Genomic DNA, 57,482 nt, shown 5'->3' with positions numbered 1-57,482 from the left:
ACCGAGGTGAAGGCCGGCGCGGCCGGCGCCGAGCAGCTCGCCGCGGACATCGAGGACGCCATGACCGCGCTCCAGTTCCAGGACGCCGTCAACCAGCAACTGGACCACGCGGGGATCGCCCTGCGCGAGGCCCGGGACGCGCTGGAGTCCGGGGACGACAGCCGAACCGGGCAGCTGCTCGGCCGCCTGCGGGCGCGCGCCACCATGCAGTCCGAGCGCCAAATCCTGAACCAGGTCGCGGTGCAGGACCCGGCCCCCGCGGGCGACTCCGCCCCGGGATCGATCGAACTCTTTTAAGGGACACTCCGATGGTCAAAACGGCACTCATCGTCGACGACTCGCTCACGTTCCGGCAAATGGTCGCGCTGGCCCTGACGGACGCGCAGTTCGCCGTCCTCGAGGCGGCCAACGGTCAAGAGGCGCTGGACAAGCTGGCCGGCGCCCGGGTGGACATCATCATCAGCGACGTCAACATGCCGGTGATGGACGGCCTCACGTTCGTGAAGCAGGCCCGCATGCGTCCGCAAACGAAGACGACCCCGATCCTGATGCTGACCACCGAATCCCAGGTCGAGATGAAGCAGCAGGGCAAGGCGGCCGGGGCCACCGGGTGGATCGTGAAGCCGTTCAAGGCCGCGCAGCTCGTGCAGGTCGTTCGCGACCTGCTCCCCTGATCGGCCGCTTTCGGTCGGGGGACGACCGACCGTAACAGTCCCTCAGAACGGCGGCGCCCGCGTGACGGCGGGCGCCGCCGCGGTGTCGCTTGCTGCCGAAAACCATGTCGCGAGTCGAACGATGCCTACCGAGAGCGATCAGTTGCTGGCCACGTTCTTGGACGAGGCGGACGAGAACCTCGCCGCCCTCGAATCAGGGCTGCTGAGCGTCAACGACGGGGCCGCGGACGCCGAGGTGCTGAACGCGGTGTTCCGGGCCGCCCATTCGATCAAAGGGGGCAGCGGGCTGTTCGGGTTCGACGCCATCACCCGGCTCACACACGCCCTGGAGCAGTTGCTCGATCGCATCCGGAAGGGCCAACTGCCGGTCACGCGCGATCGCATCGATCTGCTGTTCCGCGCGGTGGACGGATTGAACGTGCTGTTCGCCGCGACGCGCGGCGGGGGGGCACCGCGCGCCCCCGATGAGTTGATCGCCGCACTCAACGCGGCGGCCGGCGCCGGCCCGGCCGCGGCTCCCCTCTCGCCACGGACGGCGGGGCCTGAATCCGGGACCTTTCGTGTGACCTTTGTGCCGGGGCCGCTGCTCCTGACCGACGGCCCTGATCCGCTGCTGCTGCTCCGGAACCTCGCCAAACGCGGTACGGTCCGGTCCGTCGCGGTCGACACCCGCCGCGTGCCCGAGATCGACGCCCTGGACCCGGCCCAGAGCTATTTGGAGTGGGTGGTCGTACTCGACACGCAACAGCCGCGAAGCGAACTCGAGCAGGTGTTCGCGTTCGTTGATGCCGGCAGCTCGCTCGGAATTACGGCCTGCGATGCACACCCGGCGGCCGCAAGCGGGGCGGCCGGCGACGGTTCGCGGTGTGCCGCACCGCAAGCGCTCCTCGATTACGAAGCCGCCCTCGGGCAGTTGCTGAACTGGGTCACGACGCACCTGCCCACCGCTCTCGCAGAGCTTGAGGGCACCTGATACGATGGCGCGGGTGCGGGACGCGATGCGAGACGGCACGGCACCGCTCATCGCCCCGGTGCCGGGAACGCACGCGCAGGTGTTCTGGACGGTGACCCGAACCGGGTCCATCTGGGTCGCCCACAGGGGCTCGGCTCAGACCAGATCCAGGGCTCCCCGGGTCCCCGCCCGCGTTTCATCTGTTCTTCGGACCACGTCCTCACTTCGATAACTTGGCGGCTTCGGCGGGCGTCAGGTTGAGACGAACCCGTCGCAAGGAGCGCCCCCCGCTGTCTTCGCACTCGAGCAGCAGGTGTCGGCCGTCGGGCGAAAAGTAGACCCGCTTCGCCGTCACGTCCCGAAGCGACGGGTACGTCAGGTCCGCCCGCTTCGGTTGGGCATCGCCCGTCTCCCGGTCGTAGCACACCACCCCTCCCTTGGCCGGCACCGCCGCGATGTTCAGTGTCGGGTGGTACGCGATCCACGCGGTGGACGCCTGATGCTCCTTGGTCGGGTAGCCGACCGGCCGCTTGTCAAAGGATGTCGGCGTCCACGCCGGGATCTCGCCGGACGACACCGGATAGCCGGTGTGCGACAGGTAGGTCAGGCGCTTGCCGTCCGGTGACATCACCACCCCGCTCCCGTTCCCCCCCGGCCCCTCCTTGAGCCGCCGCATCGCCGGCGTGTCGCGGGTGATGTCGTACACGATCAGGGCGTCGAACGTCCCGTACTCCGGAACGACGTGGATCCGGTCCGGGTTGAACAGCAGCCGCGCCCCCTTCTGGTAGGTCTCCCGGTAGCCGGCGTAGAGCTCGCGCCCGTCGGGCGACACCACGGCCCACGAGCCGAACAGCCCGGCCGGTTCGAGCACGTCGCCGGTGTCCTCCTCGACGATCAGGATCCGGGCCGGCGGGCCGTCCCCGCCGGTCACCACGCACACGTAGCAGACCGCCCGGGTCGGGTGCGGGGCCAGGTCGGTCCTGGCCCGGTAGTCCATCTTAACGCTGCGCCGCACCTTCAGCGTCTTCTTGTCGATCACGTGCAGGGCCTTCTTCTCGTCGGAGAGGCCAACGAAATACCCCTCCCGCTCGAACAGCCGCTCGTATTTGGCGGGCAGGCGCAGCTCCTCCTTCACCGTGAGCCCGCCGCCGGTTAACCGCCGCAGCCGTTCCCCCTCCACCAGCAGCAGGGACGCCCGGTCGAACCCGGGGGCGATGTGGGCCGGTTCGGCGGCCAGCGGCAGGCGGTACAGGCGGTCGATCTTGGACAGGTCCCCGCCGACGGCATCGGCGTCCGCAGCCGAGACCACCTCGATCGCGAGAACGGCTTGTACCGTTTCCTTCGGGCCGGCGACGTTGATGCGGACCTCGTGGCGGCCGAGTTGCTCGACGGCCGGTACCCAGGAGGTCTTGCCGTCGGCAGTAACGGCGAACCCCTTCGGGCCGGCCGCCACCGCGAACGTCTTGCTCCCCGGGGTCGAAACCAGCGGGCGCTTCAGCGCCCGCCCGGCGACCACCCGGGCCGGGAGGTTCAGTGCCAGGTCCCGGGATTCGATCGGTTCGCCGTCGACCGCCAAGCGGACCGACTCCACGCCCCCACCCGCGCCGAAAAAGAGCCAACTGTTCTCTCTGGTCAAGAACGGGGCGGCCGCCTTCAGGTCGGTGATCGATTGCTCGATGTCGGCGGTGAACCGGCCGCTGAACCCAATGCACACCGCCATCGTGAGCACGTTCCCCTTCTTCCGGAGCCGGAACAGGTGCGGGCCCTCCGTTTTGTAGGCGCCGAGCCCGCGCTCCTCCTGTCCGGAAACGGTCACCGTCCCGTAGCCCCCGTGCCCGGGCCCGTGGAGCCGGGAGCAGACGCTGTCCTTCAGGTCTATGCCGCCGCCGGGCCGTGGGGCGGCGGCCCCGATCCCGACCACGCAGATCGCCTGCTCCTTGTCTTTGAACCGGAACACCACGTCGAGGGTGAAGTCCTTGGTGGCGAAGTCCGCCGCCGTGGTGCGAACCAGGCGGTCACGAAGCACGAGCCCGCCGGCGGGCTCGAACGTGAGACCGGGCTGCGCGCTGAGGTACGACGGGAGCGGCGCGTCGGCCAGCCGGATCAGATGCTCTCGGCCCTCAATGCCGTTCGCTGCGGCCGCGGTCTTGGGGGCCGCCGTCTTCGGACCCGTTGTCTTGGGGTCGCCCACCTTCGGACCGCCGGCGGCACTCGCGGGAACCGCTTTCCCGTTGACCACGAAACGTACCGCTTCCAACCTCCCCCCGCCCCCGGACACGAACACCGCGCACGCTTGCGGGGTCAGGTGCGGGGCGACCGTTGCGAGCCGCGGGATCATCTTGGCCGCGGTCGGGACGAACGCCCCGTCCTTTTCCGCCCCGATCGCGAGCGTCAGCACCGGGCCGCGCTTCTCGATCCGGAACAGGTGCGGGCCGGCCGTTTTGAACGCCCCCAGCTGCAACTCTTCCTGGCCGGAAATGGCGAGCGTGCCGTACCCGCCGTACCCCGGCCCGTGAACCCGAGAGCTGACGCCCGCGCCCTTTTCGCCCGCGAGCCCGACGACGAAAATGCCCCGCTCCCCTTCCTGGAACTGGAACCGGAAGTCGAAAACAAAGTCCTTGTCGATGAGCCCGGCGATGTTCGTTCGATACGCGGCCTTGTCGAGACGGAGCCCGTCCTTGTCCGCGAGCCCGGCCGCGTCGGTGGCGAGGTAGGCCGGGAGCGGGCTGGCTCCGCCGAGCGGGGTGAACGGGACCTTCGATACGTCCGCCGGAGCCGGGGCCGGCTTCCCGGGATCGACCGCCTTCCCGTCCACGGCCAGCCGCACGCCCAGGTACGTGGCGTCGTGACCGAAGAACGGAACCCCGCCCTCCTTGGCGAGAACGGGGGCGTCCTTCGAGATGGCGAGGGTTTTGACGGAGTACGGGCCGAATTTGCCGTCCTTCCATTCGCCGATGGCCAACGTCAGCGCGTCGCCCTTCTTGTCGATCCGGAACAGGTGCGGGCCGGCCGTCTTGAACGCCCTCCCTCCCAGCTGGCCCTCCGCCTTACCGGTGATGCTGAGGGTCGCGTAGCCGCCGAACCCCGGTCCGTGAACGCGTGAGCCGACGCTCGCGTCGAACGCCCGGGTGGCGGGGCCGGCCGTGGTCACGCCCATCAGGCCGATCGCGCGCTCGTCGTCGTCGAACCGGAACAGGACGTCGAAGGTGAAATCCTTGCCCCCCAGGTCGGGTGCCGTGACCCGTGCCTCGCCGCCGCGGAGCCCGCGGGCGTCCCCGAGCATGGTCGGCGATGCCTTCAGATAGCCGGGCAGTCCGGCTCCCTTCGTCAGGTCGAAGAGCGGCGCCTTGTCGAGTTCGGGCGCGGCGCCTGGCAACTCGCCCGGCTTTGCATCGACCCGCGGGGCCGTCGGGGGGGTGACCGGCCGCTCGTCCGGTCGGGAGGGCGACGAGAGGCCCACGTGCCGGTTGGTGGAGGTCACGCTGCCGTCGCGGACGAGGACGCCGGAACCGACGGCCGGCCCAGGGGCCGGGGGGATCCGCTTGAAAGACACGACGCTCTTTCGGGCCTCCCCAGTGTTGAACGGGGACAGGGCTTGCGCCGCGCCCGCCAGCGCCAGCACCAGGCCGAGGACCGACAGCGGTCGGGGGGAGTGAGCCACCACCAGTCGCAAAGAGCGCGAACGCGGCATCCTGTTTCTCCTCGAAAAATAGCCCGCCGGTGCGAAACCACCGCAACGACAACATCGGCTTGATTGGCCCCGCTTCGAACCGGTCCGACCCTCGGTCGGGCGCGACCCGTGCGGCTCTCCGTGTTGAGGTCGTGCCGCGCAGGCCGTCATTAATTCAACTAGCGTATGATTTTATTGTGTGCCGCGCCCAGTATCGGGACTTGAACCGGCCGCGCACCTCAACTCCCATTTCACTCAACACCAAATGAACTCGCACGCATATTTTCAAGAATCACCGGCGGACGGACGGACCGTTGCACCTGCGAGAGCGGGGCTGAAGGTCTGTGGCGTAACCGCGGCCGAGGCACAAGGGCAACCGGATCCAAGAGAGCTGTTCATACGGATCGTCTTGGACCGCCGGCTAGGCACCAACGGGTCCGTTGGACCATCTTGCGCTTGGGAGCAGGACACTTCGCACGCGGTCGGGGCGTTCCTTTGGAGTGGTACGCCTTTGCGCGTGGCGGTAGAGGTGCGCGATGGACGTGGAGTTGCGACCGATCGGGTCGATCCGGTCGCGCGAGCACAACACTCCTCGAACTCGCGTGCCTCCGCACGCGCGCGACCTTTCGGCCCAGCGCCCCACTGAAAACCTCGGAATCGTAACCTTTCGCGATATTTGCTCGTTGCAATGACGCGGTCAGCGATCAGCGGTTCTCGTACCGTTCCATGTCCGAGACGAACACGCCTCGAACCTATCGAATTCTCACGATTGTCAACTGATAGATTGTGTCTTCGTGTCAGAAAAAATGGGCAAACCGCGAGTTCGCACGAGTGCGACGCCAAGAACCCCTGACGTACCTGAAAATTGGCATCTGAAGATGCCTGCGGTGGGGCCGGTACGAGCTGGAGGGCGCATATGCGCAAGGGCCCGCCGCGCATCCCGCGCGTGCGGCCGTGTGGCTCAAAGCGATTGCGATAGAGCGATTATTGATGTTTAGGACTTCGGGTCAAAAGTCCGATCGTCGAAATTCGTAAAGTCACAAACACACTGATAATGATAGTTTGCGACTTTACGACTTGCTGACCTGACGACTTTTGACCCGAAGTCCTTATCGGCGGGCGCGGTCGAACTGTGGCACGTGCCACAAATCCTGGCGCCAGCACCCAATCGTACGTTCGTCACCACGTGTGCCGCCACTTTAACCACTGTAGTTCCTGCTACCCGGGCGCCGAATCGCGGCGGCGCCCGGGCAGTAGAAGGTGTGACCCGGAGCCGGCGAGAGCCATGTTGTCGGCTCGGGTCACTTCCCCGGTGCCGGCTTCGGCAGAACGGGCACGTCGAAATCGAACACTTGAGGCCCCGGCTTGGCTTCGACCGGCGGGATCGGCGTCCGCTCCGGGTCGTTGTACGCGAGTGCCACGCGCGACGAGGTCGCCTGGGTCTTGGACGGGTCCAATTTGGGCGGCCCGAGGTGCTTGATGACGGCGGCCGGTAGCGCGACCGCGGGGCGGGACAGCGCCCGCGTGTCGATCAGGCACACGCGGTAGGTGCCCGCCGCAACCCCGGCCCGCCCGTCGTCAGACGCCAGCGCGTAGCGGCCGTTTTCGTCCGTGATGCCGGTCGAGCGGGCGGCCGGCTGTGCCCCCTGTGCGACCGGGATGAACATGACCGCGATGCCAGGCACCCCGCGCCCGCCCTGTGTCACGCGCCCTTCGACAAGGCACACGTCTTGGGTCCTGCCGCACCCGGGCGCGAGCCCCACGGCCGCAACCGCTAACCAGAACAGCACGATCCGCGTGTCGACCCGGAGCATGGGCTCACCAAGTATGTATGGATGTATACCGGCGCGGCGCCGCCGCGGGCCGGACGGGTGTGGATGCGGTTAGAAGTCCCCGGGAACCACCTCGCCGCCCGCGATGCTGCTCACGTTGCGCAGGAGCTGGAACGGCGTGGCGCTGTTCAGGAACCGCACCGAGCCGTCAACGAACGCGAAGTTCGCGCCGCTCGGGTGACCGCTGCCGTAGGCCCGGCGGCGCTGGGCGTACGCCAGGAGGAAGGCCGGGTCCGAGCCGGACGGGTTGGCGAGCTGGCCCGGGGTGAGCTGGATGCGGTAGTTGATCGGGGTGCCCGACACCGCGTACCCGCGCGGCGACACGAAGTCGTTCGGGGTGGCACCGTCCCACACGCCGAGCGCATCGAGGCGGTCGCCGAAGAGCCCGCTCAGTAGGTCGTAATAGGCGGCCGGGTAGCCCATCGCGGCGAGTTGCTCGCTGATGACCGCTTTGGCCACGATCTCGTAGGCCGGGTCGGTGAACGCCCGCTCGCCGAGCAGCAGCGTGTTGCTGGTGCCGTCGATGATGTGCGTGATCTGGGTGGCCGAGCTCCAGTACCCCACGCCGTCGTCCGGCACGTCGAACTGCTCGTCGTCGCCCGGGTTGCCGCTGTGCAGGTACGTGCCGCTGTTGATGACGTAGCTGCACAGGCTGGTGTAGGTGGTCGCGCCGGACGGGTCGAACGGCGCGGCCCTCGCGTACACCGGGTCCGCGATCGATTCGGCCGGGCAGAGGAACAACTTCGGCAGGCTCGCCGCGAGCCCGCTGCGCCCGCCGGCGTAGTACGGCGATGCCGGGTTGTTGAGGCCCGCGCCCTCGGTCTCCACGGCCTTCTGGTAGTAGGCGTCCGCCTCGACGTACGGCAGCGTCACCATCACCCAGTTGTACCGGCCCATCCGGTTGTTGCTGACGTCCTTCGGCGAGCCGCGGTACCGGCCCTGCGGCGTCTGGAAGCTGTCACCGGAGACCGGGGCCGCCGCCGGCGGGAACCGGCCCCGGGTGCTCTCGAAGCCGTGCAGCCCGAGGGCCACTTGCTTGAGGCTGTTGGCGCACTTCATGCGGGCCGCGGCCGCCCGCACCTTTTGGACGGCGGGGAGGAGCAGGCCGATCAGGATCGCAATGATCGCGATCACCACCAGCAACTCGATCAGCGTGAACCCGGCCGGGCGGGGGGCCGGGGGGCGGTGAGAACGTGTGCCCCGGCCCGTCTCGTGTGGCGGGGCGAGATACGGAGTGATCGACATGATCCAACCTCCCGAAGGAAATAAATACGGGCCGAAGCCCACCGCTCTGAAGAGCGTCCGGATCGAAAGGGAGAGGGCGTGCGAGTCGAACCGATCACCAACCGACACGTTGCCGGCCCGCCCGCCTATTTCGTCGGCGAAGCGCGTGAGCCTGTTATCCCATCCGCGGCGTGCTTCCGGTACGGTTCCGCTCCGGAACGGAGGCGGACCCGGGGCGTCACGGGGCCGGTGTTCGTCCCACCTCGGCGAGCCGCCGGCATGCGGCGCGGGCCTCCTGGCCGAGGAGCGTGTCGGCCGGCGCTTCGGCGAGTTCTCGCAAAAGTGTGAGGGCGGCCGGGGTGCCCATCAGCTCCAGCACCTCGACGCCCCGCACGGCCCCCAATTTGTGCGCCGAGCGCGGCCCCAACTCCCGCAGCAGGTCCTTCAACCGGGTCGCCGCTTCCGCCGGAGGGTCGGCCCGCAGCGCCGCACGCAGCGAGGGCTCGATTGTCGCGCCCTGGTGGGCCAGGGCCCGTGTGGCGGCTTCCCGGACCGCGAACCGCTCGTCCCCCAGTTCCGCGATCCACCGTTTGACCTGCTCGGGCGGCGGCGGCGGGGCCGTGAGGCGCTCTTTGAGCAGCGGAACGGCGGTCGCCGGGTCGTTGGCGAGCGCCCGAACCGCCCCGTAGGCGGCGGGACCGTCCCGGCCGGTCAGAGCGTCCCAATACGCCCCGGGCGTGGCCGCCGGCGGCGCCCGGTCCGGCCGCACGTCCCAAACGAGGGCCGTGGCGTCGGCGCCCCCGGACGCCATCCGCTGGCCGTCCGGGGAGAACGCGAGCGCCAGCACCGGCCCCCGGTGCCCGGCGCGGTGGAACCGCTCCAGTCCGCTCTGCGCCTCCCACACCCGCACCACGCCGTCAGCCCCGCCGGTGGCCACGGCCCGTCCGTCGCCCGAGAACTCCACCGCGCAAGCGGGGTTGGTCGGCAGCGACGCCTCCCACGCCCGCTCCCCGGTCGCCACGTTCCACACCCTGACCGACCCGGTGTCGTTCCCGGGGCTGAAGACGGGAGAGCCGATCGCCAGCCGCGTTCCGCCCGGAGAAAGGGCCAGCGGGGGGGCCGGTGCGTGGGGCGCGGCGTTGACCGTCCAACGGCCGCGCCGCGTTCCCGTTCGTGTGTCCCAGACGGAAACGGTCGTATTCTCGGCACCGGGCTCCCAGCACGCCATCGACCCGCCGTCGGGCGAGAAGACGAGCTGCGTGACCGGTCCGATGTTGATCGTCGCAACCGTGGTCCCGGACGTCCGGTCCACTACAACGACGCCGCCCGACCGGTTCGTCGCGAGCAACCGGCCGTCCCGCGACAGGGCCGGGGCCGGCAGAAGGCCGGTGCCGCCGCCGACCCCCGTTCCGGCCACCACGGTTTCGGCCGCAAGAGCCTTTTCTCCCGGCCTCCACGAGAAGCAGAGCCCGGTGATCGCGAACTCGCGTGCGAGGCGGACCCGCGCCCCCGCCGCCACGATTTCCCCCTTCGCGGCGACCGCGATCGGCGCGGACATCCCGACGATGCCTTGGCCTTCCCCGCTCGTTTGGAACTCGCCCCGGTGCCGGCCGGTTCGGGCGTCGTACAACTGGGTCACGAACAGGAACTCGCCGGCCGACGCGATCAGCCCGACGGTCTGCCCGTCCGGGGCGAACGCGACCGAGGCCACGTACCCGGGCGGCGCCCCGGTGGGGCCGATCGCCCGGCCCGTGCGCAGGTCCCACACCCCGATCGTCGTGGACGTGGCCGACGCGATCCGGCGCCCGTCGGCCGACACCCGGCAGGCGTCGAAGATGAGGTTCAGTGTCATGTCGGGGGCCTCGACCGTCGGCCGGGCCGCCTTGCCCGTCGCCGGGTCCCAGAACCGGACCCGGCGGTCGCCGGCCTCGATCAGCACGCCCCCGTCCGCATCGAACGCGACGAACGGGTTGTTGCTGGCGGCGTCCGTGAGGACGCGCGGCCGGCCGGTGGCGAGGTCCCAGAGGCGGATGGTTCGGTCCCGCCCGGCGGTGACGACGGTCCGGTCGTCGGCCGAGAACGCGAAGCTGGTCACCCAGCCGGCCCGGTCGCGGCCGCAGGAGAGGACGCGCCGCTTCTCCGCCGCGGCCACGTCCCACACGCACACTTCGCTCATGCGGGCGCGGTCCCACGAGGCGAGGCTCCGGCCGTCGTGCGAATAGACCAGCTTGTGCCCACGCCCGTCGAGCGTGCAGGTTGTTTCTCCGGTAGCCGCCGCGAGCAGGTGAATAGCGTGCTCGTCGTCCCCGCCGCACGCCACGGTCCGCCCGTCCGGGGCAAACGCCAGCGACCGGTAGGCGATCCCCTTCGGCTTCCGCTTCCACCGGAACTGTGGGCCGTCCGGCCCGATCTCCCAGGCCCACACCTCGAACATCCCGCCGGCCGCGAGCCAGCGCCCGTCGGGCGAAACCGCAACCGACATGCACTGCGGGGGGCCGGTGATGACTTGCGACTCCCGGCCGCTGGCCGCGTCCCACACCCGCACCGCGGCCCGGCCGTCCGCGGAGTAGATGGTTGCTCCGTCGCGCGAGAGCGCGAGCGACGCATCGCCGGTGAGTTGCGCGGTGCGGAGGCGGTTGGTCCCGATCCGGACGAGGGCCTTGTCCGGGAGCGGGTCGCCGAACCGGTCGAGCCGGCCGGCCGGCGGTTCGCTCGCCGCGGGCGTGACGGGCACCGGCCGGTCGGTTTTGTCGGGCTCGGACCAGACCGCGCCCGCACAGGCGGTACCGGCGACGGCGACCAGCACCAAGCCGTACAGGCCGTGCCGCGACCCGCCCGAGGCCCGGAGAGCGTCCTGAGCCAGCCGCGCGGCAGTCGTCACCGCCGTGCCGCCGGCCTCGAATGCCGCTTCGGCGGCGGCCTCGACCAACCCGGGCGGGACGGCATCGACGGTCGGCAGGTCGCCGAGGATGGCGGCCAGGACGATTGTCGTCACCGTCGCGCCGCGCAAGGCCAGTCGGCCCCGGAGCGCGTCCAGCCCGCGCCGCAGGCGCTGCGCCGCCGCCTGCTCCGTGACCCCGAGGAGGCGCCCGACCTCGGCCTGCGTTTTCCCCTCCAGGTAGTACAAGCCCAGCGGAACGCGGAGCCGCTCTGGCAGACCGGCCAACTCCTCCCGAACCGCCGCGCGCAGCTCGTCATCGGGCGGCGGGCCGTCAGTGCGGGGGGCCGCCATTTCGTACAGCCGGCGGTGCGCGGCGGCGCGGCGGCGGGCGGACGCACGGACGTTGAGCGACACGCGGCGGGCGACCTGGCTGAGCCAACCCGCGACCGACGTGGGCGGAGCAACCCGCGACTGGCGGGCGAGCGCGATGAAACTGGCCTGGAAAGCGTCCTCGGCGTCCTCGGCCGCCGCGTCGTCGCCCAGCACGCGCCGGCACGAAGCCCAAACGCACGGGGCGTGTCGAACCACCAGGGCGGTGAACGCGGCTTGCTCCCCGCCAATGAACGCGGTGAGCAACTCGGCGTCCGGCCGCGGGTCGTCTCGTAACGTGCGGGCCAACCCGCGGAGGTAGTGGGTGAACCCGTCCGGCACGTGCCGTCCCATGCAGTAGCTCCGGTGACCGCTCCTTACTCGTTAGTCAGCGGCCGCAGGGAAAACCCAAGCAAATTTCGTAAAAGATTTGAGAAATTCCGGACGGCTTCGGAAGCGATGTCGTCGTTGTTCGCGACGCCCATGATTTCGTACCCGGCTTGCAATACCGGTGGTGGCCTACTTGCGTTGCACAACCGCGGCCTCGTGGCGTCAGGGCTACGCAGAGATTGAATTAGGCTGTTTGAGCGCGTCGAGTGCTATTCTCCACAGGATCAAGCCTCGTCTCGCCGTTCATACTCGGAAGCCGCTTCTCGCCCCCCACTTCAATAAACTCCTATTTTGGGGCCGGAACGAGACGCCCGGCGTCAGCACCCGCGCGCGTCGTTCGCAGGATACCCCACGCGCCCGTCCTGACTGCCCGACCAATCCGGAGCCCGATGTCCGCCGACCGCGATCAGACGCCCTGCCCCGCCTGTCGCCTCCCGGGGTGGCTGTGCGTGTGCCCGCTCGCCCCGCGAATCGCGACCCGCACCCCGCTCCTGCTCGTCGCGCACGTCCACGACCTGGGCCGGACGACCAACACGCTGCGGCTCCTGTCGCTCGCCGCGCGTAACGCCACGATCCTCGCGCACGGCGCGTTCCCGGCCCCGGCCGATCCCGCGTCCCACGTGCCCGCCGGCACCACCCCGATCGTGCTCTTCCCCGGGCACGGCGCCAAACCGCTGACGCCGGAACTCGTCGCCGGCTTACCGTCGCCGCCGGCCCTGGTGGTCCCGGACGGCAACTGGCGGCAGGCGAGCCGCATGGTCAAGCGGATCCCGCTCCTCGCCGGCGCGGTGAAGGTCGAGCTCCCGAGCCGGGCGCTCGCCGGGCTGGCCCTGCGCCGCAACCGGCTCGGGCACCGCATGTCCACGTATGAAGCGGTCGCCCAGGCGTTCGGCATTCTGGAGGGCGACGCGGTCGCCGAGCCGCTGCTCGACTTCTACCGCCGGGCCGTGGACCGCATGCTGATGGTCCGCGGCAAGCTCCGGCGCGGCGACGTGTACGGCGGCCTCGGCGGACCGCGCGACGGGAGCGCACTGGCCCCTCCCGAATCTGACTCCGGGGCCGCCGAAGGCGTCACCGACCGTCGGTGACGCCGGCTGGGGCATCCGCTGGTACACCGCTACCGCGTCGCTGGTACGCCGCTGCCCAACTGCTGGGGCACTGCTACCACGCGACTGCCGACCAGTTCCGCCGATTTTGCCGCGTATGCAAGCCCCCGGCACCCGTGATGGGTGTGGACGGGCGTCTGGGGTGGCCCGCTCAACGGATCGACTTCGGTCCCAGTGACGTTCGCAATCGGGAGAACAAAACCATACACGAATATCACTTACAGCTGCTCGCAGGTTCGCAGCTCCGGGCGGGTCGCGCGGCCATTCCGGCCCGTGCCATCGGATAGAGAGAGGGAGCGGATTGCGCAGCCGTACCACTCGGCAACCTGAATGGAAGTGGTGCGGACCAGGAGTGCCCCGATGTTGCGGATCGAGGAAACAACCGTTGGTGAGCGAATGCGTACCAACAAGCTCCTACAAAGAGCATCGCAGAGGTGCCGAGAACGATCGCTCTTTTCCGTGCGGTCTCGGGGCTCGGTACCCGGGCCGCGTTTCGCTGGGGGTCGCCCTGATGCCCTCTCATTCCTTGTTGCGCTGGCAGACGGACCGCGTTCCGCGGTTGAGCGCACTCGACGCGCAGGTGGCGTCCGGCCCGCCGTCCCTTCTCACGGACGAAAACCTGCGCGCCTTCGTGGCGATGCTGTGCGCGCACTTCCAGGGATTTTGTCGCGACTTATACAGCGAGTCCGTCGAGTCTATCGTGCGCACCTTTCCGCCCGGCATGGGGTTAGTGGTGCGAACACAGTTCATGGCACAAATCGGCCTCGGCACGGGCAACCCGACGCTCCAAACGCTGGTCCGCGACTTCGACCGCTTTGGCGTCGGCGTGCGGGCCGCGCTGGACGCCGACCCGGCGAACGCGGTGCGCCTGAATCACCTCGCGCTGCTGAACCAGTGGCGCAACTTTGTGGTGCATCACGGGGTCACGGCGCCTCCCGGTCCGGCGCTCACGCCGGCACTTCCTCAAGTGTGGCAGGTCTCGTGCGACGGGCTGGCGGCGGAACTGGACCGCATCATGTATGATTACCTTCAGGCACTGTTCGGCACCCCGCCCTGGTGACCGCCGGAGGGTGAGCCATGTCGGCTGAAACCATCGACCAGACGCGCCCGCCCCGGCTCGGGGACCGCGTCCAGTTGCGCACGTTCACCGGCCTGCGGGGCCGGATCATCGAGTTCCGCGGCCCGATCGGTCACAAAGGCCGCGAACTGTTCGGCATCGAACTGATCTACCCGGACCACACGGAGTACACCGAGGCGGCGCGAGACGATCTCGTGTACCTCGACGACGGGAACGATCCCGAGCACCCGAACCCGCCCGCCCCCGCCACGGAATGACCACACGATGTCACTCGTCGTCGATAACGTCTCGAAAGAGTACGCCACCCGCGGGGCTCCGCTGTCGGTGCTGCGCGGGGCCTCGCTCACGCTCGACCGCGGCGACGCCATCGCGGTGATGGGTCCGTCCGGGTCCGGGAAGAGCACCCTGCTCCACATCCTCGGTACCCTCGACCGGCCCACCGGCGGGACGGTGGCGCTCGACGGCACCGACCCCTTCGCGCTCCCCGAAGCCGCGCTGAGCACGTTCCGCAACTCGAAGATCGGGTTCGTGTTCCAGGACCACCACCTGCTGCCGCAGTGCTCGGTGCTGGAGAACGTCCTCATTCCCACGTTGGTGAATAAAACCACCGGCCCCGCGGAAACCGAAGCCTACGCCCGGCAACTGCTCGACCGCGTCGGGCTGGGCGGGCGCCTCGACCACCGCCCCGCGGAACTGTCCGGCGGCGAGCGCCAGCGGGTGGCGGTCGCGCGGGCGCTCGTGCTGAAACCGACCCTCCTGCTCGCCGACGAGCCGACCGGCAACCTCGACCGCACCAGCGCCCACGCGGTCGGCGAGTTGCTGCTCGAGTTGCACCGGCAGGAGCGCACGGTGCTGGTCGTGGTGACGCACAGCGCCGACCTGGCGAAGCTGTTCCCGCGCCGGTTCGAGATGAACGACGGCGCGCTCCAACCCGCCTGACACACTCACCGGCGCACTCATGCTCAGCTTCTCCGGGTTGGTCCTTCGGAACCTCGTGTACCACGCGCGCGGGAACCTCGCGGTGCTGCTCGGGGTCGCGGTCGGGTCGGCCGTGTTCACCGGGGCGCTGCTCGTCGGCGACTCGCTCCGCGGCTCCCTCCGCGACCGCGTCGAGCGGCAGTTGGGCGGCGTCGATTCGGTCGCGTTCTTCCCGCGCCCCGTGCGCGCGGGCATCGCGGACGGAATGCCCGGGACCGTCAAACCGGTCCTCCTCGTGCCGGGGGCCGTCCAGGCGAGCGGCGACCCGGCCACCGCCCCGTACCTCGGGAAGGTCACGGTGCTCGGGATCGATCCGCGTTCGGCCCCGGGCGGCGTGTCCGAGGTGGACTGGGCCGGCGACGTGCGCCGCAACCGATCAACCAACACGTTCCCGCCCGTGGTGCTGTCGTACCGCGTTGCGGACAAGCTGAACGCGAAAACCGGTGACACCGTCACGTTGAGCGCGGAACGGTTCTCGGACCTACCGCGCTCCTCCTCGCTCGCGAAGCGCAGCTCCGACGATGTCACGACGGCGGAGCAGTTCACCGTCGCTGCGGTACTTCCACCCGAAGCGCCGGAAAACGACTTCAACCTGACCCCGAACCCGGCCGCGCCGCTGAACGTGTTCGTTCCGGTGCGCACGCTCGCGCGGATGGTCACCGGGGACGCGGAGCCGGTCGCAACGGTCCTGCTGGCGAGCGACGCGCCCCACGACGCCCTCAACGCCGCGCTCAAGGACCGCCTCCGGCCCGAAGACTACGGCCTGAAGTTCCGCGAGGTCGCCCGCCGGCTCGGACGCGGCGGCTACCTGAGTGTCGAATCGGCGGAACTCATTCTTCCGCCAAAGGTATCAGACGCGGTGCGGTCGGCGGCTCAGGCCGTCGGCGCCCGCGCCGAGCCGACGGTGGTGTACGTGGCGGACACGCTCGCCGTGGGCGACAAGCAGATCCCTTACCCGATCGTCGCGGGTCTGAACACCACCGCACCTTCGCCCCTCAGTCCGCACGAACTGGCCCCCATCCCGACACCGTCACTTGCCGACGACGAGGTGGAACTGCTCACGTGGCCCGGGTCCGAACTGAACAGGCTGCCGCGGGGCACGAAGGTGAAGCTCGTCTACTTCGACCCCGAAGTCGAGGGCGAGGGGCTGAAGCGCGAAGCGGAACTGACGCTCAGCGGGTACATCCCCCTCTCCGGACCGGCGCGCGACAAAGACCTGACGCCCGAAATTAAGGGCGTGACCGACGACCGCGCGAACCTGTTCGACTGGGACCGCCCGCCGGTGCTGCCCGGCGCCGAGATCAAGCGGCGCGTGCCCGAGAAACCGACCCCGCACCCGCGCGGCACGTTCTTCAACCAGAACAAGGCCGTGCCGATGGCCTACCTGAACCTCGCCACCGCCCGGAAGCTGTTCCGCAGCCGGTACGGCACCGACACGTCGGTTCGAGTGGCGCCGGCGAACAACGAGCCGCTCGACAAGTTCAGCGAACGGCTTCAATCCGAGCTGCCCAAGCACCTCGACCCCGATTCCGCGGGCCTGGTGTTCGATCCCGTCCGTGCCCGACTCCTCACCGCGAGTAAGGGGGGCACGGACTTCGGCGGGCTGTTCCTCGGGTTCAGCCTGTTCCTCATCGCGGCGGCGCTGATGCTGGTGGGGCTACTGTTCCGGCTCTCCATCGACCGCCGGGCGAAGGAAGTGGGGCTCCTGCTCGCGACCGGGTTCGCGGTCAAGCACGTCCGGCGGTTGCTCCTGGCGGAGGGGCTACTCGTAGCGGTGCTGGGCGCCGCGCTCGGGCTTATCGCGGGGGTGGCGTACAACCGATTGCTGCTCGTGGTGCTGCTCGACTTGTGGCCCGATCAGGGCGTGAAGGCGTACTTCCAGCCACACGCTTCGGCCCTCAGCTTTGCACTCGGGTTCGGAATCACGGTGCTGATGGCCCTCGCCGCGCAGTGGTGGAGCGTTCGCGAGCTCGTGAGGATCGCGCCGCCGGCTCTCCTCCGCGGTGAAACCGCACTGCCCGCCGGCTCGACGGACGGTACCGGGCTCGTCACGAAAATCGTCACAATCGGCGGGTTGGTCGTCGGCATCGCGCTGATCGCGGCCGGCGGTACGGTCAGCAACCCCGACTTCCGCGCCATGACGTTCTTCGGCGGCGGCGGGTTGCTCCTCACCGCGGCGCTGGCGGCTGTACGGTGGTGGATGCGCCGCACCCGACACGCGGTCGTGAACGGCCGGGGGCTGTCCGCGCTCGCTAAGCTGGGAACCCGCAACGCGGCCCGGAATCCGGCCCGCAGCCTGTTAACTGCGGCGCTGCTGGCATCGGCGGCGTTCCTGCTGGTCGCGGTCGAGAGCTTCCGCCGCACGCCCGAAAGCGACTTCCTCGACAAGAGCGGCGGGAGCGGCGGGTTCAACCTTCTGGCCGAAGCGGACGTACCACTGTTCCAGCCGTTCGACAGCGGGCTCGGCCGCGCCGATCTGGAGAAGCAACTCCAGAAGGCATACGCCCCGCCGGGTAGCGATCCTGACGCACCGCCGGACACCGACGCCTACCGGGCCGCAAAAGCGGACCTGAGTGCCGGTCTGGAAGAGGTGTTCCCGCTGCGGCTGCGCGGCGGCGACGACGCGAGCTGCATGAACCTGTTCCAGGCGGCACGGCCCCGCGTGCTGGGCGTGCCGGAAGCGCTGATCGCTCGCGGCGGATTCAAGTTCTACATGACCGAAGCGGCGTCTGCCGAGGAGAAAGCGAACCCGTGGCTACTGCTCGCGAAGCCGGCGCCCAACAACGCGGTCCCGGTGTTCTGCGAGAACAACACCGCGCAGTGGATGCTCAAGAAGGCGATCGGGGACGAATTCGCGATGCCCGGCGACGACGGCGCCGAGGTGCGCTTTCGGATCGTGGGGACGCTCGTGGACAGCCCGTTCCAGAGCGAAGTGATTACGAGCGACGCCGCGTTCGTGAAAGCGTTCCCCAAGCAAACCGGCTACCGCGCGTTCCTGATCCGCACCCCGGCGGCCAAGCAAACCGCGGTCGCGCGGGCGCTAGAAATCGGGTTCCGGGCGAACGGGCTCGCCGCAACGCCGACACGGGACAAGGTGGCGTCGTTCCAGGCGGTCATCGGCGCGTACCTCTCGACGTTCCAGTTGCTCGGCGGCTTCGGGCTGTTACTCGGGGTGCTGGGGCTCGCGGTTGTAGTGCTGCGCGGAGTGTGGGAGCGGTTGGGCGAACTCGCTCTGCTGCGCGCAGTCGGGTATCGCACGCGGGCGCTCCAGTTCCTTGTGATCGTCGAAAACGGGCTGCTCCTGCTCGTCGGCCTGGGGGCGGGCGTGCTGACCGCGCTGGCCTCGGTCGCCCCGCACGTGCTGAGCGGGGCCGCGATCCCGTGGGCGCGCCTCGGGCTGATGCTCGGGGCCGTACTGGTGGCAGGGCTGACGGTTGCGACGGTCGCAACGGCCGGGGTGCTGCGGGTGCCAGTTATTCCTGCGCTGCGGCGAGAGTGATGACGAGGGCTGCGAGCGTGGATAATAACCGCAAGAGAGTGAAGAGTTTTTTGACAGGATCAACAGGATACACAGGATCAAAGAGAGATTAAGCGAACAGCTTGCTGTCTCTTAAATCCTGTTGATCCTGTCAAAAAATCAATACATGGCTAAGTGCGAAGAGAGTTCAACAGGATCGAAGAGAGATTAAGCGAACAGCTTGCTGTCTCTTAAATCCTGTTTATCCTGTTGATCCTGTCAAACACTCTTCTAGCTACACAGGGACTGCCGCAGGCTTACGTTCGAGGACCAGCCCGGCCGCGAACCACATCGCGCTAATAACCGTAAGCGTGAGCAGCGCTGCGAACGTGCTGCCCGGCACCGCCGCCCAGGCCAGCGGCAGCAGCACACCGCCCAGCGCCCCGAGCAGCCCCACGAGCCCACCCACCGCGCCGACTTCGCGCGGGAAGTGGTCGGGGATCATCTTGTACACGCTCGCTTTGCCCACGCCCATACCCGCCCCCAACATGAACAGCGCGGCCGTGAAGCCCCACACACCGAGCCCCAGCGGCAGGACCAGCGCCAGCCCGGCCACCAGCATGGCGACGAACACCGCCGCCATGACCCGCGCGGCACCGTACTTGTCGGACAGCCACCCGCCCACCGGCCGCAACAGGCTCGCGGGGAACACGAAGCACACCGCCGCCAGGAGCCCGATCCACTTCGACAGGGTGTTCAGGTCGTCCTTCACAACCGGGTGCGCGTTCAGGTACGCGGTGTAGGCGTCGCCTTTGAGCCCCTTGATGGTGTCGAACTCGCTCACGAGCTGTTCGTTCAGGTGGAAGCTCACGGCCAGTTTTTTGCCGTAGGTCGCGTAGTAGAACTGCGGCAGTACGCCGGAGAGCGCGACGTACGCGCCGAACACGACGGTGTACTGGAGGCTGTACTCCCACACGCGGGCGTGTTTCATCGGTGCCATCAGTTCAGATAGAGGCCGCCCCCGCGCCGGGCGCCGGTCCTCGCGCGGCGACAGGAACCAGACCGCCAGCGCCAACAGCACCAAGAGCCCCGCATAGGCAACCGGAATGAACCGCCACCCGCCCGGCACCACACCGCCGAAAAAACCCGCCGCCGGCACCGCGGCGATCAGCACCGGCCCGACGAGCTTGGTCACCGACGCGCCCACGTTGCCGGCCCCGAACACGCCCAGCGCCAGCCCCTGGCGCTCCTTCGGGAACCACGCCGCGCACCACGCGATGCCGACCGAGAACGAGTTGCCGGCCACGCCGTACAAAACCGCGCACAGGAGCAGTTCCGTGTAACTCGTCACGCGGCTGACCAGAAACGTCGGGACCACGGCGAAGAGGATCAGCGCGGTCATCACCCGTCGCCCGCCGTAGCGGTCGGTCCAGACGCCGAAGTGGAACCGCAGCAGCGCCCCGGACAGGATCGCGGCGATCGTGAGGTTGTAGAGCTGCCCGTCGGTCAGCCCGAGTTCGGGCTTAATCTTGATGCTCAGCATCCCGAGCATGAGCCAGACCGCAAACAGCAGCGTGAAGGCGACCGTGGACAACGTGAGCACGCGCGCGCGTTGTCCCGCCGCGGGGTCCGCGGCACAGTGGGAGTCGGGGATCATGGGACGACATCTCGCGGGGTTCGGGTTACGGACTCGCGGAGAGGTTTTGGGACGGTAAGCCCGCTCAGCGGGCGGCCACGGGGGCGTGGGTCGCCAGGAGCGTCACGAGTTGCCCGCGACACGACCCACAGCCGGTACCGGCCCGGGTCGCCTCGCAGAGCGCGGGGAGAGTGTCACAGCCGTCGCGGATCGCTCCGACGAGCGCCGCCTCGGTCACGTGGTTGCAGTTACAGATTTCGCGCTCGGTCGCGGCGGTCGGGGCGTTCCCGGTCGCGAGAACGTCCAGGCGGTTCTGGGGGAGCGGCTCATCGCGATCGAACATTTGCACCAGCGCGGGCGCGGCCTCGACGCAGCCCACCAGCATCGCCCCGGCGAGCTTGCCGTCGCGGACGACGAGCTTGCGGTACACGCCGCGCCGCTCCTCGAACACCTGGAGCACCTCGTCCGTGGGGAACTGCGCGTCCGGCACGCCGAAGCTGGCGACTTCGACGCCGGCCACCTTGAGACGCGCATAAATCTTGGAACCCCGGTAGCGGGCACGCGGGTTCGTTCCGGTGAGGACATCGGCCAGCACGGCGCACTGCTCCCAGATCGGCTGGACGAGCCCGTACACCTGTCCGTTGTGCTCGGCGCACTCGCCGACCGCGTACACCCCGGGCACCTGGGTCGCGAGCAGGTCGTTCACGAGGACCGCGCGGTTGACGGGAACCCCGGACGCCTTCGCGACCTCCACCCGGGGCACAATCCCGCAGGCGAAGACGACCAGGTCCGCGGGCACCACCTCGCCGGTGCGCAGCCGCACGGCCTCGACGTGACCGTTCCCGATGACCTCGTCCGCAGTGGTGCCGGTGCGAACGAACAGACCGTTTTTCTCCAGCGCCCGCCGCAGAAGTTCACCGCCGTGCTTGTCGAGTTGGGCGCTCATGAGCACCTCGTTGAGGTGCAACACGGTGACGTGCAGACCGAGGTCCCCAAGTGCCTTGGCGGCCTCCAATCCCAGCAGCCCGCCGCCGACCACAACCGCGCAGCTCCCGGGTTTAGCGCGGTCGCGAATCGCGATACAGTCTTCGACCGTGCGGAACACGTGAACGCCGTCGCGCGGGGAGCCGTCGTCGCTCTTCAGCCCCGCCACCGGCGGGACGAGCGGCGAGCTGCCCGTCGCCAGCACGCACACGTCGTAGGGGTGGGCGTCGCCGGTGCTGGTGGTGAGCCGCCGCCCGACCGGGTCGATCTGGGTGACCCGCACCCCGGCGTGGAACGTTACCCCACGATCCGCGTACCACTCGACGGGCTTCAGCGCGATCGCCTCGGGCGCCTCGCCCGACAGCACCCGGCCCAGCAGGATGCGGTTGTACGCACCGCGCGACTCCTCCCCGAACACCGAAACCTCGAACTGCGCGGCGGCGTTCCGGCGCACGAGTTCGTCGAGCAGCCGGCTGGCGGCCATACCGTTCCCGACGATCGCGAGGCGCTTCTTCATGGGCTCATCTCTCGATCGGTTCTGTCGCCAAACACGGGTCAGGCGAGTCTTCTCCTGGGACCGCGGGCGTCCCGCCCGCCGCGATTCGGCGCGGGCCGGAAATCGACGCTCTCGAAAGCGACACGACCGACAACGCAGCGGGCGGGACGCCCGCGGTCCCAGGGAAAGGCAACGCTTTGCACTACCAAAGCGCGCCCACGCGCGCTACCCCTGCGCCCCGTCGCGCACGCTGGCGATGCGGACCGCGGCGAGCTTGAACTCGGGCATCCGGCTCGTCGGATCAAGCGCGCCACTCGTGAGCAGGTTCGCCGCTTGGCGTCCGCCCCAGTGGAACGGCGCGAACAGCGTGTCCGGGCGAATGTCGGCGGTCACCTCGGCCACGAACTCCACTTTCGCGCGTCGGCTCTCGACCGTGACGCGGCTGCCGGTGGAGACGCGGTGCCGCCGGGCCAGCCGCGGGTGGATCTCCAGCCGCGGCAGCGGCTGCGCGTTCGCGAGCTTGCCGACGCCACGCGTCTGGGCGCCGGAGTTGTAGTGCTCCTTGTAGCGCCCGGTCGTGAAGAACAGCGGGAACTCGGCGCTCGGCTCCTCACCCGCGTCGCGGTGCTCGACCGCGAAGAACTTCGCCCGCCCGTCGGGGTGATGAAACTGTTCGGCGAACATGCGCGGCGTGCCGGGGTCGTCCTCGCTCCGGCACGGCCAGAACACCCCGTCCTGACGCTCGATCTTCGCGTAACTGATGCCCGAGTAGTCGGCCGGGGCGCCGGCGGTCGCGCGCTTCAGCTCGTCGAACACGTGCTCCGCCGAGCGGAACGCGAACTTGTCTCCGACACCAAGGCGCAGCGCGAGGTCGTACAGCACGCGAAGGTCGCCGCGCGGCCCGGTGGGCGGACGGGCAACGGCCCGGCGTCGGATCACCCGGCCTTCGAGGTTGGTCAGAGTGCCCTCTTCCTCGGCCCACTGGTACACGGGGAGAAAAACGTGAGCGTGTTCGCTCGTCTCGTTATGGAACGCATCGCACACGACCAACAGTTCGAGCGCCTGCAAGTTCGGCAGAATGCGTGCGAGGTTCGGGGCCGCGACCGCGACGTTCGAGCCCATCACGAGCAGGCTCTTCACCTCACCCCCGAGCACGTCCAGAAGTTCGTAAGCGCTCTTCCCCTTGCGCGGCAGCGACGCCGGATCGACGCCCCACACGCTCGCGACCGCCTCCCGGTGCGCGTCCACCTCGATCAGCCGATAGCCGGGGAGCTGGTCGGCCTTCTGGCCGTGCTCGCGCCCGCCCTGCCCGTTCCCCTGGCCGGTCAGTGTGCCGAACCCGCTGCTCGGTTTCCCGACCTTCCCGAGCGCGAGCATCAGGTTGATCCACGCGTGAACGCTGTCCACACCTTTGCTGTGCTGCTCGGTGCCGCGCCCGGTCAGCACCATCGAACTCCTTGCGGTCGCCAGCCAGCGGACCGCCTGGCGCAACTGCGATTCCGCCACGCCCGTGAGTCGCTCCACCCGCGCCGGGTGGTACTGGAGCGCCACCGCCCGCACCGCATCGAACCCGTTCGTGCGGTCCGCGACGTACCGCTCGTCGATGAGGTGCTCTTCGATTGCGGCGTAGAGCAGGCCGTTGGCGAGGGCGAGGTCGGTGCCCGGCGTCACCTGGAGGAAGAGGTCCGCGCGCCGGGCCGTCGGGGTGCGGCGCGGGTCCGCCACGATGAGGCGCCCGCCGTTGGCGCGCTGCCGGTCGAACCACTGCATCATCGGCGGCAGCGTGTCGGCCGTGTTCGCCCCGACCAGCAGCACCACCTCGGCCCGCTCCACGTCGGCGACCGGGAACGGCAGCCCGCGGTCGATCCCGAACGCCCGGTTCTGCGCGCCCGCGGCGCTCGCCATGCAGAACCGGCCGTTGTAATCGATGTTGGCGGTGCCCAGCGCGACCCGGGCGAACTTCCCGAGGAGGTACGCCTTCTCGTTGGTCAGCGCGCCGGACCCGAACACCCCGTTCGCGTCGGCGCCGCACCGCGCGCGGATCGAAGCGAGCTTCGCCGCAACGAAGTCGAGCGCCTCGTCCCATTCCGCGGGCCGCCACCGCCCGCGGCCGTCGCGCAACTGCGGCACGGTGACCCGCTGCGGGTGCCCGAGCAGCGCGGCCGACGACCATCCCTTGATGCACAACTGCCCGTTGTTGACCGGGAAGTGCGGGTCGCCGCTGACCCGCGGTCGGTCGCCGCCGAGGTCCTCGCCCATCAGGATGCCGCACTGGAACGCGCAGTACGGGCAGTGCGTCCGCACCGCCAGTTCCGGCTGCGACAGCGTGGCCAGCGGGATCGGCGGGAGCGCGGTCACGATTGCGGCACCGTTATGAACACCTGGCCGTTGCTCACCTCGACCGGGTACGCCCCGGTCGCGCACACGTTTTCCTGGTCGCACGCGCCGGAGCGGCCGTCGAACCGGAACGCGTGGAGCGGGCACACGATCTGCGAGCCGATCAGCATCCCGTCCGCGAGCGGCCCGCCCTTGTGCGGGCACTTCCCGTCGACCGCGAACACCTCGCCCTCGCGCCCGCGGAACACCGCGAGCGAGCGCCCGCCGACCTCGAAGGCCCGGCCGAGGCCGGTCGGCAAATCGTCCAGTGTGCAGAGCGCAACACGAGTCACTGTGGCTGTCACGGTGCGGTCCTCGTTAAGATATCAGCGGGAGGGGAACGCGCTTCGCCTCGTCGAACTGGCCCGCGTACACCGGTTTGTCGCGCTCGAGCCACGGATCGACATAGGCCGCCATCGTCTTTTCCACCTCGACATCGAGGGCGGCGCAGACGCCGAGCGAATCGTTGACGATGATCTCGCGCAGCTTTTCCACCCCGATCCGTGGCACGAAGTCGTAGGTGCGCTCGAGCCACTTCGCGTTGTCGCGGTAGTAGATCAGGAACCGGCCGATGACTTTCAGCGCGTCGCCCTTCGTCTGCACCCGGCACAGCACGTCCGTCTTCCGCACGTGCGCCCCGGCGGCGCCGCCGATCGAGACCTCCCACTCGCCGCCCTCGGTCGCGATCACGCCCACGTCTTTCACCGTCGATTCGGCGCAGTTCCGGGGGCACCCGCTGACCGCCAGCTTCACCTTCGCGGGGAACTCGAAGCCCTGGAACCGCTTCTCCAGGTCGATCCCCAGGCCGGTGCTGTCGTTGGTCCCGTACCGGCAGAACTCCGACCCCACGCACGTCTTCACGGTGCGGAGCGCCTTCGCGTACGCGTACCCGCTGGGCATCCCGAGGTCCGCCCACACGCCCGGCAGGTCCTCCTTCTTGATCCCGAGCAGGTCGACCCGCTGCCCGCCGGTGAACTTCACCATCGGCACGGCGTACTTCTTCGCAACCTCGCCGATCTTGATGAGGTCGTCCGCCGTGGTGATGCCGCCGTACACGCGGGGGACCACCGAGAACGTGCCGTCCTTCTGGATGTTCGCGTGAACGCGGTCGTTGACGAACCGCGAATCGCGCTCGTCGATGTACTCCGTGCCCCAGATGCCCTTGAGCATCGATGCCAGGCCGTTGCGGCTCTTCTCGTCGTCCGCGGTGCCCAGTTCCCGGAGCACCGCCGACACGCTCTTCAGCCCGCGCTCCCTCACCGCCGCGACGAGGGTGGGCTTGTCCATCGGCACCGCCGCGACGTACCAGGACTCGCTCGGGTCGGCCTTCACGCCCCCGGCGACCGCTTCGATCAGCCCCTTCACGAGCTTCTTGCACGACCCGCAGCCGGTGCCGGCGCGGGTCGCCTTGCCCACCGCCGGGACGGTGCACTTGCCCTTCTTGATGGCCTGCACGATGGTGCCCTTGCACACGCCGTTGCAGTCGCAAATCTGGTGCGCGTCGGGCAGGTCGGCGAGCGACGCCTCTTTCTTGGCCGACCCGGCGGTGAAGAACAGTTCGAGCCGGCGCTCCGGCACGGGCACACCCGCCTGGAACATGCGCATCAGGTCGTCCGCCGGGCTGAGGTCGCCGAGCAGGCACGCGGCACTCACCTTGCCGTCGCGGACGATCGCCTTCCAGTAGACCTGGCGGGCGGGCTCGCTGAACTGCACCACCTCGTCCGTCGGGCAAAGGTCGTTGATCCGGCCCATGCTCGCCAGCTCGACGCCCATCACCTTCAGCTTGGTTGCGATCTTCGATCCGGTGTACGTCGCGGTGGTATCGGCGCCAGTCAGCACCTTCGCGAGCACCTTCGTCTGCTCCCACAGCGGAGCAACGAGTCCGTAGATCATCCCGTTGTGCTGGACGCACTCGCCCACGCCGAACACCGCCGGATCACTGGTGCGGAGCTGATCGTCCACGACGATCGCCTTATCGCAGACGATGCCGCACTCCCTGGCGAGTTCGGCGTTGGGCCGGATGCCGGCGGAGATGACCACGATGTCGGCCGGGAGTTCGCTCCCGTCACCGAACCGCACGCCGTTGACCTTCAGGTGACCGAGCAGCTCCTTCGTGACGGTACCGGTGCGGGCCTTGATGCCGAGTTTCGCGATCGTCTCGCCCAGCACCTTCCCGCCGGCTTCGTCGAGTTGCACGCTCATCAGCCACGGGTTCACCTCCACAACCGTCACCTCGACGTTGTGGGTCATGAGCCCCTTCGCGGCTTCCAGCCCGAGCAGGCCGCCGCCGATCACCACCGCCGTCTTGCAGCCCTTCGCGTACTCGGCGATGTTGCGGCAGTCGTCGAGGGTGCGGAACGCGAACACCCCGTGGAGCGGCGTGCCGGGGATCGGCGGGATGAACGGCTTGCTGCCGGTCGCGAACACGAGGTAGTCGTAAGGCACCGCGGCGTCGCCCGCGTGAACCACCTTCGCGTCCCGGTCGATGCGGGTCACTCGAGCCCCGGCGCGCAGGTCGATCCCGTTCTCCTCGTACCACGCCAGCGGGTTGAGGAAGATCTCCTTCGCGTCCTGGGTGCCGTTCAGCACGTTGGACAGCAGGATGCGGTTGTAGTTCCCGTACGGCTCGTCGCCGAACACGGTGATGTCGAACCGTTCCGGGTCGAGCGCGAGCACGTCCTCCAGGAAGCGTGCTCCGGCCATCCCGTTCCCGACCACGACCAGCTTCGGCTTCTGCGGATGAAGCGCGCGGATCATCGAGCAGCTCCTTCGGATTCGGCAGCCAGGGACAACAATTTCTCGCGGAACCGGACCACCTCGCCGACCACGAACACCGCGGGGCCGGTAATCACCGCCTCGTCTGCGAGGCACCCGATGTCCCCGAGATCGGCGACGAGCACCCGCTGCCCCGGCAGCGTGCCCGACTCGACGACCGCTGCGGGCGTGTTGGGTGGCAGCCCACAGGCGCCGAGCTTCGCCGCGATCTTCGCGACGTGCCGCACGGCCATGTAGAACACCGCGCCGGGCAACCTCGCCAGCGCGTTCCAGTCCAGGGTGCAGTCGGGCGAATCGGGATCATGATGCCCCGTCACCAGCACCACCGCCTGACCGGCCGCCCGGTGCGTCAGCGGGATACCGGCCGCCGCCAGCGCGCCCGCCGCGGACGTCACGCCCGGCACGATTTCGTAGGGGACGCCGGCCTCAGCAAGGGCCTCCGCCTCTTCGCCGCCGCGGCCGAAGACGCACGGGTCGCCGCACTTCAGCCGGCACACCGATTTCCCCGCCCGGGCGTACCGCACCATCAGGTCGTGAATCGTTTCTTGTTTCGTGGACCCGACGCAGTACCCGCGCTTGCCCACCGAAACGATTTCGGCGTCCGGGCCGGCCTCATCGAGCAACTCGGGCGCGAGGAGCGCGTCGTGCAGCACGACATCAGCCGACCGCAAAACGCGCAGCCCGCGCACCGTGATGAGGTCCGGCGAACCGGGACCGGCGCCGACCAAGTACACGACCCCACCCGACGCGAACCGGCTCACGGCGCCCCTCCGCACGTAGCATCCCCTCACGGCGCGGCCGAATGCGGCTCACCGTGTGCAGGAGATTGATCGGGTTCATAAGTTTTGGAAACGACGGTCGCTAATTGCACTCGGTGTGCCAGAGCCGAATATGACCACGCATCGAGTCGCAAAACACGTGGTTAACCACATATATTTCCAGTGATTTATCGCGCAAAAAATGCTGTTGGATGCGAACAGACGTGGTGGCATGATTCGCCCACGGTCGGGGCAGCGGCCCGATTTCAGTGCCCATCAACGGGGCACGTCGCGCGCACCGGGGGCATACTGAGCGATGCGTAAGCGGCTTGCGACCCGTCCGGCGACGCTCGCCCTCGCGCTGGTCGCGTTCGTGTTCGCGGTGGACTTGTCCCTGCCGCTGGGCGTTGCCAGCGCGGTACCGTACACGTTCGCGGTGCTCCTCGCGCTGCGCGCGAAGCCCGGCTGGGTCGGCCCGGCGGTGGCTGGACTGTGCGTGGTGCTGACCGGCGCGAAGATCGGGATCGTACCGGAGCGCGGCAACACCGAGATGTGGAAGGTGATCGCGAACCGGTGCCTCGCCCTTTTTGCGATCGGTATGACCACCCTTCTCGGGCTCCTGCGGCGCAGCGCCGAAGCGCGGGTCCGCCAGCACGAAGCGTTGCTCGCCCGGATGAGCCGCGTGGCGGTCGCGGGGGAGCTGGCGACCGTTCTGGCGCACGAACTGAACCAGCCGCTCGCGGCCGTATGCTTGCAAGCGGATCTGGCCGTCCACCTCGCCACGGACGCCGCCCCGGCCGAGTTGAAGGCCGCGCTCGGCGAGGTTGCGGAGCAGTCGCGCCGGGCCGCGGACATCGTTCGCTCGATCCGCCGAACGGTACGCCCTGCCGACGCCGCACGCGGACCGGTCGACATCAACGAGGCCGTGCGCGACGTGGCGCGCCTGCTCGACTGGCGCGCCCGGCGGGCCGCCGCCGGGGTTTCGCTCGCCCTTGAGCCGGATCACCTTCCACCGACCTACGGGGACCGTGTACAACTCGAACAGGTGCTCGTGAACTTACTTCAGAACGCGCTCGAGGCGGTCGAAGCGGTCAGCGGCCCGCGGCTGGTGGTCCTGGAAACGCGGCCGGCCGGCGCGGCGATCGAGGTGCGGGTCCGCGACACCGGCCCGGGGGTCAGCGCGCCGGAGAAGATCTTCGAGCGCTTTTACACCACCAAACCTGACGGGATGGGACTCGGGTTGGCCATCAGCCGGTCCATCGTACACGCCCACGGCGGCGCGCTGACCGCCGCCAACCGCCCCGACGGCGGGGCCGAGTTCGTCTGCGTGCTGCCCGCATACATTGAGGAACCGAAGTGAGCGCCGAGCCGACGATTTTCGTGGTGGACGACGACGAGGCCGTCGGCCGCGCGCTCGCGAGCGCCGGGAGGCTGCTCGGCTGCCCCGTGCGCACGTTCACGTCGGCACAATCCTTTTTGGGCGCGTACGAGCGCGACCAGCCCGGGTGCTTGGTGCTGGACATCAAGATGCCGGGAATGACCGGCCTGGAACTCCAGCGCGCGCTGGCCGACGCGAATCTGAACATACCGGTGGTGATGATCAGCGGGCACGCGGACGTGCGGATCGCGGTAGAGGCCATGACGCTCGGCGCGCTCACACTGCTCGAAAAGCCGTTCCGGCTTGAAGAGTTGCTCACGCACGTCCGCCGGGCGCTCGAAAAGGACCGCGCCGAGCGGGCGAACCGGCAGCACGCGGCCGATGCCGACGCCCGCCTCGCGGCGCTCACCCCGAAGGAGCGCGAGGTGCTGGACCTGATCGCGGCGGGGAAAACGAACCGCGAGATGGCCGACGCCCTGGGCCTGAGCGTGCGGGCGGTCGAGGACCGCCGCGCCCGGCTCATGAAGAAGGTGGACGCGCGGTCGGTCGCCGAACTGGTGAAGTTGCTCGCCGCCCGCGCGCCGTAGCGCCCCGCCCGGTACCTGACACACGGGCTAACTCGTGAGCGATTCCCGAAAGCCGGGCGCCCGAACAATCACCGTTTGCCCAGCTCCTTCTTCAAGTTCTCGATCTCGGTGACCAGCGTGCGGACCTCGTTCTGCAACTGCTCCTGTTGCTGCTGCAGCTTCTCCAGGTCCGGCCCCAGGGCGCCGGCCCTATTCGCCCACTCCGCGGTCAGTTTGGCCCACTCCTGGAACAGTTCCACCCGCTTCTGAAGGAGCTTCAGGTTCTCCTTCTGGATCTTCACCGCGAGTTCCTTGTCCTCTTTCGAATAGGCCAGGGCGGGTGCTTTCGCCTTCTCAATGTCCACGACCTCGCCGCCGGCCCGGGTGGCGAGGTCGTGGAGAACCTGGTCCTTCAGGTCCGGCTTCAGCGTGTGAGCCGCCCCGTCGAGCGTGGCCGCCATCCACACGTTGCGGAACGGCCCGTCAAACTTGGGAAACGCCTTCCGCGGATCGTAGCTGATGTCGGCCGGCTTCGTCCACTCCACCGGCGGCCCGGCCTCGACCACGCCGAGCGTGAACGAGGTGCCGTCGGTGACGTCGGTAATTTTAATCCGCCGCCCCGCCTCGAACCCGGTTCCCGGACCGGAGATCCCCTGGTAATAGGTCTTCACCGCCCCCTTCTCCTCGATGCCGACCCGGTACACGTCCGGCATCTGCGCGAGCAGTGGCTTGTTGGTGTCCGAGTCCCACGGCTCGTCCAGTTTGAATCTCTTATAGAGGTCGTTCTGCTCGATGTACGGCAGGAGTGCAACCCGCCAGCTCAGCAGGGCCTTCCCGTTTTTGTCTGTTACGTCGTTCGGAAAGTGCCCATAGACGGTCTCATAGCTGTGAATCGCCAGCATAATCTGTTTAAGGTTGTTCGTGCTGCGGAGCCGCTGGCGCGTGTCCGCGATCCCGTCCTCGGCCTTACCGCTGTCCTTCGGAACCGGTGCGGCCACCGGAACCGGCGGCAGCGGGAGCCCGGACACGGGATCGGGTACCAGCGCCCACACGGACGCGGCGGCGGCACACGCCGCGAGCACCGCGGCGGCCGTTTTCAGGAGAGTTGTTGTCATGGATCCCATCGCCCCCTGAGTCAGTTGGAGAACCAGCGGAGAAACCAGTGCCCCGGCGGAGCGCCCGGCAGCCAGGTCGGCCGCGGCCCGGGCGGTGCTCCCGACGAACGCCCCTGCCGCGACCGGGAGGGTGACCGCCCCGAGTGTGAACCCGCGCCGCGAAAGCCGCCGCGCGAGGAGCTCTTTCGCTCGAGCCAGGCGTCCCGCGACGGTGCCCAACGGCAACCCGGTGCGGCGCGCCGCCTCGGCGTGTGTCAGCCCTTCGCAGAAGCACAGCAGGACCGGGACCCGGTACCGCTCCGGCAACCGGGCCACCTCTTCCCACAGCGCGCCCGTGTCGGATGTGTCGGGCACCGCCGGGGCGGCCACGTCGCGCAACTCGGTCCCGATGGGCAGCCGGGCGCGCTGCCGCGCGAGCCGCACCGACACCCGCCGGGCGACCCGGTACAACCACCCGACGACCGCGCCGTGCCCGGTGAACGTCTGCGCCTTCCGCGCCAGGATCAGGAACGTCGCTTGCGCGGCGTCCTCGGCCGCATGGCGGTCGCGAAGCACCGCAACACACACCCGTTGCACCAGCGGCGCGTGCCGCCACACAAGCAACTCGAACGCAGTCTCATCGCCGGTCTCTGCGAACCGACGGACGAGTTCCGCGTCGCCCGAACCGGATACGGTGGGGTCTATCCCAACTGTGCGCAGGTAGTTCCGAATTCCTGGCCTCGACATAGCACGCTCCCGGGCGCGTTCGCCTACCACTGAGAGGCTCGCCCCTACAGCTTGCATACACCGAATCCGGATTTTTCCGTTCCACGCGGTGCCACATGTGAAACGGTGAGGGATTCCGACCGCGCGTCCGGCCAAGTCGGTGCCGCGTTTAGCCGCAGGCAGCGCACCTCATCGCCCCTGACGCGGCGCCGGCCGAGCCTGCAAGCGGCCAACACAATTGTTGGTGGCTGAAATGGAAACGAGCGACTGAACCTTCCTACGGCTCAGTTTTGCGGCTCGAAATGTAACAGAACTGCCGAAGAAGTGATGTCCGGCGCACCGAAGCGATGCCCCAATCGAACGTGATTTCGGCGCGTCGCGGTTCGCCGCAATCAGTGTTCCGCGGCGACGCAGAGAGAGCCAACCAGCGCACCCAGTTGCGTGGCGCCGTGCCCGGCCCTGCACGCATCCTCAACGGCGCCGGCCGCGGCGGAGATGTGCGGCAGCCCGTACATACCGGCGGAACCGCGCAACTTGTGAGCCAGTTCGGACACCCGACCGAGATCTCCTTCGCGGAGTGCTGCGCCGATTGCCCGCACCTTCTCAGGCAGTGCTTGGCGGTAGTCGGCGGTTAGCCGGGCCAGGCGCGGCGAAACGGCTTCTGCGGGAGGTGCAGAAGATTCCACAGTGAACCGGGCCAGGGAGCACTCCGACCCCCAACTACCCGGCGGGAGATAAGGTCGTAATATCTGGATCAACTTGTCCGGATCAATCGGCTTGCTCAGGCACGCGTCGCATCCGGCCCGCAGGCACTCCTCCTCATCTCTGGGCAGCGCGTGCGCGGTGAGCGCGACCACCGCCCGCGAGTACCCGCTCCGGCGCAGCGCGCGCGTGGCCGCGTAACCGCCCATCTCGGGCATCTGCATATCCATCAGAATCGCATCGAAGGCGCCGGTGCCCGCCCGCTCCAGCACGAGGCGACCGTTCTCAACCGTCTCCACCGCCACCCCCGCACACTCCAAGAGCTGGCGCAGCGCCGACGAAATCGCCGCCGCGTCGCCGGCCAGCAGCACCCGCCCGGCGGGCCACGGGGCCGGTTCCGCGAAGTACACCGGGTCTTGTCGCTCGCCCATCTCATCCTCGGACAGGGGCACGGTACGGCCGGCACCAAATTGGTGCCCAAACCTGAGACTGTTCGCAGAGCGCACCCGAAGTACTTCAGATGCGGCACAGTGGTTATCGCGAATCCAGGGCGCCGCCATCAAACGCGGCCGGCGACGCCCGCAATGAGGTTTCCGCAACGCGTGCGGAACCACCATTGCGAGAAGCGGGGAGTAGCACACGCGCTCACGGGCGCTCTCCGCCGGCCAAGAAGATACGGTCGAACTGATCGGCAACCGGACCGAACGCGCCCACCAGCACCGGGTCGAACTGCCCCGGGGACTCGGCCGTGATGACCCGCACCGCGCGGGGGTGGCTCAGCGCCGGCCGGTACGGGCGCCGGCACCGCAGTGCGTCGTACACGGACACCAGGGCCACGATCCGGGCGGCCAGCGGAATCTGTTCGCCCCGCAGCCCGTCCGGGTACCCGGTGCCGTCCCACCGCTCGTGATGCCCCTTCGCGATGTCGGCCGCGACCGCCACCCCCACCGCTTCGGGGTGCGCCGCGGCCAGCCGGGCGAGCAACTGACCGCCGACCGTCGGGTGCGCCTGCACCGCCAGCCGTTCGGTCTCGTCCAGCCGGCCCCGTTTGGACAGCGTGTCCGGCGGGACCGCCAGCATGCCCACGTCGTGGGCCGGCGCCGCCTTGGCCAGCAGGTCCACGAACACCGGGTGCGACAGCCGCGCGTACGCGCCGGTGTGCGGGACCGCGGCGGCCAAGGCACGGACGTACTGCGGGATGCGGGCGTGGTACCCGCGGTCCACCGCGCCGACCTCCTCGGCCAGCCGGCACGCCCCCTGCGCCAACAAAGCGATGGCGGTGGAGGCGGCCCCGTCGGCAGCCACGTCGGCAAGCGCCCGTGCGCTCGAGCCCCCGCTCGGCTGCCGCCCGGGTTCCCCGCGCCGCGCCAGCAGCCCCCGCACCCGGGAGAGGAACTCGGGCGGGGTGAACGGCTTGCGAATGAAGTCGTCGGCCCCGCCCAGGAGCAGACCGCCGAGCGACTCGGTGGGCACCCGGCCCGACATGTACAGGATCATCGGCACCGGCGGGGCGGCGATCTGCTGCACCCGGGCGATGAACTTGGAGCCGTCCAGGCGCGGCATCTCCTGGTCCACCACGAGCAGGTCGAACCGCTCCCCCTCGACCCGCCCCAGCCCGTCTCGCCCGTCGGCCGCCTCCACGCACTCGTACCCCTCACCGAGCAGCGCCCGCACGTAGGCGCGCACGTCGGGGTCGTCGTCGATCACCAGCACCCGCGGGCGCGGCGCGCCGGCGGCCCCGGCCCGCGCCGGCGGCCGGTAGCTGACGAACGGCAGCAGCGCCGCCGCCGCCGCCCCCGCCGACGGGAACCGCCGCTCGGGGTCCGGGTCCATGAGCTTGGCCACCAGCGCGTCCAGCTCGGCCGGCAGCTCGGGGCGGTGCTCGCGCACCCGCGGCACGGTCCCGTGCAGCCGCCGCGCCACCATCGCCATCAGGTCCCCGGCGGCGGGGAACGGGTCGCGCCCGGTGAGGGCCAGGAACAGCGAGGCGCCCAGCCCGAACACGTCGGCGCGCCCGTCCACCCGGCTCGGGTACTCAACCTGCTCCGGGGCCATGTACCCGACCGACCCGATCAGCACCCCCGGCTCGGTCAGCTCCTGGGCCGAGTGCCGCGCGAGCCCGAAGTCGAGCACCTTGGCCTTCCAGTCCGGGGTGACCAGGATGTTGGGCGGCTTGATGTCCCGGTGCACCAGCCCGTGCCGGTGCGCCTCGGCCAGCGCCTCGGCCACCTGGCGGCACAGGCCCGCCGCCCGGTGCACCGGGAGCGGGCCGCCGCCGGCCACCGTGGCCTGGAGGTCGGCCCCCGGCACCAAGTCCATCACGTAGTACTCGCGGGCCGGGCCGCCCGGGCGCAGCGGCCCCTCGCGGCCGGCGTCCAGGCAGCTCACGATGTTGGGGTGCTGGAGCCGGGCCACCGCCCGGGCCTCCAGGAAGAACCGGTTGCTGAGCCGGGCGTCGCCCGCGTGCCGCTCGGTCAGCACCTTGAGCGCCACCGGGCGCCGCAGGTGCCGGTGCTCGGCCCGGTACACCAGCCCCATGCCCCCTTGCCCCAGGGGCTCCAACAGGCGGTAGTGACCCAGCAGCAGCGACGCGCCGTTGCCCGCGCGCACCGCGTCCGCCTGGAACCGGGTCAGCAGGTGCCGCCCCATCAGCGCGGCCAGCGCGGCGTCCGTGTCGGTCTGCCCGGCGAGCTCGGCCCGCACCTCGGCGGGCAGCTCGTCCCACTCCTCGCGGAGCAGGACGCCGCTGGCCAGCAACTCAAGCACCGGCGCCCGCTGGGGCGGGTCCGGCGCCGCCCGCCGGGCGTCGCCCACCGGCCCGGACCGGGCCCCGTCGCGCAACTGGTTCACCACGGCCCTCCGAGACCCGCCGCTCCGCGCGCCGGGGCTGTGCTATAAGGAATTCGGGACGCACGCCCGAACTCTAGTGCGCGTCCCAACCGGCTCCGACGGCACCGCCCGGAACCCACGATTTCGCGCCGCAACGGAACCATCGGCCGCGGCGCGAAGTTCTGTGTGCCCGCAAATTCGGCCCGAACCGCTCGATAAGCGGAGTGAGCGTCGGGAGCCTTCCGGACGCATTGCCGAGTGGAGAGCGACGAATGGCCGGTGCATCCCCGGTTCGCGTGACCGACGACGAGCGCCCGGGCTGGGCGCGGCTGGTGCTCGCCGGCCGGGTGACCGTCGCCGACGCCCACCCGCTGCACGCCGCGGCCCGCGAGGCGCTCGCCCGCGGGACCAACGTGGCGGTGCGGTGCGACGAGGTGGAGCACCTCGACGCGGCCGCGATCCAGGTGCTGTTGTGCCTGAGCCGCGAGGTGCGGCGCGCGGGCCGGCAGCTCGTCGTCGGGGGGGTCCCCGGCCCGATCACAGAGTACTTACGGCTGGCCGGACTGGCCGGACAGCCCGCCGCCTGACCGGCCCTATCCCGAGAACCCGGGACCGAGGAACGATGAACAAGACCATCCTGATCGTGGACGACTCCCCCACCATGCGGCAGATGGTGGGCGACACGCTTCGCGGCGCCGGGTACGCGGTTCTCGAAGGGGTCAACGGGTCCGACGCGCTCGCGAAGGTCGCGGGGCGCACGGTCCACCTGGTCATCACCGACTTCAACATGCCGGTGATGGGCGGGCTGGTGCTGATCGAGCGGCTCCGGGCCAAACCCGAGTTCCGGTTCACCCCCATCCTGGTGCTGACGACGGAGTCCGAGACGTCGCGCAAGGAGCAGGGGAAGGCGGCGGGCGCGACCGGCTGGGTGACCAAGCCGTTCGACCCGGTGCGGCTGGTCCAGGTGGTTAAGCGGTTAATGCCCTGACACGAACGGCAGACGCCATGCAACTCGATCCCGAGCGCTACTTGCGCACCTTTTTCGACGAGGCCGTCGAGCACGTGAGCGCCCTTGAGGGGGCGCTGCTGCGGCTCGAATCCGGGCCCCACGACCCCACGGCGGTGGACGCCGCGTTCCGGGCCGCCCACTCGGTCAAGGGCGGGGCGGACGCGGTCGGGCTCCCGCACATCGCCAAGTTCACCCACGGCCTCGAGGGGTTCCTCGAGCGGTTCCGGGGCGGGGGCAAGATCCCCCGGCGGGTGCTGGACCTGCTGCTCGAGGCCACCGACACGCTCGGCCGGCTGGTGTCGGCCGCCCGGGCCGCTGAGGCCCCGCCCCCGGGGGTCGAGGAGCTGCTCGGCCGGCTCACCGCCGACGCCGGGTCCTCGACGGGCGCCAAGTCGTGGTGGGCGGCCCCCCAGAACTTGACCGCGCTCCAGTCGCAGGCCGGCGCGCCCAAGCCGGCCGCGGCACCGCCCCAGCCGCAAGCCCAGCCCCAGCCGCAAGCCCAGCCCCAGCCGCCGGCCGCGGCGGCGGGCGCCGCCGCGGTGACGTACGCGGTCTCCGTGGTGCCCCACCCGGAAGCGATGCGCTCGGGCCTGGACCCCCTGGGGCTGCTGCGCGAGATCGCCGCCCTGGGAACCGTCGAGCGGGTCGAGGTGAACACCAAGGGGCTGCCGACGCTCGCCGAACTGGACCCCGAGCGGTGCTACCTCTCGTGGACGGTGCGCCTGACCACCGCACAGCCGCCGGAGGCGATCCGCGACGTGTTCGCGTTCGCGCCGGCGCTGGTCACCGCCACCGTCCAGGTGGCACCGCCCGGCCCGGCCCCGGGCGACTCGGCCGTGCAAAGCCCGGCGCCCAAGGCCGAGCCGCCCAAGGCCGAGCCCCAGGCGGCGGCCCCGCCGCCGAAGCCGAAGCCCCAGGCACAGGCCCCGGCCCAGCGCCAGCCGGCCGCCACGTGGGTCGCCTCGTTCGAGCGCAAGCTCCCGGTCCCGGACCCGATCCGGTTCGTCACCTTCCTGGTCGAGCGCGGCACCGTCACCCCGCCGCAGGCGCTCGACGCGCTGGCCCGCCAGCACGAGGCCCGTCCGACCCTCGGCCGCGTGGCGGTCGAGGCCGGGCTGGTGACCGTCGAGAACCTCAAGGGGATGCTCTCCCACATGGGGTCCGACGAGGGGTTCGGCAGCGCCGCCGTGCGGCTCGGGTACCTGTCCGAGAACGACCTCGGGCGGCTCGTACTGGCCCAGGAGCGCCAGGCCCCGCCGATCGGGGAGTGCTTGGTCGAGGCCGGGGCCCTGACGCCGGACCAGCTCGGCGCCGAGACGGTGCAGTTCTGCGCCAAAGCGGCGACGGCGCCGCACCCCGCCTCCAGCTACTGCGACCTGCCGCCGCCGCCGGTGGAGATGCCCCGCGCCCCGGGGCAGTCGCTGCTGCTCGAGAACGGCCCGATGATCGGCGACTTCTGCCAGGAGGCGTCCGAGCACCTGGAAACGGCCGACCGGAACCTGCTGGTCATCGACGGCGACCCGACCAACGCGAACGCGCTGAACGCGGTGTACCGCGGGTTCCACACCATCAAGGGCGTGTCCAGCATGCTCGGGCTGGCCGCGGTGCAGATGCTGGCCCACGAGGCCGAGAACCTGCTCAACTTGGCCCGCGACGGCAAGGTGCGGCTCCAGGGCAAGCCGATGGACCTGGTGTTCGCCAGCACCGACGCGCTCAAGCGCCAGGTGCAGTTCATCCGCGCCTGGAGCACCGAAGGCGGGCGGCTCGCGGAGGACCCGGCGCTGCCGGCCCTGGTCGCGGAGCTGCGGGTCGCCGCCAGCGGCGCGACCGAGGCCCCGCCCCGGGCGGCCCCCAAGTCCGCGGCCCCGATCGCCCCGGCGGCCCCGGTCGCGGCCCCGGTCGCGCCGGAGCCGGTCGCGGCCCCGGTCGCGAAGGCGGAAAAGCCCGAACACCCCCCGGCCCCGCAGCCGAAGGCGGAAAAGGCCGAACCGGCGGCCGAGGGCACCGGCCTGCGGCGCATCGCCGAGAAGGAAACGGTGCGGGTCGACAAGGACCGGCTCGACAAGCTCATCAACACCATCGGCGAGCTGGTCATCGCACAGTCGATGGCCCAGCAGGAGTTCGACGAGATGTCCAACGGGTCGGGCGTGGGCTCGCTGGCCCTGCCCGAGCTGGCGAAGATCTCGCGGGACCTCCAGGAGCTGAGCCTGTCCCTGCGGATGGTGCCGCTCCAGGGCACGTTCCAGAAGATGGCCCGGCTGGTGCGGGACCTGTCCCGCAAGATGAACAAGCCCGTGGAGCTGGAGCTCCACGGGGAGGAGACGGAGCTCGACAAGACGGTGGTGGACCAGCTCGGCGACCCGCTCATGCACATGGTCCGCAACGCCGTCGACCACGGGCTGGAGGAGCCGGACGAGCGGACCACGGTGGGCAAGACGCGGGAGGGCCACGTCGAGCTCCGCGCGTACCACCAGGGCGGCAGCGTGTTCATCGAGCTGACCGACGACGGCAAGGGGCTGGACCGCGAGCGGATCCTGAAGAAGGCGGTCGAGAAGGCCATCATCGCCGAGGGCCAGCGGCTCACGGACCCCGAGATCTACGCCCTCATCTTCGAGCCCGGGTTCTCCACCGCCAAGGCCGTCACCGACGTGTCCGGGCGCGGGGTCGGGATGGACGTGGTGCGGCGGAACGTGGAGGCCCTCCAGGGCAACATCCTGATCCGCACCCAGGCCGGCAAGGGGACCACGTTCACCATCCGGCTGCCGCTCACGCTGGCCATCATGGACGGGCTGATGGTCGCGCTCGGCGACGACGTGTACGTGCTGCCGCTGCTGTCGGTGGTCGAGTCGTTCCGCCCGCACCCCGCGGACCTGCGGCGGGTCGCGGGGCACGGCGAGGCGGTGACGGTGCGCGGCGAGGTGGTGCCGCTCTTGCGGCTGCACCAGCTGTTCGGCCGCTCCGCCCGGGTCGAGGACCCGGGCCGGGGGCTGGTGGTGCTGGTCGAGGACCAGGGCAAGAAGCACGCGATCCTGGTGGACGAGCTGCTGGGGCAGATGCAGGCGGTGGTGAAGAGCCTGGACGCCAACTACCGCCGGGTCGAAGGGCTCGCCGGGGCGACGATCCTCGGCGACGGCCGGGTCGCGATGATCCTCGACATCCACGGGCTGGCCCAGTTGCACGCCCAAGGCGCCGGGGCCGCGGAACCGATGTTGGCGCCGGCCGCCGTGTGACCGGCCGCGGGCGCCCCCGACGCCCGCGCCGGGGCCGCCCGTCAGTACCGCACCGCGAACCCGACGCCGGCGAAGACGTCGTCCGCCCGGCGGTTCAGGCCGAACCCGAACCGGGCATCGACCTGGAAGTTCGGCGTCACCCGGTACAGGAGCCCGCTGTCGAAGTAATACTGCGGGCCGGCCCGTGGGGTGTCGGCCCCGGCCGGCGCGAGCACGAAGCACTCGGTGAACGCCCCGAGCCGCTCGGTCAGAGTGTACCCCACCGACAGCGATTGCGCGAGCTGGACGTACGTGCCCCCGGTGTCGTCCACCGCCGCGACCGCGGCGGTGGTCCCGCCGAGCGACACCAGATCGGGGATCAGCTCCCACGAGTAGAGGTACAGCAGCCCCGGCAGCGGGTGCCGGCCGCTCAGCTCCCGCCGCCCGGTGGGGACGGTCATTTGCAAGGTGACCGCGGTTTCCGGGCGCCAGCCGGAGCCCTCCGTGAGGGCGAACTTGGTTGCCAAGTACAGGTCCTGGAAGCCGGCGGCGCGGACGCCCCCATCGGCACCGGCGGCCCCAGTGCTCAGGGCGCCCTGGTCCTGGAAGCCGATGGCGCGGGCGACCCCATCGGCACCGGCGGAACGGGTACTCAGGGCGCTCTGGCCGACCTGGATCTCGAACCAATCGGCCAGCAGCCCGACCCGGAGCAGGGCCTCGGGGAACGAGTGCGAGCTGACCCGGGCGACGGGATCACGGGCGGTAGTGAACGTGTACCCGCTCTCCAGTTGCACGCGCCCGCGCCCGACGGTGCGGCTGGAGTTGGTGAAGTCCGGGCGCTCGGTGGTGATCGGGGGCTCGGCGCCCGACCGGTCCGCGGGTTCGGAGCCGCTTTCGGGCTCGCGGCCGGACCACTCGAATAGGGCTTTCGGCGGCGCCTCGCCGGGGGCGCCGTGGTTCCGCGCGACGCACCCGCACGCCAGAACCACAGCCAGGGCGGGCGTGAGTAACGCGCGGTACATCGGCACCTCGTGCTCGGCCGCACCGATTATCGGCGTTTTGTGACCTAACATTTAGATCATCGCAGCCCGAACCCACGGTGCCCCGCGCGGCCCCCGTCAACAGCACAAGGAGACCCTCACGTGAGCGACGAAAACCACAACCCCGCCGCCGTCCAGGCCGATACCGGTCAATTCTTGACCTTCTGCCTGGCGGACGAGGAATACGGGCTGGAGATCCTGCGCGTGCAGGAGATCAAGGGGTACTCCAAAGTGACCCCGCTGCCCAACACCCCGCCCGAGGTCAAAGGGGTCATGAACCTGCGCGGCACCGTGGTCCCGATCATCGACCTGCGCACCCGGTTCGGGCTCGACCAGGCCGAGTACACCCGGTTCACCGTCATCATTGTGGTCACCGTCGGCACCAAGGTGGTCGGCCTCGTCGTCGACGCCGTCTCCGACGTGCTCAACGTGGACGCCAAGGAGCTGGTGCCGACGCCGGACCTCGGGTCCCGCGTGGACACCACGTTCCTCACCGGCATCGCCCGCAACGGCGAGCGCCTCGTCTCCCTGCTCAACATCGATCGGCTGGTGGGCGCGACGACCGGGGGAGCCGCGCTGACGGCTTGAGCGGACGGCCCCACTCATCGCCCCGCCCGCGCGGGGGACACCAACGGCGAGCGTGTTGTGATTAAGAGCTTCAACACCCTCAGCATCGGCACCCGGCTCGTGGGGGCGTTCCTGTTACTGGCGCTCGTCGGCGCCGGCGCCGGGCTCTGCGGGTTGAGGTCGGCCGACGAGCTGAACCGCACCGTCGAAACCACGAACGGCCGGCTGCTCCCCTCACTAACGGCTCTGACCGAGCTGCGCGGGAAGGGCATCGGCACCGTCCAGCGCACCGAGCGCACCCTGGTCATGACGGCCCGCAGCCCGAACGAGGACGACACCCGGCGGGCGAAGGCGGCCCAGGCGACCGCTTGGGACGTCATCCGGGACACCGCCAAGCGGTACGAAGCGCAGCCGATGACGGACCGGGAGAAGCGCCTCTGGGGCGAGTTCCTTCCGCTGTTGGAGCGGTTCCGCAAGGACCACGAGGCCACGATGGCGGCTCTGAGCGCCGGCCGCGTCGACGAAGCCGAGAGGCTGGCCCTCGCGTCCACGGAGCAAACGAACCAGGCGAGCGCGGCGCTGGGCGCCTTGATCGACCTTCAGAACGAAACAGCCAACCAGGAAGCGACGGCGGCCCGCGCCAAGTACGAGTCCGCCCGGGCCACCACGCTCCTGGCCATCGGGGGCGCGGCCGTCGCGGCCGTCGGGCTCGGCGTGTTCTTCCGCGCGCAGATCGTGCGCCCGCTCGACGCGGCCGTACAGGTGCTGGAGGCGGTCGCGTCCGGCGACCTCACCCGCAAGGCCGTCGTCACGTCGGAGGACGAGTTCGGGCGTCTGGGCAAGGCGCTGAACGCCACGGTTACCGGGATCCAGACTGCGCTGAAGCAAGACAAGCTGAGCTGGGCGGCGGTCGGGGTCCAGCGGGAGCAGAACGCCGACTTCGCGGGCCAAATCGCGGCGGTGGGTAAGGCGATGGCGGTGATCGAGTTCAAGCTCGACGGCACCATCGTTTCGGCCAACGAGAACTTCCTGGGGGCCGTCGGCTACCGACTGCCGGAGATCCAGGGGCGGCACCACAGCATGTTTATGAAGCCGGCGGAGGCGAACGGCCCCGAGTACCGCGAGCTGTGGGCGCGGCTGAACCGTGGCGAGTTCATCGCGCGCGAGTTCAAGCGGATCGGTAAGGGCGGCAAGGAGGTGTGGATTCAGGCCTCCTACAACCCGATTCTCGGGCTCGACGGGAAGCCCTACAAGGTGGTCAAGTTTGCCGCCGACGTGACCGGCGCCAAGCTCATGGAACAGAAAATTAAAGACGACGCAACCGAGTTGCAGCGCAAAGTGGACGCGATCCAGTTGGGGGTGGACGCGCTGGCGGCGGGCGACTTCACGGTGTCGATCCCGGACCTGGGGACCGACCACGTGGGGCAGATGGCTCGCTCGCTGAATCAAGCGGTCGTGAGCGTGCGCACGGCTCTGGAGGGCGTGCGGAAGGTGTCCGAGCAGTTGGCCGATGCGTCCGACCAACTGTCCGGCGCGAGCGAGGAGATCTCCTCGGGGGCCCAGGAGCAGGCCAGCAGCCTCGAAGAGACGGCCAGCAGCCTCGAAGAGATCACCGCCACGGTGCAGCGCAACGCCGACAACGCCCAGCAGGCGCGCCAGTTGGCCGACGGCTCGCGCGAGGTGGCCGAGCGGGGCGGGCTGGTGGTGAGCGGCGCGGTCGGGGCCATGAGCGAGATCAACGGGGCGTCCAAGAAGATCGAGGAGATCATCACGACGATCGACGAGATCGCGTTCCAGACGAACCTGCTCGCCCTCAATGCCGCCGTCGAAGCCGCCCGCGTCGGCGAGCAGGGGCGCGGGTTCGCGGTGGTAGCAACGGAAGTGCGAAACCTGGCCCAGCGCAGCGCCACCGCGGCGAAAGAAATCAAGAGCCTGATCCACGACTCCGTCAAGAAAGTGGACACGGGCACCGAGCTGGTCAACCGGTCCGGGGACACGCTGGCCGAGATCGTCACCAGCGTCAAGCGGGTCACCGACATCGTCACCGAGATGGCCGCCGCGGGCAAGGAGCAGTCCGTGGGCATCGAACAGGTCAATAAGGCCGTGTCGCAGATGGACACCGCCACCCAGCGGAACGCCTCCCAGACGGAGGAGCTGTCGGCCACCGCCCAGGCGCTCTCCAACCAGGCCGGCCAGCTCCGCGACCTGATTGCGCGGTTCAAGCTCGGCAACAACGGACACCCGCCCACGCCCAGCCCTGCCCGCAAGCCGGCCAAGAAGGGCACCAGACCGGAGCCCCATGACGCCGTCGCCCCAGCCGCGAACGGGCGCGGGGCCGACAACGGGTTCGCCGATTTCTGAACGGGAGCACCGGTCAACGGATCCCACACACGCGCAGCAACACCGTAACGGCCGGCAAATCACGTTGTCCGTAATGTGCCAAACCACTCTTTGAGTAAACGGGTACACTGCTTGGGTTCGCCACCCGCGGCGGCCGGCTCAAGACGGCGGGGCCGGTCAGCCGATACGACATGAGTGGGGCACCGGAGACTGCGTGTGATGCTCGCGCCTGCCGTCCGCTGGATCGCCGTCGCGGTCGCCATCGCCGCAACGATGTCGGTCACCGCCCCGGGTGCCTTGGCCCAACAGAACCTGTTCAACGTCCCCAGCGGCCAGATCACCGAGCGCGAGCACGTGTTCTTCCAGCAGCAGTTCAACTTCAACCGCCCGGCCGGGACCAGCAACACGACGTTCGATTTCGGCCTCGGCCGCGGGTGGGAGGTCGGCTTCAACGCCCTCGACTTCAACCTGTACGAGAACATTCGCCCGCCGGCCCCGGGCGAGCGGCGGCAGGTCAATCCCGACCTCCTTCTCAACGCACAGAAGGGCTTCGATGTGCTCGACGACGTCTGGTCGATCGGCGTCGGCACCCAGGCCGGGTTGAACCCGGCCCGTCGGTCCCGCGACGTGCGGTTCCAGAATTTTACCTGGGTCATCAACGGCTTCTCGCTGCCGGACGAACGGGCAAAAGTGTACGTCGGGGCGTACTACGCGAACGTCGCCTACGCCGGCCCCGGCGACCGGTTTGGGGTGCTGCTCGGGGTCGAAATTCCGATCGTTAAGGACCGCTTCCACTTCCAGGCCGACTGCATCACCGGCAACCGCGACATCAGCACGATCGTCGTCGGCGGGGTGTTCATCTTCCCGAACAAGTGGCAACTCTCGCTCGGGGCACAGTTACCCGTCCCGCACAGCGGAACCCCTTACGGTGCGGTCATCGAGTTCACGATCCCCGGCTACCCGCTCTTTTCGCGTCGCAAGCCCGTACCGACGACGGCTCCCGATTGAGCCCGCAAGCCGGCCAAGAGTGGCGCGGCACGCGAGCGGCGAGCACGAGCTGGACGCGCTCGGGGCCGACGACAGGTTCGCGGACTTCTGAGCCCCCGAACGCGAGATCGCCACGCCCCGCGAGACGCAGTCACACAAAACCATTCAAAAACAAATCGCACTTACGCCTTACCGAACGCAGTTCAGATGTGGTACCGACATTCCCGTCTGTGCGCCCTTCTCGCGCCGCACAGACGGCAATGTCGGTGCCACAAAGGCATCAGCCAAAAACGGACACTCACAACTGCGCCAGCCTGAGTCGTTTCACGCGGCTGGGGCATTTGGCCTGCACCGCCACCGCTTCGCACGAAGGGCCGGTGTCCCGCAAGCGGTACCAGCCTTCCGCCGCGACCAAAGTCGGGTTCTCACTTCCCGCCCAACACCTCTCGCACCTTCGCCCGACCGGTGTCGGTGAGTTTGAGCCCCTCACCGGTGCGCACCACGAACCCGTTCCGCGTCGCCCGCGCCACCACCGCGGCCGTTCGCTGCGGGCTCCAGTGCAGGTGCGCGTGCAGGCTCGCCGCGCGAGACTCCTCGGCTTCCTCGGGCGTGCCCTCGTGCTGGGCGAGGTGAACCGTCAGCATCAGTTCGTGGAACGCGCGCTTCTGCCGGAGCCGCTGCACCGCTTGTGCGGCCAGGCCGCGCCCGGGCGCCGCCAGAAGCACCGCCGCGAACAGCACCCCCAGCGCCACCGCCACCGCGCCGGCCGTGGTCGTGTTGAGCGCGTCGGCGGCGAACGTGCCGACGAACGCCGCGACCACCCCGAACAGCGCCGCAAGCGCTAACATCACCGCGAGCCGGTCTGTTAGCAGAAACGCGGCGGCGGCCGGCACGACAAAGAATCCCACCACCAGCACCGGGCCGACCGCGTCGAACGCGGCCACCGCGGTGACCGACACCACGACCATCAGCGCGTAGTGGACCACCGCCGGCCGGAACCCGAGCGACGCCGCGAGCCCGGGATCGAACGTGGTGAGCTTCAGCTCCTTGAAAAACAGTGTCACGAGCAGCAGGTTCAGCGCGAGCACCGCGCCCAGAATCCACACGGGCGGGACCGCGGCGCCGAACGCCTCCCAGCGCGGGTCCCGGGCCGCCTCTGGTTGCCCGAGTAGCACCTGATCGACGTCCAGGTGAACGTTCTTCACGCTCACGCTCACCATCAGCACGCCCGCGGCGAACAGCGCCGCGAACACCAACCCGAGGGCGGCGTCCGCCTTCACGCGCCCGCTCTTTTCGAGCACTTCGACCAGCACCACCGCGAGCACCCCGGAGGCCGCGGCACCGAACAGCAGCCACGGCGAGTCGAGGTCGCGCACTGCGAAGTACGCCAGCACGATCCCGAACAGCAGCACGTGCCCGATCGCGTCGCTGGTCATGGCCCCGCGGCGCAGCACCAGGAACGTGCCCGGCAGCGCGCACGCCGCCGCGACCACTGCCAGCACCAAGCTCAGTTCGACAACGGAGTTCATGGCAACCGCCGAAGGAGCGACGCTCGGAACCGGCATTAAACGGCCGGAGTCGCCCGGGGCCGGAGCCGCTTCCGGACCCGCTCACGGGCCGCCCCGAGCAGAAGCGACAGGAGCACGAGGGCCGTGGCGCACAGCACGATGGTCGGCCCGGTGGGCACGGAGCCCGTCTTCGGGAACTGGTAGCTGAGCAGGTGACTCGCGACCGTTCCGCCCGCGCCGGCCATCGCCCCGAAGAGGCCCGCGAGTACCACCACCCGGCCCAGGTTGTCGCTCCACTGCCGAGCGGCCACACACGGCGCGATCAGCAGCGCGGTCATGAGTACGACGCCGACTGCCTTCAGCCCGGTCACCACCGCAACCACGGTGAGCGTGGTGAGCAGCAGCTCCACCGCCCGGACCGGCACGCCGAGGCCGGTCGCGAACGCGGGGTCGAAGCTGACCACCTTGAACTGCTTCCAGAACAGCGCGAGGAGGGCTAACGCGGCGAGCCCGAACCCGCTGATGAGCCACATGTCCGGCACCCCGATCAGCGCTGCCTGCCCGAACAGGTAGCGTTCGAGCGGCGTGAGTGCCGCGCCGCGCACGTTGCGCTGGATGTAGGTGAACAGCACCAGCCCCAGCCCGAAGAAGACGGCGAGCACGCCCGCCAGAGCCGAATCGAACGGCACCCGCGAGCGCTTCGTGATCTGCGCGACGATCAGCATCGCGAGCCACCCCGCCGCGGCCCCGCCCGCGACGAGCGCGAGTGGCGCCCGCCCGCCGAGCAGGAATGCGGCCGCGACGCCCGGGAGAGCCGCGTGCGCCACCGCGTCCCCCTGGAGGCTCTGCCGGCGCAGCACCGCGAACGACCCCACGGCGCCGGCGGTCAGGCCGAGCGCCGCGGTGCCGGCGGCCGGCACCCACAATGCCGAGGTGTTCAGTTGGTCGAGCAGTTGGTCCGCGGTCATGGGTTTTGCGTCGGCGGCGCCGAATCCTCCCCCAGGCGCTGGATGTACTCGGGCTCCCACGAGGCCTGCTCGTCCACCGGTTCAACGTGGATCGTGACCGCCAGCTCCGGGATCGCGCCCGTCAGCACCGCTTCGAGTTCGGTCGCCAGGTGGTGACCGGCTCGCACCGAGAGGTCGCCGTCCACGAGCAGGTGAAATTCGATGAACCGCCGCGCGCCGGACAGCCGCGTGCGCAGGAGGTGGAACGTCGCTCCTTCGGGCAGGTTGTTACGGATCAGCTCGCGCACCCGAGCCCGCTCGTCCTCCGGGATCGCGTGGTCCATGAGCCCGTCGAACGACCGGCGGATCAGCCCCAGGCCGATCCAGGTGATGTGCCCGCCCATCACGATCGCGAGGAGCGAGTCGAAGAACGTGAGCCCCGTGAAGTACACGAGCGCGAGACCGATCAGCACTCCGGCGGACGTCCACACGTCGGCCATGAGGTGCTGCCCGTCGGCCTCCAGCACGATCGACTTGTGGAGGCGCCCGTAATGGAGCAGCACCCGTGCGACCGCGAAGTTCACAGCGGAGGCCGCGAGGGCCAGCGCGCTGCCGAGCTCCAGGGCGGCGAGCGGTTCGGGAAAGACGAGCCGCCAAACGCCGTACCCGGCCGCGCCCGCACCGGCCACGACGATCAACACGCCTTCGAGCCCACTGGACAGGAACTCGATCTTCTCGTGCCCGTACGTGTGGGACGGGTCCGCGGGGCGGGAGGCGTACCACAGCGCGAAGTACGCGGTGACGGCGGCCAACAGGTTCACCACCGACTCGAGTGCGTCGGTGAGCAGCCCCACGGAGCCGGTCAGCGCGTAGGCCGCCCCCTTCATTGCGATAGTGGCAACGGCCGCGGCAATCGAAAGGACTACCGGCCAGCGGAGCCGTGCGAGGGGTTCCATTCGCTCACTGTCTCGGGTCGGAAGGTCACGAACGCGCCACCGCCCGCTATTGTAGGGGCGGCCCCGGCTTCGCGACCTGGAGCGGTCCGACCGGGGCGCTCATTTGTTCCGCCCCGTCAGCTCGCCGATGCGCTTCTCGGCCTGCTTGATGTGATCGGGGTTGGTGTCGTGCTCGACTACCGCCCGGTACAGGTCCACGGCCTTCGTCCGCTCGTTCAACTGCCGGTCGTAGAGCAGCGCCGCGCGCAACCGGGCGTCGGTCCGTGCCCCCCGGACCCACTGGAACGAGCGCTCGAAGTACTTGGCGGCGCGGTCGTACTGCTTGTACGCCCGGCTCTCGTAAATGTCCCCGAGCTGGTACGCCACGTCCCCGATCTTGTCCGAGTTGGGGTACTTGTCGATGACCTCACGCAGCAACAGCTCGGCGCGGCGCATGTTGAGCACGTACTCGTCGCCGATCCCGCGCCCCTTGTACTCCATCGCGGTCTTGTACAGCTCGTTCGCCTCGCGCACGTTCACCCGGGCTTCCAGGGTCGCGGGCGGAACGTCCTTGACCTCGAGGTTGTACGACGGCTTCCACATCAAGTGGTAGGACATCAGCTCGCGCTCGGCCCACATGAGCCGCTGCTTGTCGCCGACCTTGGTGTAGTGCTCGTGCAGCGATTTGAGGCTGTTCTCGTACTCTTTGCGGGCGGCGATGTGGCGTTCGACCAGTTGCACGTCCCCGGCCGCAGCCGCGGACGAGGGATCACCCGGGGGGAGCGGGGCGGCCGCTTTCCCGGGCTCGGTGAGCGGCTTGCTCGGCTGGTCCGCGGCGGCCCACCCGGCCGCCGCCGCACCCGCACCGATCAGCCCCAGCAGGGTCGCTCGCATGTGTGTCCCCCCTCAGTTCGGCGTTGGGCGAGGGAGGGTGAGGGGGCGCCTCACGCCTCGCCATCGGCCCTCATTTCTGCTCGCCCCGCGGCGGCTCTTGCGGCGCGGGACCGATCCGGGAGTCGCCCGGGTTGGACGAGCCCGGGTTGGACGAGCCCGGGTTGGACGAGCCCGGGAACGTGGAGCCGCCCGGGTACGGCGTGTGCGACCCGCTCAACCGCTGATCCGGACGGCCGAAGATCATTCGCCCCGCCGCGGTGTTCAGCACGCTGGTCACCACGATCGCGATCTCTTGGCCGATCAGCGCCCGCCCCTGCTCGATCACCACCATCGTGCCGTCGTCGAGGTACCCGACGCCCTGGCCGATCTGGTCCCCCGCCTTCACCACCCGCACCTGCATGTACTCGCCCGGGATCGCAACCGTTTTCAGCGCGTTGGCGATCTCGTTCAGGTTGATGACGTCCACGCCCTGGAGCTGCGCCACCTTGTTAAGGTTGAAGTCGTTGGTAACGACGCGGGCGTTGAGCGCCTTCGCCAGGATCACCAGCCGCTCGTCCACCTTGATGCGCTCGCCCGTCCGCAGCTCCGGCACGTTCCCGTCGTGCATCTGCAAGTCAACCTTCTGGTTGCCCTGTAGCCGCTTCAGCACGTCCAGCCCGCGGCGCCCGCGGTTCCGCTTCATCTTGTCGGAGCTGTCGGCGATGGCCTGGAGCTCTTGCAGCACGAACCGCGGCACGATGAGCCGCGTGTCGATCAGTCGAGTATCGCACACGTCCGCGATGCGGCCATCAATGATTACGCTGGTGTCCAGCACAAGCGGCCGGCCGCCCTTCACCTGTTTGGAAAATTCGACATAAGGGATAATGAACCGAAACTCGTCCTTCGTCTGCAAAAACGTTGAAATCGTCACATAGCAGCACACCACCGTGAGCAGCACCCGGCCGAGCAGGATGAGCGGCGACCCTTCGCCGAACGTGGACGCCAGCACCGGGACCAGGGCGATGGAGAACAGGTACCCGAGGAGCAGCCCGAGGAGCAGCCCGAAGTACACCGCGGAGATGGTGGTGATCTGCTTCTGCCGCTCGCGCACGTCGGTGAGCAGCACGACGCCGCTGACCGCGAGCACCGCGAGCGGCGCGACGATCGCGCCGGGCACGTTCTTTTCTTCGACGAGAAAAGCGGACGACAGGGCCGCCATCCCGACGACGAGGACGGCGTACGCGATGCGGAGGAGCAAGAGCAGCATGTGTAACCAGAGGACAGAGTACGATGGGGCGGGGGCAACTGTTCGAGACCGGTGAACAGAAATGTGACCCGGACGCACTTTCTGTCTCTTGTTCTCGAGCTTCCGCCCTCCGCTCCTGATCTTACAGTTCGATGGAAGGCAAAAACAGGCGCCGGTATTCGAGCTGGGCGAACCGGTCGGTCATGCCGGCGAGGTAATCGCCGACGACACGCTCCAAACAGTCGAGCCGGGTGCGGGCGGTTGTGACCCACCCGTGCGGGGGCGGGCCGATCAGGGCCTCGGCGCCGGTCCAGCGGCGCAGGTGCTTCTCGGGCAGCAATTCGGGTGCCCGGACGTACTCCGCGAACAGCGATTCCAAGATCCGCTTCCCGTTGGCGGTCATCCGCAGCACCCGATGGTGCTTGTAGACGCGGTTCCGCAAGAACCGCTCCAGCCCGGCCTTGAGCCGCCGCACGTCCGGGGTGAACCCGACGAGCGGCTCCCGCGCGGCGCGAACGTCGTCCACGCACTTTACGTCGGCCGCCGCCAGCCGGTTCGCGGTCTCTTCGAGCAGGTCGGCGACCTGCCACGCCAGCAGCTCCCGCACCACCGCGATGCGGAGCGGCGCGTCCGAGAGGCCGGGCGTGTGCGCGTGAACCCGCTCGGTCGCGCGCGCCCAGAACTCGATCCGGCGCAGCTCGTCGAGGGTGATGAAGCCGAGCCCGAGCGCGTCGTCGGTGTCGTGGGTGTCGTAGGCGATGGAGTCGACCACGTCCGCGATCTGGGCCTCGAGCAGCGGGCCGCCCACGCCCCGGAACTCGGCACACTCCGGCGCGTCGAGGCGCCCGCAGTGCTGGACGAACGCCTCGCGCACTTCAAACGACAGGTTCAGCCCCGGGAACTGCGGGTACCGCTCCTCCAACTCATCGACCCGGCGCAACCCGAACAGGTTGTGGTCGAACCCGCCGTGCGGCTTGAGGCACTCGTCGAGCGCGTCCTCGCCCGCGTGTCCGAACGGGGGGTGACCGATGTCGTGCGCCAGCGCGATCACCTCCGCGAGGTCCTCGTTCAGCCGCAGGCGCCGGGCGACGGTGCGGGCGAGTTGGGTCACCTCCAGCGTGTGGGTGAGCCGGGTGCGGTGGTGGTCGTTGACGCTCGCGACGAGCACCTGCGTCTTGCCGGTCATCCGGCGGAACGCGGTGCAGTGGACGATGCGCTCGCGGTCCCGCTGGTAGAGGGAACGGAACGGGTGATCGTCCTCGGGGTGTCGGCGGCCCCGGCTGGCCCGCGAGGGCATCGCGTAAGGGGCGAGCCAGTCGTCCTCGAACGTGAGCCAGTCGTCGGTGGTGATCGGAGAAGACATTACCGCCAGGATACCACATGCCCCGCGTATGGGCTATCGTGGCGAGCACTCGCGTCAGCCGTCTTCACCGGCGCCGTCGTTGGATTCGTCCCATTCGGTCGGGCGGTGCGTCTCGGGCGCACGGGTCAAGAACAGTTCCCCGCCGTCCGGTCCGACCTCGACAATGCAAAGACCGAAATCGTCGTAAGGCGCCCCGCCCTCGCCGAAGAAGACAACGCGGTGCACGACCGCGCCGATGTCCGGCCCACCGGACCAGCCGTCCGTGAGCCGGGGCCAAACCTCAAGCCCCTCTTGTCTGATGGCACCTGCGATACCGTCCAGGGCCTCAGCAGGCGTCGCGCCAAACGACTCGTAGAACTCGACCCACCGCGCGAACGCGCCGGCGAGCGACCGGGCGGCACCCGCGAACCGCCACTCGCCGATACGCGGCTCCACGGCAATCATGACGAAGGCCAGGAACGTCCCGGGCACGTCCGGAGTTGGGTCGGCGAGCAGCGCAAGCGCGTCGGCCCGTGAAAGGGGCACCGGCTTCGGGTACGGGGTCGGAGCGTTCATCGCGCGCCCTCGATCGGAACGGGCAGCGTCACCGCCCGGCGCTCGCGGCTGGACTGGTAAATCGCGCTGAACAGTTCTACCACGGCACGCCCGGCTTCGCCGGTCACGAGCGGCGGTCGCCCCTCGCGCACCGCCAGAACGAAGTCGCGAATCTGGAGCGCGTGGTAATGAACCGTTGCGTTCACACTCGCAAACCGTTCGCGGTCTTCCGCCCGGAAAGCCGTCAGTAACCCCTCTTCGCCGGGGACCGTCCACAGATCGGTCAGCGGCGGTTCCGCGATCGCCGATACACCGGCAATGAACGTCGCCCCGCGATCGGTTTCCACCCCGACCGACGCGCCGCTTGTGCCGTGGATGTGAACCTTCGTGTAAATGCCCGGCTTCTGTGCCAGACTGGTGATGACCGAACCGACCCCGCCGTTCCGGAACCGGATCGACGCCACCGCGGTGTCGTCCACTTCTACGGTCGGGTGGTTGAGGTTCGCCCAATACCCCGTTACCTCCGCCGCCGGCCCCATCAGCCACAAAAGAATGTCGAGTTGGTGCGGCGACTGGTTGACGAGCACCCCGCCGCCTTCCGTGTCCCATTTGCCGCGCCACGGGTCGGAGAGGTAGTACGCCGCGTCGCGCCAACTGTACTGAATGAACACGCCCAGCGCCGGCGCGCCGATTTTGCCGGCGTCGATCGCGCGCTTCATGCGCTGAACGGGTTCGTAGAACCGCCGCTGGCTGATCGTGCCGAGCGTCACGCCGCTCTGGCGTGCCGCAGCCAGCATCGCGTCGCAGTCGGCGAGGCTCGCGGCCAGTGGCTTTTCGACCAGCACGTGCGCGCCCGCTTCCGCGGCACGGATCGCGGTCTCCGCGTGGAGCGGGTGCGGCGTCCCGATGATAACGGCGTCCGGGCGGGCGTCGCGGAGCATTGAGCCGAGGTCGGTAAACGGCCGAACGCCGTACTTCTCGGCAAATGCCCCGGCACGGTCGGGGCTCACATCGCAGGCGGCAACGAACTCCGCTTCGGGAATCGTCTTGAGGGCCGCGGCGTGGATGCCCGCGACTTTTCCGCAACCGATCAGGGCGACTCGAAGAGGGGGCATGGCTCACCGCAAAAGGTACAGGAGAGAACAGAACGGAGACTTTCGTTTAGCGCCTCCGCTCGTCACGCCACTCGTTTCGTCTCGCCTGCACCGGTCGCCGGTTCAACCGCACGTGCGCAGACGTGCTCGCCGCTCGCCTTCGACCCGTGGGGCAATGCGACCGCCGGGGTGGGCAGCGGTTCGCTGGGATAACGAGCTGGTCAAACCGTCGGCCTTGGGGGCGGTTCCCCGTGGACCCGCAGGTACGCCTCCTGGAGGTCCTGGTTGTACTCGGCCATGTTCTGACCGGTCTCGGTCCAGATGAACTCGTTCACCGGTCGATAGTCGTTACACCCGCAGCAGAACGACCCGCCGCCGTACAAGAACGGGTTCACCAAGTAGCTCCGAATGATCTCTTCGGGCATCTTCGTCGCGACCCCGCATTTCGGGTGCAGGTACACCTGCGGGACGCCGCTGAGCGAGCCCTTGTACCGCCCCGTCGGGTGAACCGTCACGTGGTCCCTCATCTGCCCGTCGGGAAGCGGGGCGGTGTGCTTCGCGCGGTGCCCCGCGTAGAAGAACTTCAGCACCTTTTTGTGACAGAACGGGCAACTGACGAGTAGCATGTGGGGCGGCTCCGCACGGATACGTTCGACAGGAGAGTCTATGCTACAAAGGCAGCCCTCCCCCGAGAGAACGCTGCCAGGAGCGGGTGACCGGAGTCATCGGACGCCTAAATCGTCACAGGTCTTTTCGTAGCTCCGTTCCAAGTCCAGCGGCACCACCCGCGCCGGCGCCAGCCACAACGGTAACGTGGGTAACGGTTGACCCACCGTCAGCGTGTGCGACCACGTCTCCAACCGCGCCCGGCGCTCGCCGAGCAGCCAGCGACACGACACGGCGTAAGTCGCGGGAGGGGGCCAAGGGCCGGGGCCGGGCGTGTACCTGATCGGGATGTCCCGCCAGCGGGGAACAACCGCCTCGCGCCTTCTCCTCTTCCGGCGCGGCCGTTGTGTATTGGGCACAGGATGCACGAAAGCCAGGGACGTTCGAGCTTCAGGGCGTGAGCCAGAGCCGCGCCTGCACTGTTTGCAGGGCGCACTGTTTCGTTAACGTTCCAGCACTTCTAGCACCGCGAACCTTCGCCAGCCCGTGGTGTCTTGGTGGTAGACAACGAGAATGTTGCGAACGGCTCGAACGCTCGCTATATTCACGTGCCGGCGGCTATGAAGGTCCTTCCTTCTACACTCTAGCAAACTAGGGCCTTCGCTTTCCGCCGGTTTTCTCGAACGTCCCGCCGGGCTCCGGTCGGGACGTTCGCATTTGTGGAACGATGATGAACGCCCTCTACCTCCGCCGCCGCTCGAAGGTGATGCTCCCGGAAGGCACAGGGGCGACGCCGCTCAACGTGCTGGCTACGCTTCAGAAAAACCTCGAAACTTTGGGCTTCCTCCTCGCCGAGGACGTGACCGACGCGCTCGGACTGCTGAGCCCGACCCAGGTGGATGCGTTCTACCAACGGCTGATCAAGGACCTCCGCTCGATGGTCGGCGCGCACCGGCAGTTCAAGCCGATGTACTCGAACTTCCCGGCTCAGGTCATGGAGATGACCGAGGCCGAGCTCTACTTCCGCGCGATCACCCACTACCGAACGTTGAAGCGACCGGAGTTCGAGGCCGAGGAGCGGGCGGGCCTCGCGGACAAACCGAAATACCGCATCATCCGGCTCGGCAGCCGTGCCGACTTCGAGAGCATCTTCACGCTACTGGCGAAGTCGAAATCGCCCTTCTCACCGCAGGACCAAGAGGACGTGAAGTGGTTCGTCGCGCAGTACCGCGACGGCATCAAGCGGCTTCTGCCGGAGCAGATCCCGTGCAAGGAGAACCTGGGCCTCCTGGGCGCGGCGCTTCTTCGGCACACCTCCGACGCCGACGCGGTATTGGGGGGCCACGTGAAGACCGCGACCGACGTGCTGCGCATCGCCGTGGCGGTGAGCGGCGGTGACGTGTCGCTGGCCGCCGCGTGCAAGTTCGGCAAGTTCCGTCGCTCCGAGCGGGCGCTGCTGCTCGGCTGGATCGAGCGCGCGGCGAATCGAACGGAGGACATGCTCCGCTGGAAGGGGCGCTGGGTCCGGCTCGGCGAGCGCCTGCACCCGGCGGAGTACACAAACCGGTTCCCGGAGACCGCCGCCGCGTTCGATGTCATCCGCAACGACCGGCCGTTCGAGACCTTCAACAGCCGAATCGAGCAGGGGTTGGTCCGCAAGGACACGGACACCGTCTTGGACGCCCTCGACGCGCGGCCCGGCGAACTCGCTCGCCGGCTCGACCATGTGGCCCGCACGGCGCCGGACGCGGCGGCGGTCGTCTCGCGCTTCCGCGCGCGAGCGGACAGGGTCTCAACGCCGGTCCTGCTCCAGGTGATGACGCACTTCCGGCACCGGAACGAATCGGGTGATTTGCGCGTGTTCTTCCCCAAGGGGAGCGTGGCGAAGGTGTTCGCGACCCGCAACGACCTCCCGCCACTTCCGGCCGGCGCGGCGCTCGAACTGGTCACCGTTTGCGAACGAGCGCTGCTCGACCGGTTCGCGAAGTTGCCGCCGCTCGGCACGACCTACGTTGATGAGCGCCTCAAGAGCTATCTCGTGCCGTTCTCCCAGCGGTCGGCGTCGAAGTCCCTTCGGACCTTGGTCCGCGGCAGCCGCCTGCCGCTCCCGGAGTGCACGACGCTCCGGTTCTTCGTCTGGTGGAAGAACGGGAAGAGCCGCGTTGACATCGACCTGTCTGCGGTGCTCTACGACGCCGACTTCGGGACCGTGAGCCAACTCACCTATTACAACCTGAAGGACTTTGGCGGGCACCACAGCGGCGACATCACCGACGCCCCGAACGGCGCGGCCGAGTTCATCGACGTGAGCCTCGCGAAATGCCTGGAGCGGAAGGTCCGATACGTCGTGATGTGTATCAACAGCTACACGCAGCAGCCGTACTGCGATCTGCCGGAATGCTTCGCCGGGTGGATGGGCCGTCAGGCACCGAGCTCCGGGGAGATCTTCGAGCCGAAAACGGTTGTGGACAAGGTGGATGTCGCCTCCGACACGCAGATGTGCTTACCAGCGGTGTTCGATCTGGTTAACCGCGAGGTGATCTGGGCCGACATCGCTCTGACCGGCAATCCGCGGTGGGTGAACAACGTCGCCGGGAACCTGCGTGGTGTGTCGCTCATGCTGCGGGCGCTTACGGGTCTTCGGAAGACCGATCTGTACACCCTGTTCGCTCTCCACGCTCGAGCGCGGGGCGAGGCGGTTCCGAGTCCCGAACACGCAAGAACCGTGTTCGCCGTCGATCAAGGTGTGACGCCGTTCGACCTCGACCGAATTGCGGCCGAGTTCATGTAGCCGGCGTGAGACGTGATCGGGCACACGCGGCCGGCCCACAATTACTCCTTTGGGATCATGACGACGCGAAAGCCGACGGTGTTGTACGCCCCGGCCGGTGCCCGCCCCTCGCCGATGGACACGCTCTTGCAACTGGTGCCGGTGGCGTACCACGACCCGCCGCGGATCTCGTTCACCTCTTTGCCCCTCTCGGCCCCGTTGGTGGCGGTGATCTTCGTGTCGCACCACGCCCACAGGTTGCCGGCCATGTCGTAGCACCCGTACCCGCTCTTGCCGGCCTCGTAAGTGCCGACGGGCGTGGTGTTCCCGCCGGCCGCGCTGAGCGTGTGGAACAGGTCGGTACCGATGAACCCAGTGTTGGTGGAGTGCGCCACCCACCCGCGGACCTGACCGGTGGCACCAATGCCGAAGGCGGTCGCCTTGCCGGCATCGTCGTAGGCCACGATCTTCTCCACCGTCACCTTCTGACCGCCGTACTTCGCCGACTTCGCAGAGTACGCGGTCTCCAAAGTGGGGTGGGTCTTCAGGTACTCGGCGGCGAGGACGCCGTTGTAGTTGAACTTGCTCGTCAGCACCCCGTCCTTGTACGTCACGTCCATCGAGCCGCCCCACGGGTACAGGGTGTTCTTCGGCCCGCGGGCCGCCTTCTCCCACTGCTCGGAGGTCGGCAGCGCGACGGTCCAGCCGGTCTCCTTGCTCACCCACTTGGCGTACGCGGCGGCCTGCGTCATCGACACGAACGCCACCGGATGATTGGCCTTGCCGTCCGGGTAGGTGCCCTTCGTCCAATAACTAGGGGCGCGGCCACCGGTGGCGTCGAGGAACGCCTTGTATTCGGCGTTCGTCACGTGGTACTTGCCGATGCAGAACCCGTCGAGCTTGACCTTCTTCGCGCCAACACCCGTACCGAAGGTGAACTCCCCGGCCGGGACGTACACCATCCCCTTCGGCACTTGCACCGTCTTCTCCCCGTCCTTTACGGTGCGGGTGACTTTGGACGCTGGGTGCGGGATCGGGGTACCGTCGGCCGCCTTCGTGACGGGATCGATCGCATGAACGCGGGCCGCGAGGAGAACGAGGCTGAGGACTGCTACGAGCGATCGGGGCATACGAGGACTCCGGCTGACGGTCTGTTACGAACGTCAAACGGCGGTGCCGGTGCGGCGAGACACCCGGTCATCCATTTCTCACACGGGCCGCATCTGCGAGTCGGCTGCGGACGCCGACTCGCGCCGAACGAGGCCGGAATAGGTCAGGGACTCCGGCCGGGCAACGACGCGCGCAGACTGGCCCGGCTTATCAGACAGGCTCTCAATCCCCTACCATTTCCCTTCCACCGTGGCTGGGATACCGAAGGCGGCTCCGGTGCAAGATCTTATATTTGAATAAAATACGCGACACAATCTGAATTAATTAATTGCAATATTAATATAAAAACTACTTGCCGATGCAGAATCGCGAGAATATGCGATCAAGCAGATCGTTGGTGTAAACAGCCCCGG

Annotated in this window: 41 protein-coding genes and 1 pseudogene (1 of these 42 only partly in view); 17 read left to right on the top strand and 25 right to left on the bottom strand. The window is 69.0% G+C overall.

Features of this window, described 5'->3' with window-relative positions:
- The 3 genes and pseudogenes from R5W23_RS09200 to R5W23_RS09190 all read left to right on the top strand — a co-directional run.
- Window positions 1-297, top strand: a pseudogene (locus R5W23_RS09200) (hypothetical protein); the annotation flags it as partial.
- Between the two features lie 11 nt (window positions 298-308).
- Window positions 309-674: a response regulator gene (locus R5W23_RS09195; protein WP_320686077.1), complete on the top strand. Its 366-nt coding sequence runs from the start codon at window positions 309-311 to the stop codon at window positions 672-674.
- Between the two features lie 121 nt (window positions 675-795).
- Window positions 796-1,647: an Hpt domain-containing protein gene (locus R5W23_RS09190; protein ID WP_320686076.1), complete on the top strand. Its 852-nt coding sequence runs from the start codon at window positions 796-798 to the stop codon at window positions 1,645-1,647.
- Window positions 1,648-1,846: 199 nt separating this feature from the next.
- Here the strand turns inward: R5W23_RS09190 and R5W23_RS09185 are convergent, their stop codons facing one another.
- From R5W23_RS09185 to R5W23_RS09170, 4 genes are all read right to left on the bottom strand, one after another.
- Window positions 1,847-5,317 carry a hypothetical protein gene (locus tag R5W23_RS09185; protein WP_320686075.1) on the bottom strand — a complete coding sequence of 1,157 codons (3,471 nt, stop codon included), beginning with the start codon at window positions 5,315-5,317 and terminating at the stop codon, window positions 1,847-1,849.
- Between the two features lie 1,280 nt (window positions 5,318-6,597).
- Window positions 6,598-7,110 carry a carboxypeptidase-like regulatory domain-containing protein gene (locus R5W23_RS09180; RefSeq protein WP_320686074.1) on the bottom strand — a complete coding sequence of 171 codons (513 nt, stop codon included), beginning with the start codon at window positions 7,108-7,110 and terminating at the stop codon, window positions 6,598-6,600.
- Between the two features lie 69 nt (window positions 7,111-7,179).
- Window positions 7,180-8,373 carry a DUF1559 family PulG-like putative transporter gene (locus R5W23_RS09175; protein WP_320686073.1) on the bottom strand — a complete coding sequence of 398 codons (1,194 nt, stop codon included), beginning with the start codon at window positions 8,371-8,373 and terminating at the stop codon, window positions 7,180-7,182.
- 217 nt (window positions 8,374-8,590) lie between these two features.
- On the bottom strand, window positions 8,591-11,956 hold the full coding sequence (locus R5W23_RS09170) for a sigma-70 family RNA polymerase sigma factor (RefSeq protein ID WP_320686072.1): 3,366 nt from the start codon (window positions 11,954-11,956) through the stop codon (window positions 8,591-8,593).
- Window positions 11,957-12,381: 425 nt separating this feature from the next.
- Between R5W23_RS09170 and R5W23_RS09165 the strand changes: the two genes are divergently transcribed.
- The 5 genes from R5W23_RS09165 (at window position 12,382) to R5W23_RS09145 (ending at window position 18,653) form a co-directional block, all read left to right on the top strand.
- Window positions 12,382-13,080 carry a tRNA-uridine aminocarboxypropyltransferase gene (locus R5W23_RS09165; RefSeq protein WP_320686071.1) on the top strand — a complete coding sequence of 233 codons (699 nt, stop codon included), beginning with the start codon at window positions 12,382-12,384 and terminating at the stop codon, window positions 13,078-13,080.
- A gap of 529 nt (window positions 13,081-13,609) precedes the next feature.
- Window positions 13,610-14,158, top strand: coding sequence for a hypothetical protein (locus tag R5W23_RS09160; protein ID WP_320686070.1), 549 nt, complete (start codon window positions 13,610-13,612; stop codon window positions 14,156-14,158).
- A 17-nt stretch (window positions 14,159-14,175) separates the two neighbouring features.
- A complete protein-coding gene (locus tag R5W23_RS09155; RefSeq protein ID WP_010044107.1) occupies window positions 14,176-14,433 on the top strand; it encodes a hypothetical protein in 258 nt (85 codons plus the stop codon).
- 7 nt (window positions 14,434-14,440) lie between these two features.
- The gene (locus R5W23_RS09150) at window positions 14,441-15,115 is read left to right on the top strand and encodes an ABC transporter ATP-binding protein (protein ID WP_261186164.1); all 675 of its coding nucleotides are present in this window, start codon (window positions 14,441-14,443) and stop codon (window positions 15,113-15,115) included.
- A 19-nt stretch (window positions 15,116-15,134) separates the two neighbouring features.
- Window positions 15,135-18,653 (top strand): FtsX-like permease family protein, encoded by a 3,519-nt coding sequence (locus tag R5W23_RS09145; protein ID WP_320686069.1) that lies wholly within the window; start codon window positions 15,135-15,137, stop codon window positions 18,651-18,653.
- A 253-nt stretch (window positions 18,654-18,906) separates the two neighbouring features.
- Here R5W23_RS09145 and R5W23_RS09140 read toward each other — a convergent pair whose 3' ends face one another.
- From R5W23_RS09140 to cobA, 6 genes are all read right to left on the bottom strand, one after another.
- The gene (locus tag R5W23_RS09140) at window positions 18,907-20,268 is read right to left on the bottom strand and encodes an MFS transporter (protein ID WP_320686068.1); all 1,362 of its coding nucleotides are present in this window, start codon (window positions 20,266-20,268) and stop codon (window positions 18,907-18,909) included.
- Window positions 20,269-20,332: 64 nt separating this feature from the next.
- Window positions 20,333-21,748 (bottom strand): FAD-dependent oxidoreductase, encoded by a 1,416-nt coding sequence (locus R5W23_RS09135; protein WP_320686067.1) that lies wholly within the window; start codon window positions 21,746-21,748, stop codon window positions 20,333-20,335.
- A gap of 204 nt (window positions 21,749-21,952) precedes the next feature.
- Complete coding sequence (locus R5W23_RS09130) at window positions 21,953-24,085, bottom strand: molybdopterin oxidoreductase family protein (protein ID WP_320686066.1); 2,133 nt, start codon at window positions 24,083-24,085, stop codon at window positions 21,953-21,955.
- Entirely contained in the window at window positions 24,082-24,408 is a 327-nt protein-coding gene (locus R5W23_RS09125; RefSeq protein WP_320686065.1) for a Rieske (2Fe-2S) protein, read from the bottom strand. The genes R5W23_RS09130 and R5W23_RS09125 overlap by 4 nt, the downstream gene beginning before the upstream one ends.
- A gap of 13 nt (window positions 24,409-24,421) precedes the next feature.
- Complete coding sequence (gene nirB, locus R5W23_RS09120) at window positions 24,422-26,860, bottom strand: nitrite reductase large subunit NirB (protein WP_320686064.1); 2,439 nt, start codon at window positions 26,858-26,860, stop codon at window positions 24,422-24,424.
- Window positions 26,857-27,639, bottom strand: coding sequence for a uroporphyrinogen-III C-methyltransferase (gene cobA / locus R5W23_RS09115; protein ID WP_320686063.1), 783 nt, complete (start codon window positions 27,637-27,639; stop codon window positions 26,857-26,859). Before cobA ends, nirB begins: the two co-directional genes overlap by 4 nt.
- Before the next feature lie 313 nt (window positions 27,640-27,952).
- Here cobA and R5W23_RS09110 point away from each other — a divergent pair, with 313 nt between their 5' ends.
- Together R5W23_RS09110 and R5W23_RS09105 are read left to right on the top strand one after the other, a co-directional pair.
- Complete coding sequence (locus tag R5W23_RS09110; protein WP_320686062.1) at window positions 27,953-28,996, top strand: ATP-binding protein; 1,044 nt, start codon at window positions 27,953-27,955, stop codon at window positions 28,994-28,996.
- Complete coding sequence (locus R5W23_RS09105) at window positions 28,993-29,601, top strand: response regulator transcription factor (RefSeq protein ID WP_261186173.1); 609 nt, start codon at window positions 28,993-28,995, stop codon at window positions 29,599-29,601. The genes R5W23_RS09110 and R5W23_RS09105 overlap by 4 nt, the downstream gene beginning before the upstream one ends.
- A 68-nt stretch (window positions 29,602-29,669) precedes the next feature.
- Here R5W23_RS09105 and R5W23_RS09100 read toward each other — a convergent pair whose 3' ends face one another.
- The 3 genes from R5W23_RS09100 to R5W23_RS09090 form a co-directional block, all read right to left on the bottom strand.
- A complete protein-coding gene (locus tag R5W23_RS09100) occupies window positions 29,670-31,421 on the bottom strand; it encodes a sigma-70 family RNA polymerase sigma factor (protein WP_320686061.1) in 1,752 nt (583 codons plus the stop codon).
- Window positions 31,422-31,792: 371 nt separating this feature from the next.
- Entirely contained in the window at window positions 31,793-32,533 is a 741-nt protein-coding gene (locus tag R5W23_RS09095) for a response regulator (protein ID WP_320686060.1), read from the bottom strand.
- A 214-nt stretch (window positions 32,534-32,747) separates the two neighbouring features.
- Window positions 32,748-34,952 (bottom strand): protein kinase domain-containing protein, encoded by a 2,205-nt coding sequence (locus R5W23_RS09090; protein WP_320686059.1) that lies wholly within the window; start codon window positions 34,950-34,952, stop codon window positions 32,748-32,750.
- A gap of 251 nt (window positions 34,953-35,203) precedes the next feature.
- Here R5W23_RS09090 and R5W23_RS09085 point away from each other — a divergent pair, with 251 nt between their 5' ends.
- The 3 genes from R5W23_RS09085 to R5W23_RS09075 are packed head-to-tail and all read left to right on the top strand — an operon-like array spanning window position 35,204 to window position 39,170.
- Window positions 35,204-35,518, top strand: coding sequence for an STAS domain-containing protein (locus tag R5W23_RS09085; protein ID WP_261186177.1), 315 nt, complete (start codon window positions 35,204-35,206; stop codon window positions 35,516-35,518).
- 35 nt (window positions 35,519-35,553) lie between these two features.
- Window positions 35,554-35,919, top strand: a complete 366-nt coding sequence (locus R5W23_RS09080; protein ID WP_261186178.1) for a response regulator — start codon at window positions 35,554-35,556, stop codon at window positions 35,917-35,919.
- 17 nt (window positions 35,920-35,936) lie between these two features.
- Entirely contained in the window at window positions 35,937-39,170 is a 3,234-nt protein-coding gene (locus tag R5W23_RS09075) for a chemotaxis protein CheA (RefSeq protein ID WP_320686058.1), read from the top strand.
- A 41-nt stretch (window positions 39,171-39,211) separates the two neighbouring features.
- Here R5W23_RS09075 and R5W23_RS09070 read toward each other — a convergent pair whose 3' ends face one another.
- Window positions 39,212-40,171, bottom strand: a complete 960-nt coding sequence (locus R5W23_RS09070) for a transporter (protein WP_320686057.1) — start codon at window positions 40,169-40,171, stop codon at window positions 39,212-39,214.
- 120 nt (window positions 40,172-40,291) lie between these two features.
- On the opposite strand from R5W23_RS09070, the gene R5W23_RS09065 reads away from it, so the two are divergent.
- The 3 genes from R5W23_RS09065 to R5W23_RS09055 all read left to right on the top strand — a co-directional run bounded on the left by R5W23_RS09065 (window position 40,292) and on the right by R5W23_RS09055 (window position 44,104).
- Window positions 40,292-40,777 carry a chemotaxis protein CheW gene (locus R5W23_RS09065; RefSeq protein WP_010046938.1) on the top strand — a complete coding sequence of 162 codons (486 nt, stop codon included), beginning with the start codon at window positions 40,292-40,294 and terminating at the stop codon, window positions 40,775-40,777.
- A gap of 57 nt (window positions 40,778-40,834) precedes the next feature.
- The gene (locus tag R5W23_RS09060) at window positions 40,835-43,117 is read left to right on the top strand and encodes a methyl-accepting chemotaxis protein (protein ID WP_320686056.1); all 2,283 of its coding nucleotides are present in this window, start codon (window positions 40,835-40,837) and stop codon (window positions 43,115-43,117) included.
- A gap of 198 nt (window positions 43,118-43,315) precedes the next feature.
- A complete protein-coding gene (locus R5W23_RS09055; RefSeq protein WP_320686055.1) occupies window positions 43,316-44,104 on the top strand; it encodes a hypothetical protein in 789 nt (262 codons plus the stop codon).
- 404 nt (window positions 44,105-44,508) lie between these two features.
- Here the strand turns inward: R5W23_RS09055 and R5W23_RS09050 are convergent, their stop codons facing one another.
- From R5W23_RS09050 to R5W23_RS09010, 9 genes are all read right to left on the bottom strand, one after another.
- Window positions 44,509-45,612, bottom strand: a complete 1,104-nt coding sequence (locus R5W23_RS09050; protein WP_320686054.1) for a metal ABC transporter permease — start codon at window positions 45,610-45,612, stop codon at window positions 44,509-44,511.
- Window positions 45,613-45,647: 35 nt separating this feature from the next.
- The gene (locus R5W23_RS09045) at window positions 45,648-46,559 is read right to left on the bottom strand and encodes a metal ABC transporter permease (RefSeq protein WP_320686053.1); all 912 of its coding nucleotides are present in this window, start codon (window positions 46,557-46,559) and stop codon (window positions 45,648-45,650) included.
- Window positions 46,556-47,494, bottom strand: coding sequence for a cation diffusion facilitator family transporter (locus R5W23_RS09040; protein WP_261186186.1), 939 nt, complete (start codon window positions 47,492-47,494; stop codon window positions 46,556-46,558). Before R5W23_RS09040 ends, R5W23_RS09045 begins: the two co-directional genes overlap by 4 nt.
- A gap of 99 nt (window positions 47,495-47,593) precedes the next feature.
- On the bottom strand, window positions 47,594-48,367 hold the full coding sequence (locus R5W23_RS09035) for a tetratricopeptide repeat protein (protein WP_320686052.1): 774 nt from the start codon (window positions 48,365-48,367) through the stop codon (window positions 47,594-47,596).
- A gap of 70 nt (window positions 48,368-48,437) precedes the next feature.
- Window positions 48,438-49,613, bottom strand: coding sequence for a PIN/TRAM domain-containing protein (locus tag R5W23_RS09030; RefSeq protein ID WP_320686051.1), 1,176 nt, complete (start codon window positions 49,611-49,613; stop codon window positions 48,438-48,440).
- Window positions 49,614-49,734: 121 nt separating this feature from the next.
- Window positions 49,735-50,955: a deoxyguanosinetriphosphate triphosphohydrolase gene (locus R5W23_RS09025; protein WP_261186190.1), complete on the bottom strand. Its 1,221-nt coding sequence runs from the start codon at window positions 50,953-50,955 to the stop codon at window positions 49,735-49,737.
- Window positions 50,956-51,009: 54 nt separating this feature from the next.
- Complete coding sequence (locus tag R5W23_RS09020; protein ID WP_261186191.1) at window positions 51,010-51,510, bottom strand: hypothetical protein; 501 nt, start codon at window positions 51,508-51,510, stop codon at window positions 51,010-51,012.
- The gene (locus tag R5W23_RS09015; RefSeq protein WP_320686050.1) at window positions 51,507-52,604 is read right to left on the bottom strand and encodes a Gfo/Idh/MocA family protein; all 1,098 of its coding nucleotides are present in this window, start codon (window positions 52,602-52,604) and stop codon (window positions 51,507-51,509) included. The genes R5W23_RS09020 and R5W23_RS09015 overlap by 4 nt, the downstream gene beginning before the upstream one ends.
- 200 nt (window positions 52,605-52,804) lie before the next feature.
- A complete protein-coding gene (locus tag R5W23_RS09010) occupies window positions 52,805-53,209 on the bottom strand; it encodes a hypothetical protein (protein WP_261186193.1) in 405 nt (134 codons plus the stop codon).
- 710 nt (window positions 53,210-53,919) lie between these two features.
- Between R5W23_RS09010 and R5W23_RS09005 the strand changes: the two genes are divergently transcribed.
- Entirely contained in the window at window positions 53,920-55,980 is a 2,061-nt protein-coding gene (locus R5W23_RS09005) for a TerD family protein (protein WP_320686049.1), read from the top strand.
- A 41-nt stretch (window positions 55,981-56,021) separates the two neighbouring features.
- Here the strand turns inward: R5W23_RS09005 and R5W23_RS09000 are convergent, their stop codons facing one another.
- Window positions 56,022-57,089: a formylglycine-generating enzyme family protein gene (locus R5W23_RS09000; RefSeq protein ID WP_320686048.1), complete on the bottom strand. Its 1,068-nt coding sequence runs from the start codon at window positions 57,087-57,089 to the stop codon at window positions 56,022-56,024.
- A gap of 328 nt (window positions 57,090-57,417) precedes the next feature.
- Window positions 57,418-57,482, bottom strand: the end of a protein-coding gene (locus R5W23_RS08995; RefSeq protein WP_320686047.1) for a tRNA modification GTPase. 1,141 nt of this gene lie beyond the right edge of the window; only the last 65 of its 1,206 coding nucleotides appear in the window; its start codon lies beyond the right edge, outside the window; it ends in the stop codon at window positions 57,418-57,420.

The organism is Gemmata algarum (assembly GCF_034097035.1).
GTDB classification, from domain to species: Bacteria; Planctomycetota; Planctomycetia; order Gemmatales; family Gemmataceae; genus Gemmata; species Gemmata algarum.
The sequence above is the reverse complement of the archived record's forward strand: the minus strand, read 5'-3'. Positions and strand labels throughout refer to the sequence as shown.

Coding starts and splice junctions, on each gene's coding strand:
- R5W23_RS09195 (WP_320686077.1), top strand. CDS start 309: ATGGTCAAAACGGCACTCATCGTCGACGACTCGCTCACGTTCCGGCAA.
- R5W23_RS09190 (WP_320686076.1), top strand. CDS start 796: ATGCCTACCGAGAGCGATCAGTTGCTGGCCACGTTCTTGGACGAGGCG.
- R5W23_RS09185 (WP_320686075.1), bottom strand. CDS start 5,317: ATGCCGCGTTCGCGCTCTTTGCGACTGGTGGTGGCTCACTCCCCCCGA.
- R5W23_RS09180 (WP_320686074.1), bottom strand. CDS start 7,110: ATGCTCCGGGTCGACACGCGGATCGTGCTGTTCTGGTTAGCGGTTGCG.
- R5W23_RS09175 (WP_320686073.1), bottom strand. CDS start 8,373: ATGTCGATCACTCCGTATCTCGCCCCGCCACACGAGACGGGCCGGGGC.
- R5W23_RS09170 (WP_320686072.1), bottom strand. CDS start 11,956: ATGGGACGGCACGTGCCGGACGGGTTCACCCACTACCTCCGCGGGTTG.
- R5W23_RS09165 (WP_320686071.1), top strand. CDS start 12,382: ATGTCCGCCGACCGCGATCAGACGCCCTGCCCCGCCTGTCGCCTCCCG.
- R5W23_RS09160 (WP_320686070.1), top strand. CDS start 13,610: ATGCCCTCTCATTCCTTGTTGCGCTGGCAGACGGACCGCGTTCCGCGG.
- R5W23_RS09155 (WP_010044107.1), top strand. CDS start 14,176: ATGTCGGCTGAAACCATCGACCAGACGCGCCCGCCCCGGCTCGGGGAC.
- R5W23_RS09150 (WP_261186164.1), top strand. CDS start 14,441: ATGTCACTCGTCGTCGATAACGTCTCGAAAGAGTACGCCACCCGCGGG.
- R5W23_RS09145 (WP_320686069.1), top strand. CDS start 15,135: ATGCTCAGCTTCTCCGGGTTGGTCCTTCGGAACCTCGTGTACCACGCG.
- R5W23_RS09140 (WP_320686068.1), bottom strand. CDS start 20,268: ATGATCCCCGACTCCCACTGTGCCGCGGACCCCGCGGCGGGACAACGC.
- R5W23_RS09135 (WP_320686067.1), bottom strand. CDS start 21,748: ATGAAGAAGCGCCTCGCGATCGTCGGGAACGGTATGGCCGCCAGCCGG.
- nirB (WP_320686064.1), bottom strand. CDS start 26,860: ATGATCCGCGCGCTTCATCCGCAGAAGCCGAAGCTGGTCGTGGTCGGG.
- R5W23_RS09110 (WP_320686062.1), top strand. CDS start 27,953: ATGCGTAAGCGGCTTGCGACCCGTCCGGCGACGCTCGCCCTCGCGCTG.
- R5W23_RS09100 (WP_320686061.1), bottom strand. CDS start 31,421: ATGTCGAGGCCAGGAATTCGGAACTACCTGCGCACAGTTGGGATAGAC.
- R5W23_RS09095 (WP_320686060.1), bottom strand. CDS start 32,533: ATGGGCGAGCGACAAGACCCGGTGTACTTCGCGGAACCGGCCCCGTGG.
- R5W23_RS09085 (WP_261186177.1), top strand. CDS start 35,204: ATGGCCGGTGCATCCCCGGTTCGCGTGACCGACGACGAGCGCCCGGGC.
- R5W23_RS09080 (WP_261186178.1), top strand. CDS start 35,554: ATGAACAAGACCATCCTGATCGTGGACGACTCCCCCACCATGCGGCAG.
- R5W23_RS09075 (WP_320686058.1), top strand. CDS start 35,937: ATGCAACTCGATCCCGAGCGCTACTTGCGCACCTTTTTCGACGAGGCC.
- R5W23_RS09070 (WP_320686057.1), bottom strand. CDS start 40,171: ATGTACCGCGCGTTACTCACGCCCGCCCTGGCTGTGGTTCTGGCGTGC.
- R5W23_RS09055 (WP_320686055.1), top strand. CDS start 43,316: ATGCTCGCGCCTGCCGTCCGCTGGATCGCCGTCGCGGTCGCCATCGCC.
- R5W23_RS09050 (WP_320686054.1), bottom strand. CDS start 45,612: ATGAACTCCGTTGTCGAACTGAGCTTGGTGCTGGCAGTGGTCGCGGCG.
- R5W23_RS09045 (WP_320686053.1), bottom strand. CDS start 46,559: ATGACCGCGGACCAACTGCTCGACCAACTGAACACCTCGGCATTGTGG.
- R5W23_RS09040 (WP_261186186.1), bottom strand. CDS start 47,494: ATGGAACCCCTCGCACGGCTCCGCTGGCCGGTAGTCCTTTCGATTGCC.
- R5W23_RS09035 (WP_320686052.1), bottom strand. CDS start 48,367: ATGCGAGCGACCCTGCTGGGGCTGATCGGTGCGGGTGCGGCGGCGGCC.
- R5W23_RS09030 (WP_320686051.1), bottom strand. CDS start 49,613: ATGCTGCTCTTGCTCCTCCGCATCGCGTACGCCGTCCTCGTCGTCGGG.
- R5W23_RS09025 (WP_261186190.1), bottom strand. CDS start 50,955: ATGTCTTCTCCGATCACCACCGACGACTGGCTCACGTTCGAGGACGAC.
- R5W23_RS09020 (WP_261186191.1), bottom strand. CDS start 51,510: ATGAACGCTCCGACCCCGTACCCGAAGCCGGTGCCCCTTTCACGGGCC.
- R5W23_RS09015 (WP_320686050.1), bottom strand. CDS start 52,604: ATGCCCCCTCTTCGAGTCGCCCTGATCGGTTGCGGAAAAGTCGCGGGC.
- R5W23_RS09010 (WP_261186193.1), bottom strand. CDS start 53,209: ATGCTACTCGTCAGTTGCCCGTTCTGTCACAAAAAGGTGCTGAAGTTC.
- R5W23_RS09005 (WP_320686049.1), top strand. CDS start 53,920: ATGAACGCCCTCTACCTCCGCCGCCGCTCGAAGGTGATGCTCCCGGAA.
- R5W23_RS09000 (WP_320686048.1), bottom strand. CDS start 57,089: ATGCCCCGATCGCTCGTAGCAGTCCTCAGCCTCGTTCTCCTCGCGGCC.